Here is a 56,629-nt window from a genome sequence, read left to right as displayed (position 1 = left end):
CCGACCTCAATCGCGGTCAGTCTCGCGATCAATTTCATGATGGAGTTCCTGTTCGCCGGTTGCGATCAGCAGGATATGGAAACCGCCATGCTGCGCTCGTCCGGCATGTGCCACGAGATTGGAAGCTATTGCACCTCGAGTTTTCTCGGCGTGTGTCTGCAAAAAGCCCGCGGTCATTGCTGCTTCAATACCAAGCTTGGTCGCATCATCCAGGAGCAGGGGCGGCCGCAGCTCAAGGCATTCAATGGAAATCTCTGGGGCACGGCCAAGAAGCCGATGTGCCGCGGTTTCACGCCCGAGGAATTCCAGGCGCTCGACTTCAGCAAGATCGATCTCTCCGAATATTATGCGGACATCGAGGCCCGCGCCCAATCCGACATCCAGATAGACATGGGGGAGCGCGTCAATGCGTATCTCAAAGCGGTCAATCCATAACGTCGCCCTCCTCACGCTGATTGGCGTGGCGACGGCCGCGCCTGGTCAGGACAGCGCGAATGACGCCCCTCGCGGGGGCGCCCGACAATCCACGTCCGATCAGGGCCAGGCCGCCATGGACCGGCTTGAGGGCGCGGTCTCGCGCGGCAAGACGGATGCTGTGCGGTTGCCCGAGCCAGTCCTGCCGGCAACCGACAATCCGGCCGATCGTCGCCGCGCATTCGATGGCCTGCGCAAACGAATACCCGCGCCCGACATGGAGGCGCGCGCCCGAGCCGCGCAAGCCCGGGGCGAAGCCAGCCTCGCGGTCGAGCGCGAGCGCCAGGCCAGGGCCTTGCGTCAGGCCCTTGGTCTCGAGCCGACGAAGGAACAGGCGCTTGCCAAGGCGCCCCCTGCCGTCACCGCCAAGGGCTGGGTGCCGGTGCTGTTCGTGTCCTCGTCCATGCCGATCTCGACGCTGCGCAACTACGCCATGCAGATCGAGAAGGTGCACGGCGTGATGGCGTTTCGCGGAGTACCCGGGGGCCTCCGGAAGATGGGACCAATGGCAAAGCTCACCGCGCAGATTCTGCGGGTCGATCCGGGCTGCGAAGGCCCGAACTGCGTCATGCGCGACGTCCAGCTGATCGTCGATCCGATCGTGTTCCGGCAGCACCGGATCGCCCAGGTCCCTGCGCTCGCGATGATCCCGGGTGATCCGACGCAGGCCTATTGCGAGCGGGACGATGAAAGTCCGCGCGCGGCCCATATCGTGTTCGGCGACAGCGCCCTTTCCGGAATGCTTGACGAATATGCCCGCCTCGGCGGGAAAGAGGAGGTTAGCCATGCTCAGGCTCTTCTGGTTGCTCGCTAGGTGGATCGCGGGGCTTTGGCCGCGCCTGAGGCGTCTTCCCCGTGATGCCGCGGTGGCGCTCGGTGCGCCCGGCCCGGATCAGCCGGCCCGACCGGAGCGGCTCTGGCGCGCCATGCTGGTGGTTTTGCCACTCGCCTTGTTCGCGGCGCTGGTGATGCCGCAAGTGCCCCTGGTCATGACCCCGTCGATCGAGGCCTTTGCTGTCCGCAAAAGCCCCGGACCGATCGTGCGTGGCGACTATGTGATGTTCACGCTGCATCACCCGATCGCCGGGCCGAAACCGGTTTCCGTCACCAAGCATGCCCTTTGCCTGCCTGGTGATCGGCTTTCGATGTTCGAGACCCCTTCCCCGCTCGTGCCCGGCAGCCGGGACGGCCATTATTTCTGCAACGGGCAGTTGCTCGGCGTCAGCCTGCCGCAGGCCCATAACGGGCTGCAGCTTGATCATCTGAAGTGGAGCGGCGTCATTCCCGCCGGGATGGCCTATGTCGGCTCGACGCACGCGCACGGGTTCGACAGCCGCTATTTCGGACTGCTGCCGATCGCCAGCCTCGTCCGGATGGAGCGCATCCTGTGAGCGCGGGCGATCAGGCAAGGCGCACCAGGCGTCGCTACGAACTTCGGCCTGTCTCCGATCCCCGAAAGGCCCCGCCAGGCTGCACGCAGTGCAGGATGTGGCTAGCCCTGCAGCGCCCGAACGGCTTCGATTGGCAGCGCATCGAGCATCGCCAGGAACTGCTCATGGCTGTCGGCATCCAGGAAAAAGGTTCGCTGATCGAGGATCGCGGCCTCGGCTTGCCGCCGCTCGCTCGCAAGCATGAGTTCGGAAAGCTTCTGTCCTTCCAGGGAATCGGCGCGACTGAGCATCGCCTCGAGCTCGGCCGCAGCGCTGATCTGGATGACATCATCCTTGCGCGTCGAGCCACCGCGATCGGTACGGGCCTGCTGTGCCATGCAGCTAAACTCCTCGGGGCTATCTCGCCATTTGCCACGACAATTTCAATACAAACTGGCAGGTTATGCCATCGGCTCGCTGCCGTCAGCCTCGGCGTCATGGCACTGATCGTGCTTCCATCGGCGGTAAGCGCGCAAGGCGCTCCGGCTGCCGATCCGGCCAGACAAGGCTATTGGTGGTATGAAGCGCCCAAGCCGAAGTCTGAAGACAGGGCCGAACCGGACGCGCTGACAAAGCCGATTATACCGCCCATGGCGGAGCTTGCCACCTGGACCCCGCCGAAGATCCGCAAGCTTATCGAGAAACAGCGCGACTATGCCGCGACCGTGCTGACGGTCGATGCCGTCGCCGACTTCTGGCGGCTTCAGGACTTCGCGCGGCGCAAGGCGCGTGCGTTCGCCGGCGTGACGCAGATCGCGATGCTGCAATATCCCGAACTCAACTCGAAGTCGGCCAATCCGATGGTCGGTGATGCCCGCTCCGAGCTCTCGGCCCAGAAGGATGCCATTCGGCAATCCTACTTGCGCAGCCACGCGGGCGAGTTCGCGCTCGTCATGTTCTCTCGTTCGACCTGCGGCTATTGCCGGGTCCAGTGGCCCATCATCCAGCGGTTCCAGGAAGAGATGGGTTGGCAGGTCACGCTCCTGGATCTCGACAAGCGATCCGATCTCAGCGCGCGGTTCGGGGTCGAGATTACCCCCACGACGATGATTATCCGGCGCGGGAGCCAGCAGCGGATGATCATCGCGTCCGGTGTGGAGGCCTATCCCAATCTCGCGCAGACGGCCTACCAGGCGGTGCGACTGCTGCGAGGCGATATCCGGTCCGAGCAATTCATGACGGGCCCGGGCGAGGACGCCGGCTTCTTCGATGCCCTGGGCAACGGCCCCGTCTCGGCCACAGATCCCCGCGCCCTTGGCGGCGATCTCGTCGACGTCTCCACGGGGCCGAAACCGTAATGCGGGCGCTCATCCTCCTAGGCATCCCTGGCCTCGTCATCGGCATGGGTTCCGCGTCCGCGCGGACCGTCAGCCACGAGAACGCGATGCGGGCCGCGATCCATCCGGTCGGCGACGCAAAGACCATGCAGGCGTGGCTCTCGCGGGTTCCGGTTACGCGGGAGTTCCCCGATGATTTTACGACGACGCTGCGGGGCCATGGCGCGGCCTTCGTCATCGAAATGACAACGACGCCCGGTTGTGTTTCCTGTGGGGATCTCTGGACCAAGCTGACGACGCTCGGCACGCGCTACGGCTGGCAGGTCCGCACGATCGGCGCCCAGGAAGCGATGATCCGGTCGGGACGCCTCGGCCTGCCCTGGGTTGGGCATCCCGTGGCCTGGGTGCGCCCAATCTCGGACGACCTTCGCGTCGTGCCGGTGGCGATCGGCACCGACCATGCGCCCAATCTGGCCCGCAACCTCTATCTGGCCGCGAAGATGCTGACGGGCGTGAGACCCGCCGTCGGTGTCCGGGCGATGTCCAAGTTCACCGGCATCGTGGGGCTGCCGGCGACCCAACCCGGAAGGCGCTGAGCGATGGCGGCCTCAGCCCTTCTTCCCTCACCTCAGATAGTCCGGAGTGCGCCATGTTTCCCTGGCCTCGTGCAACCGCACGCGCGCTGATCACCCTCTGCATCGCGACGGTCTTCTCCGCAGCGCCTGCCCATGCCCAGAGCTGGGCGGAGAGCTGGTTCGACAACGTCACCTACACTTCCCCCGGGAGCTTCGAGGATCAGACCCGCGGCTATGTGACGGCAGGCGGGATGTCAGGCCGGGTCGACGTCCATAACGACTATTTGATGTCGGTGAGCTTGCCCAAGGTTCGTGCCGGCTGCGGCGGCATCGACATGTTCCTGGGCGGCATGTCGTTCCTCGACCCCGATTATCTTGTCCAAAAACTTGAAAGCATTCTGCAGGCCGCGCCGGCAGTCGCCTTCCAGTATCTGCTCGAAACGCTCGATGAGAAGATGGGAAACATCATCTCGAAGATGGAGGCAGCCACCAACTTCCTGAACTCGATCCAGGTCAATGATTGTCGGCTTGCCAATCGCATGGTCCAGATCGCCAAGGGCGATGACAATATGTCGGGGATCATCGAGGAGATGACGGGCTATCGCTCGGTCAAGCAGGGCTTCGCCAAGAGTTACCAGCAGAGCCGCGAGAAGATCGAGGCGAACAATAACAACCCGACCGAGGATCTGAAGGACGCCCTCGCCAATTGCCCGGCGGAAGTGACCGACATCTTTCGCTCCGGCTCCCTTCTCGCTCATGCCGCCTCTCGCGTCGGTGCGGGCGACTGGGCGAGCGTGATGCGTGCCCGCGTCGGCGACGTCTATATGCGCTGGGATGATGGCGACCGCGTTCCACTGTTCACGGCCATCCCCCAGTGCCCGGCGCAGGATACGGAAAGCGCGCAGGATTTCCTGACCGGGCGCGTCCAGCGCCGAACGCTCAATTTCCCGCCGACCGGCGCCGACTGCGCGCAGGATGGGTCGGGACGCGGCGCGCTCGTCCTGGCCCGCGAACGCATGCAGTCGATCGCAACCAAGATCCGCACGCGCGCCGCGCTAACGGCCGAGGAGCGGCAGTTCGTAGCCAATGTCCGCACACTACCGGTCTATCGCATGCTCGAATGGGGCGTGCGCCAAGGCGTTGTCGACTCCGTGATCGCCGATACAGACGAATTGGTGGCCCTCACTCTTGCCTACCAGATGCTCAATGATCTGACCCGCACGATCGACTTCACGGTGACCAATGCCGAACGCGGGGCGACGGTCGCGGGCTCAGCAGACAGCAACAACGCCAATGTCTGCCAGACCCGCATCCTGTCGAAGGGCATCGAGCAGTTGCGCGACTTGAGAGACGAAGTGCTACGTCAGCGCGCGCAGATGCGCCAGAGCTACATGGCCGCGCTCGATCAAGCGAACCTCTCCGCAAATTATGCCGGGCTCCTGCGCGAGCGTGATCGCGATGCCCGCGACGCCGCCGGTGCCGCCGCCCGCAACCAGTAAACAGGATCCGACACCCATGCGCAGGTTTCTAAGGCCAGTTGTAGCCCTTCCCGCCCTGCTCTTTGCCTCGCCCGCGCTGGCGGTCGATACGAGCTTCCATACCTATGACGGCTTTGCCGAGACCGTCGATGCTTTCCGCCTCGTCTCGATGATCTTCGGTGATCCCCGGTACGAAACGCTGGTAATGATCGTCGCGACGGTCGGCATTGGCCTTGGCGCGATCATCGCCAGCGTCCGGGGCACGGGCATGGGGTTGGTCGCCTTCGGTTTCCAGATCCTGATCGGCGCGGGTCTCTTCGTCGGGCTGATCGCCACGACCGGCACCGTTCATGTCTATGATCGGGTCCGTAACGCTTATCAGGCAGTCGGCGGCGTCCCGAACCTGCTGGTCCTGGTTGCTGGCGCGACAAACATGATGGAGCGCGCGATGGTCGAGACGATCGACGACAACACGCTCGATCCCAATGCGAAGATCGAGTTTGGCGCGGGCGGCCACAGTTTCGATTTATTCCTTAACGCGGTAAGCCCGCGCGGCCCAATGACCGATGTGTTCCTCGATGCCACCATCAAGGATTATGTCCGCCAATGCTATCCGGTCGCCCGCGTATCGGCGGCCTATGGCGTCGACGATGATCAACTCTTCCGGACCGCGACCGATTTGCCGGCATCGTTTGCGGCCATGGCTGGGCCAGCCACCTTTTCGACCGTATATACCGAAGCCGACAAGGGCGGCACGACGGGCAGCTGCGCCGATGCCTGGACACATATCTCGGATCGTCTGTCCGATCCCGTCCTGTTCGACAATTACACTGGTCAGATCTGCGCACGAACGGGATATGATACGGGCAACGCCCAGCAGATGACCCGCTGCCGCCAGCAGCTTGGCGAAATGGGGCAGATGATGCTCGGCCGTCCGCTGAGTGCGCAGGCATTCCTCACACACATCCTGCTCGGCAACACGGTCGGCGACGTCCTGTTCGAAGATTCGCCTGCGAGCGCTGCGCGGGTGATGGCCAATCGCGCCGTGATCTCCAACGGGCTCGCCACCATGTCGGTGGCAAACGAGTGGATGCCGACGATCCGCGCCGTCGTCTTCGGCATCATGCTTTTCATGATCCCGATCGCCCTCCTGTTCATCCTGACCCCGATCAACCTGCGGGTCGCGAGTTTCGCGCTCGGCATGTTTGTGTTCGTAGCGCTCTGGGGCGTTATCGACGCGGGCATTTATCAGCTCACCCTCGGCCGCGCGACTGCGACGCTCGCGGAACTGCGCTCGAACGCGCTGGCCGCCAACGCCTGGCTGCTCGCGCCTTCCGCTGCGATGAAGGCGCTGGCAATTTTCGGGAGCTTCCGGACAGCGGCTGCCGGGCTTGCCGGTGCCTTCGTCTTCACGGTCTTCCGCTTTAGTGGCAACGTGTTCACGTCCTTCACCTCAGGGACGCTCGGGATCGCAAGCCAGGGTACGGCCGCCGCCGCGCCCATGGGCACCGCCGAAGGCCAGGCGTCAGCGCTGGAAGCACAAGCTTCGGCCATGGGCACCCGCACGCGTGCGGGAGCGGCCTCGAGCTTCGGCGATTTCGGCGATCGCTCCACTTTCAATGCCAATCGCTCCTATGGGGAGGCGGGCCATATCCTTGGCGAACGGCCCGGAACGCCCGGTGGTACCGCCTTTGCGCTCGGAGGCATCGAGGGATCGCGCCAGCTCGGAAGCCTCGCGCCCGCGCTGGGCGGCCGCGACCTTGCCGATCCGGCAGTCGCGCGGGCGGTTCAGGCCAATGCCGCCACAACGGCTATTCATCAGTTCGCTGAGAAGGACGCGCTGCGGAATCTTGGAACAGGCTATTTCGGCCAGGGCGAGGCCGGCGAGAAGGCATTTGCTGCCTTCAGCCAGAACCTCGTCCAGTGGCGCGCTTTCGGTGACCAGCGCGCCTACGGGATGATGATGCAAGGAGCCGCGCGCCACTTTGAGCGCGCTGGCTACTCGCCCGCCGATGCCCAGCTAAAGGCGTCGGGTGTGATCGGGGAGGCCCAGGCCGATCCGACCTTCGCCAAGCTGATCGCCAACACCTTCGATCAGGAACAGATGCTGAGGAACGACCTCACCTCAGCGCAAGTTCAGGTCGGCGCGATGGAGGGCCGTCGCGACTATGCTGGCGACAATGTCGCTGGTGTCGAGCGCGCCAATGTCGCCACCGAGCAAGGTTGGCGGACCGGTAGCAATCAGGGTCAGCGCGAGGCAGCCTCGATGCTCGGCCTGTCGGTCGACGAGACGGCGCGGCGGGTCGGGTTCATCAACGCGCTGTCCGGAGAGGCACGCAGCACGGCCATCACCCAGCTCTCTCGCACAACCGGGAGAAACGAAGCCCAGGTGGTCGCAGCGATCGAGCGTTACAGCGCGGCGACCCAGCTGGGCACCGCCGACGGCGCGACGGCGGAGGCCGGGCGCGAAGGCACGAGCATCTATGGTCGGACGCGCGAGGCGGCGGGCTACGATTTCGCCGAACGGTCCGGCAAGCTCGACGCGCAGCGTGAAGTCGGAACAGCGGGCACGCGAAGCGCGGCGCGCATCGGCGAGCAGCGGCGCCAATCGGAAAATTTTGGGTTCGCGGAGGGCGCAGCTGCGGCGGGCGTCTCGACGCGCGAGGCAGCACGGCTCGACAGCTTCATTCAGGCGCTGAGTCGCACGGCGGGAAACCAGGTCGATATGGCCGAAGGCGGTGCCGAAGGTATTGCCGATCGTGCGCGCAACGAGCGCCTCACCTCGATTGTTGATCGGGAGCGTCTCACGCGTATGCAGGGCCTGCTTGCCGAGAACGGCATCAACCTCACGAAACGGCAGATCGCCATGGATCAGAATGGCGATCTGGGTCTCAACCTTACCCCCGAGACCGCTGCCGCCATGTGGAAGGCAGGGCTGATTAATGAAAGCCAGCTGGGCGCGATCGCCGATGGCGGGCACGCCCGCTTCAGCTTCGCACATAACGATCTGCTGGTTTCCAGCGGAACGGAATTCAGCCGTTCAGCGCGCAGCGACACCAGCACCCGCTTCGAGGCAGGAAAACAGGCCGGCCCGGATACGATCGAGCACTTCATGGGCGGCGGCGCTGAGGGGCAGGCCATGCTTGCCAACTGGCTGCGCGGCGGCTTCGAGATGGACCGCAAGGGTGAGTGGCGTCTCAAGCCTCAGGTCGCGGACACGCTCCAGCGCGATGTTCAGGCGATCATGACGCAGACGGGATGGCAAAGAACGCTTTCACGCTCGGCGCAGGATCAGATCACGATCGGCACAAACGTCGGGATAGATATCGGACGTTCGGTAGGCGTCTCAGATAGCGAAACGACAGGGGGACGCAGCGGCGGTTCAAGCCGCGGTCGCCAATCGGCGCCGGTCAACCGGACCGACCGTTCCACGACCGGAAATTTTGGCGCCAAGGTCGGATATGAAAGCCGCGATTCGGGAAGCACCACCGAAGACGCCCACGCTACAATGGACATTGTGAACTACGACGTTCGCGAGTCCATAGCAGCTTCCGAGCGAGCCGCGGCCCGATCGAGCACGCCCGAGGCGGCGTTCTCACGCGAGCTCTCGAGCCGCATCCTCGGGACCGACGGGATGCGCAATCGCTATCTGCAGGATGCGGACAACGGGCGCGCCACCTTTGACATCACCGGTCCGCTCACTTCCCTCGAGCAAAATTCCGTTCTTTCAAAAGGTAGCTTTTCGACGGATATCCAGGGCAGCCCCGGGGACGGCGATAGCAGCTTCAAGAAACGCTAGCGGTGCTTCCCGGTATGAGGATCGATATACCCTGCGTTCAGTGGGTTCAAAGGGTTGCCGATCCAGAGCGGACCTGACCGGGGATCGAACATGTCAGTTCCCTTCCCGATACCATCCAAGAAGCGATTGTGCTCTTGCCGTATTCGCGTTTGGAACAGGTCCTCCTCTTCCTCATCGGACAGCGGCATACCCTCACCTTGCCAGACAAATCTATCGAGGCGCTCACGAAGATAACCCACGCCCAGAACCATGAGCGCGGTCCCCGGAAAGAACAGGACGTTCAGATAGCCAGCGATTCCTCCGCGATAGAAGGCTTCCAATGTGTCGCTGCGAGTGGATGCAGCCATTCCAATCCACCAGACTGGGATCGCGGTCCACCAAAGCTTCGCGAACCATGGCTCCCATAGCCACCCAGACAGCTGCGAGCGCTCCGCATGGTCATCTTTTTGCTGGCTGTCGACGGCTTCGTCCATCGGGAAATCCTTTCGACTTCCTTTTACCATCATGCCGGCGGAGCGTCACGCTCCATCGCCGGTCCGCTTGTCCTTTTTGTCCCTATGGATATATTTCAGACAGAAAGGGCAGTCATGGCTAGACATGCTTGTCGAACTCAAGCTGCCGCTCGGCCGCGTTCGCGGAGTCGTCAGGGCTCAGATTGAACGCGAGCCTCGCCTGCGGCGCTGCGGTGTGGATGACGTTCATGACCACCTCGAACATCTCCGTCTGCTTGGGCACGATCCGGAGCCCCGCACCGATGACGATGATGTCGAACACGCGCCGCCCGAGCGCCTCACTGATCTGATCGCGCGCCGTGTCCTTGGTGTCGAGATATACGAGACAGGCGGTGTAGCCCTTGCCGCGCAGGTCATCGAGCGACTGCTCCAGCCCCGCCTTGATCTTCTCCGGGGTCAAGCCCTCGGGGATCGCCGGGTCAGAGAAATCCATATTCTCGGGCGTCTCGCCAACGATGAGGATATTTTTCGGTTCAGCCACGTCGGCCTCCTGCTGCATTAATTTTGGGAGAAAAATTCTGCCAGCGCGACCGCCGTTGCCTGCGGGTTCTCGTCGCCGAGCCAGTGGCCGGCGGCGGGGATGACGGCGGTCGACAGGTCGGACGCGGCGTCGCTCCAGAACCGCTCCAGCATCGGTCCGGCGTGCGATGCGCCACCGACGGCCAGGACCGGGATCGCCAGTGGCATCTTTCTGAGCGCCGCGTTGTCGTCCGCGTCCTGGAAGATCGAGGCGTAGTATCCGGCGCCTGCACGCAGCACTCCCGGACGCGACAGGCTGCGCGCATAGGCGGCCATATGCGCTTCACTCACGACGAGCGATCCGGTGTGGCTCTCGTGCCAGAAGAACCATTCCAGTAGCGCGCGCTCGCGCCCCGCGAATAGCCATACTGCAACGTCGGGCGCGGCGAAAACACCGAAGTGCCAGTTGGAGTCCGCGCCCCAGCCCGGCCGCGGCGTCATCGCCTGCTCCAGGCCAAAGCCCGCGAGGACAAACTCCATCACCGCAAGTCGCCCGACCCTATCGGGATGATCGCGGGCGAAGGCGACCGCGACGCCGGCGCCGAGATCATAGCCGGCGACGTGCGCCTGCCTGTAACCAAGTGCATCGAGCACCCTTGCCAGGTCGCCCGCGAGCGCAGCCTTGCTGTAGCCGCCATCCGTCACCGACGAAGCGCCCATCCCGCGCTGGTCGGGTGCGATGACCGTGAAGTTATCGGCAAGGCGCGGTGCGATCGCGTGCCACATCAGGGAATGCTGTGGGAAGCCATGCAGAAGGACTACCGGCGGCCCGGCACCGCCGACCCGCACCGCGAGCACCGCATCGCCCACGTTGACGCGGACCGTCGAGAACTCGTCCCAGGTCATCGCGCCGCTCCGGTGGCCATAGTTGGATAGTCAGTGTAGCCCTCTGCGCCGACACCGTAGAACGTCGACGGATCGGGTTTGTTGAATTTTTCGTCGTCCACCTCGAAGCGTTCGACGAGATCGGGATTAGCGAGAAATGAGACGCCATAAGCCACCGCGTCGGCGTCGCCGGTCTTGATGGCGGCCATGCCCTTGGCCTTATCGAACCCGGTGTTGACGATGAAGGGTACGCTGGTCATCGGTCGGAAGGTCTTTGCGACGGCGGCGATCGCGACGCCATTCTCGCGATCCTTGGCGTTGGGTTCCAACATCGTGAGGCAGCCGATCCGGCGCTCGTCGAGTTCGCGGACGACATGACCGAAGGTCGAGAGCGGATCGCTGTCGCCCATGCCATAAAGTGAGATAGAAGGCGCAAGCCGCACACCGACGCGCTCGATCGCCCAGGCGTCAGCCATCGCGTCGACGGTATAGAGGATCAGCCGCGCTCGATTTTCGATGCTTCCGCCCCAGTCGTCGGTGCGCTTGTTGCTGACGTCCTGCAGGAACTGGTCATGGAGATAGCCATTGGCGGCGTGCAACTCGACGCCATCGAAGCCCGCGTCGCGCGCGTTACGCGTGCCTCGTGCGAAGTCGGCGATGATCGCGGGGATTTCGTCGGCCGCAAGCTCGCGCGGGATCGGGAAATCGACCTCGCGATCGGGGAATTTGAATTTGCCATCGGCCGGCAGCGGCGACGGCGCGACCGGCAAAGCGCCCTCGCGCATGTCGGGATGGGCGACACGGCCGCAGTGCCAGAGCTGGCAGTAGATGCGCCCGCCCGCGGCATGGACCGCGTCGGTTACGATCCGCCATCCTTCGATCTGGTCCTCGCGCCAGATGCCGGGGCCGTTGATGACGCCCCTGCCCTGTTCCGACACGGCCGTGCAGTCCGTGACGATGAGTCCGGCTGCCGCGCGCTGGGCGAAATACTCGCCCATCAGCGGGGTCGGTACGTTGTCAGGCGTCGCGCGCGTGCGCGTCATAGCCGACATCCAGATGCGGTTGGGGAGAAAGATACCGTGAAGGTCCATCGGGGAGAAGAGGTCGGTCACATCGCTTTCCTTCAGCTCATGTTCAGTCCACCGTCGACGACAAGCGTCTGACCAGTGATGAAATTGGCATCGGGCGAGGCGAAGAAGAAGGCGGCGCCGACCAAATCCTCGGGCTTTTCCTCCCTGCGGATCGCGCGCTTCTCGATTTGCGCTTCCTGGATCGCCTTCGGCAGCGCCTTGGCCGCGTTGGGAGTGACGGTGACGCCGGGCGCGATCAGGTTGACTGTGATGCCTTCAGCGCCGAACTCGCGCGCGAGACTGCGGGTAAGACCGAGCACGCCCGCCTTGGCGGAAACGTAATGCGCCTGGCCGGCGACGCCTTCGTTGACCGAAGCCGAACCGATGTTGACGATCCTGCCCCAGCCGCGTCCGGTCATCAGCGGAAGCATTGCGCGACACATCAGCGCCGTGCCCGTCAAGTTGATGTCGACGATCTTGCGCCAGTCCTCGACGCTCATCTCTAGGAAACCCTGAACCGGGTAGACGCCGGCGATATTGACGAGAACATCGACCCGCCCCGTCTTCTCACGCGCCAGTTCCGCAAGCGCGGCATTGTCGTTCTCGCTGGTTATGTCACTCGCCTTCACGATCAGACGGTTTACGGGGATCGCCTCGGATAGTTCGGCGAGCGCGTCTTCGCTGGTGTCGGTGGCCAGCACGGTATCGCCATTGGCGATGAAGCGCTCGACGAACGGCCGGCCCATGCCGCCCGCCGCACCCGTCACGACGACGGTTCGATCGGTCCTCATACAGTGGTTTCCCTGTCCGCAAGCTCGTGGAAGAAGGCGGCGAAACTCCGCGGCTCTCGGCCTAGGTTCGCGCGGCGAGTCAGGGTGTTGCCGCGGAGACCAGCCTCGTCGTAGTGGGCGAACATCGCCTGCATCGGTGCGGCCACGTTATCGATCGGGTCTGGATCGACGCGTTCGGCCCGGATCGGGCGGCCGAGCGCGTCCTCGATCAGTCGGGCGGCATCACGTCGATTGAACCAGCGCCCCGAGGGCAGTTCGAACGTTCCGTAAAGCAGGCGATCTTCGGTCAGCGCAATCGCCGCGACCTCGGTGACATCACGATAATCGGCCCGACTAAAGCGCGTCTCCACGGACGATGGCTCAGCGAGCGTGCCGATATCGACCACCTTGTCCCATCCGGCCGCAAAATTTTGGAAGTAGAGCGCGGGATGTAGGAAGCTGTATTTCATCCTGGCGTCGAGGATCGCCTCCTCGACCGGCGCCTTGGTGGCGTGATTGACCAGGCGGTTGATGACCGGGTGGACTGCCGATGAGAAGACGATCCACCGCACGCCGGCGTTGCGGGCCGTGGCCACAAAATCACGGCCGACTTTAGCCTTGCGCGGCATAAAAGCCGGTGCGGTATAAAAGACGCATTCAACGCCATCGAGCGCGCGAGCCAGGCTTGGCGGATCGGTTAGATCCGCGACCACAATTTCTGCGGCCCCTTGGTCGCGGATTCGCGCGGCATCGTCTTCGCTGCGGATCATGCCGCGTACATACGCGGCCCGCTTAGCCAAGGCGGGAACGACGTAGCCCGCAAACTTGCCGGATGCGCCCACAACAAGCGTTGGAGTTGTATTCATCATCATCGCTTTCAAGAATGCCTGCAGGAAGAACGATGAAACTCGGTCGAAGGATCGATCCGCTGAATGGACTCATTGTTCATCTAATGGAACAATGCGGTCATGATCGACCTCAATGATCTGCGCGTCTTCGACAAGGTTGCTGCTCTGAGAAGCTTCTCCGATGCAGGGATCGCGCTCGGGATGCCGAAGTCGAGCGTCAGTCGCGCTATCAGCAGACTGGAACAGGCGCTGCGCATTCGATTGTTCCAGCGCACGACGCGTGAGGTCGCCCTGACGCAGGCCGGCCAGTCGCTGCACGACAGGTCGCGTGACCTCCTCGCAGGTCTGGAAGATGCCGCTTCCTTTGCAGCCGGCCTCGCCGAGGCGCCGCGTGGCCGATTGACGGTCAGCGCTGGTATCGGGTTCGGCATCAACATTCTCGCGCGCCAGTTGCCGGGCTTTCTGGAGCGCTATCCGGATGTCAGGGTTTCGGTCGATCTTACCAGCCGCAATGCCGAACTGGTTTCCGAACAGGTGGACATCGCGATACGCATGGGACCCTTGGCGGATTCGACGCTGGTCGCCACCCGGCTCGGTACACTCTCGCAATATGTCTGCGCGGCCAAGTCCTACCTCGACCAACATGGCCGACCCGAGATACCCGGCGACCTGCTGTCCCATCAAATTGTCGATCTGTCGACTGGAACCGGACGATCGCGAAATTGGCGTCTGACGCGAGGCAATGAAAGCGAGACCATCGAACCGCCAGCGCGGGTCGAGGTCAACGATGTGCTGACCATCTGTGCGCTGGTCAAGCGCGGCGTCGGGATCGCCGCCGTAACAGCGTACCTTTGCGGAGACGACATTCTGGCCGGCCATCTCGAACGCGTGCTGCCGAATTGGTCGCTACCGCCGCTACCGGTCAGCATGGTCTTCCCGAGCCGTAGGGAGGTCTCCCCCGTCGTCCGGGCGTTTGTCGACTATATGAAGGAGGCAAACGGAGCGGGTGTCGAGTGGCTGTCCGATCCGCTGCGAGATAGTCTGGCGCGTCCTAGTTCGGTCGAAGGATGATCTTCGACGCCCCTGCTCGGCGAACTCGGCCCCTTCGGCACCAGCTTGCCAGAAGGCCTGCGATCATAAAATTCTTGAAACTTTCACAATTCGCAAGTATCTGGAATTTTATGAGTGTGCTGAGCTCGAGCCTGTCCGATGGGAAGCTTGCAGGCCGCATTTTTGATGAAAGGCAGTTGGCCGAAGCGATCGGTGGCAGCGATGCGCGCCGTTATGCGCTCGTAAACCGCGCGCTCAAAGACGGAACACTCATTCGCCTGAAACGCGGCACTTACCTCTTGCCGCGATCCGTCAGCGCCGAAACACCTCATCCTTTCGCAGTGGCGCAGGCTCTCCTTCCCGGCAGCTATGTTTCGTTCGAGACCGCCCTCGCCTATCACGGCTGGATTCCCGAGGCGGTGTATATCACTGCGAGCGTGACGCCTGGCCGCAAGACGCTCGAATTTGAGACACCGGTCATGGGGCGCTTTTCCTATCATCCGCTCGCCATCGAGACGTATCAGTTTCTGGTCGGCGTGGAGCGACTGAAATTGGGAAGCCTCACCGCATTCGTCGCCACTCCCCTGCGCGCGCTCCTCGATCTGGTGGCCCTGCGCAAGATCAGCTGGACGGACCTTGGCTGGCTCACAAGCGGTCTGCGTATCGATGAGGACCATCTGAAGTCGCTCACGGCTAGGGAATTTGCGATGTTCTGGGGAGTCTACAAGCACAAGTCGGTCAACGAGTTTCTCCGATCGGTCGAGCATGCCGTCGGGACCGGCGGCTCTCCGTCGCCCGGCGTATAGCGCGATGATTGACATGCTCCAGAAGAAGCTCCGTGACTACGGCGCCGCCAACGCCGTCGAGGAGGAGAATGCGATGAAGGAGATCATCCAGGAGATCGCTCTCTATGCTCTTTGGCGGGCCGACTTTTTCGACGTCGCTCTTTTCCAGGGCGGCACGAGCCTGCGGATCCTGCATGGCCTCCCGCGGTTCTCGGAGGATCTCGATTTCCTTTTGCGGGAGCCCGACGCAACGTTCCGATGGTCACCTTATCTCATGGCGCTGATCGACATCTTCGCCCAGTTCGGGCTCAAGCTCGAAGCGCAGCCGAAGGGAAAGATGGACAGGGCCGTGCGCGAGGCTGTCCTGAAGAACGATTCGATTGCGACCCAGCTCAACCTGCGTTTTGCAGGCTCGAACCGCGCCAGGACGATCAAGATCAAGCTCGAGATCGACACCAATCCTCCGGCGGGCTCGGGAGAAGCCACGACCTTTCTCGACTTCCCCGCCGATTACGAGGTACGACACCAGGATCTGCCATCAAATTTCGCGCTCAAGATTCATGCCTTGCTCTGCCGGCCCTATCTCAAGGGCCGCGACTGGTTCGACTTCTCCTGGTATGTTGCACATCATGTGCCCCTGAACCTGTCTCTGCTCGCCGCCGCGCTGCAGCAGGCTGGCCCCTGGCAGGGTAGGCTCGATGCGGATTACGATGGCGGGTGGCTCGTCGATACCCTGGTCGAGAAGATAAGTTTGATTGACTGGACGGCAGCGGCGGGCGACGTCGCTCGCTTCCTGCGTCCGACCGAAGCGAAATCCCTCTCGCTGTGGAGCGAGCGGTTCTTTCACGCCAAGGTCAGTCAGCTTGCCAAAGACGGCATAAAGTAGACCCCTGAACTGGTCGTCATCCGGTCTTCCAGCGTCGAACGACCGCCGAGACCTGTGCCGAACCCTGATGAGACGCTGAAGTTCGTGCGATCGCTCGTCGGAGTTTGGCGGATTCGCTGCCGCGCGCAAATGACTACGTCACCGAACGCCGACCAGCCGGCGCCACCAGCTGCGGAAAAGCCCCTTCGTCGCAGGATGGCGCTGGATGCGCATGTGGACATCATCGCCCGGCGCGTCGGCCGGCGGGTCAGGGATGTCCCTGCCATGTCCCGCCACCCGGCCGCGTTCAACGGATGGCAGGTCGCCATCAAGAAACAGAGAGCCCTGGCGCGAATCGTTCCTCATCATGGCAAGACCATAAGCGATGCCGTCCGCGGCTTGAACATCGAGATTTGCGAAGCCGCGCCACGTCTTCGTGAGGTGCAAGAACGACTGACGCCCACTTTGAGGCGAGCGATCTGCCTGAACGCAAAAGATCGAGCGGCCACGTCGAAAATTCTTGCAAGTCGGCGCGCACGCGGTAGAGTAGGTAATATAACTATTTTTGGGCCGATCAATGGAACAGGCAGTCTCTGCGGCTGATGCAAATCGGAAGTTTTCCATGATTCTGCGCGGTGTCCGTGACGGCAACAGCTATGTCGTGACGAGTCACGGTCGCCCCGTCGCGCGGATAATTCCCGCCGATCGGGAAGAGGAAGCGACATCAGGAGCCCGTGCTGTCTTGCTTGCCCGCCTGGCGCGTCAGGACATCGTGCAGATCGGGCGCTGGACGCGTGACGAGCTTTACGACGAACGATGAAGATCGCGCTGGACACCAACATTCTTGTCTATGCCGAGGGCGTGAATAATCCCGCCAAGCGGGCAACGGCGATCGCGCTCGTACGCCTGCTTCCGATTCAAAGTACGGTCATTCCCGTGCAGGTTTTGGGAGAGTTGTTCACCGTCCTGGTACGGAAGGCCGGGCGCCCACCCGCCCAGGCGCGCGAAGCGCTTCTCGCTTGGCGCGATACCTTTCCCACCGTCGAGATCTCGGCCGACGTGATGCTCTCAGCCTTCGATCTGGAAGCCGACCATTTGTTGCCGACCTGGGACGCCGTCATTCTTGCGGCAGCGTCCCAGTCCGGCTGCCGCCTCCTGCTCTCCGAGGATTTGCGGGATGGCTTCACCTGGGGCGGCGTAACCGTCGCCAATCCGTTCGCGGAGGCACGTCATCCCCTCCTGGACGCTCTGTTAAATGGAGCAGTGGAAGTACCGTGAGGACAGAACTCGACCATCTGCCAGCCAACAAGCGGCGCCAACTCGATCGAGTGATCCAGATCCTGTTCGAGGAATTCGACGATGCGCATGGCCAACCGAACGGCCCGCGCAAGCTGGGCCGCATCCTCAAGATCATCCTGTACGGTTCATACGCGACCGGGCGCTGGGTTCATGAACCGCACACCAAGAGAGGCTATCGCTCGGATTTTGACCTGCTCATCATCGTCAACCAGAAGGAGCTGACGGACCGTCTGGAATATTGGGAAAAGGCGGCTGAGCGGATAGACCGGGAGACCATGATCCTCAACAGGCTGCGCACGCCGGTAAATTTCATCGTTCACACGCTGCAGGAGGTGAACGATGGACTGGCACATGGCCGTTATTTCTTCATGGACGTGGCGCGCGACGGTATCGCGCTCTACCAGGCCGATGACAGCGAATTGCACAAGCCAAAGCCAAAGACGCCGCAGGAGGCGTACGACATGGCCAAAACCTACTATGACCAGTGGTTCGGGCTGGCCGTATCATCGCGTATGGGATTTCAATTTTTCTATCAGGCCAAGCTGTACCCGGACGCTGCCTACAACCTGCAGCAGGCGTGCGAGCGGCTCTATTATTGCATTCTGCTCGTCTTCACCTTCTATACGCCATACAGCCACAACATCAAATTCCTGCGTCAGTTGGCGGAGAAGCTGTCGCCCAGGCTCATCGATGTCTGGCCGCGCGACAAGCGCAAACTTGAGGCGCGCTTCCTCAAACTCAAGGACGCCTATGTGAAGGCGCGGCATTCTGACTGGTTTCAGATGAACGACGAAGAGTTTACATATCTCTCCGAGCGGATTGAACTGCTCGGCAATGTCGTCAACGAGCTATGCCAGGAAAAACTGGCTGAATTGAAGGCAAGGATATAGAGGGCCAGTCTGGACCCAACCACATCAACACTATGGGAGTTTGTGCATGAACAACAGTGATCTTGCCGACGCGCTGGCCGCTGAGTCGGGGGTGAGCAAGGCCGAGGCGCGCAAAGCGGTCGATGCCGTATTCGCGGCCATCGCACAGGCTGCGGCCAGCGGCGAGGAGATCTCGCTCAACGGGTTCGGCAAGTTCAAGGTCAAGGAAACGGCTGCGCGCGAAGGCCGCAACCCAGCAACCGGTGAAACAATTCAGATTGCTGCAGCCAGGAAGCTGACCTTCGCCCCCGCCAAGGCGGTGAAGGACAAGCTGAACGCATGAACAGCTGGACCGGCAGCGTCTCTACACCCGCTGCCGGTCAGGAGCGCAAGACTTCGGGCGGCAAGCGACGCCAGCCACCCTGTTTCCCTGGGAGATTTGCACCGCGACCCACAGCTTTGCGCTAGACGCGGCTGTCGAACGCAAGCTCCAGCGGTCGGGAACAACGATATGCTACCGCGATACGAGGTGCTGGCGCGTTTGTCGAAAGGGAGGATAAGCCCGTGCCAGACGACGCAATTCCGGACCGGGCGGCACGTCGGATCGCCCTTGCCCTCGTCGAGCAATGTGTACGCAATAGCCGGCTTGAGGAGCTTCATGCGGGAACGGCGCCGGACAGCCTGTCGGGAGACTTCAGTGACGTAAAGGTGGTGACGCCTTTCGGCGAGATCCCCTGGTCTGAGCTCTCGCGCATTTCGGATGCCGAGATGAAGTCGCTCATGATCGAGATCGTCAATCGGGTCTATACCTTCCTGACCCACATGGAGGATCTCACCACATTGAGGGATTCCGCGCGCTGGGATCGCCCCGTTCATGATCCGAGGCTTCTGGAAACGGCTCTTCGCCGCGCCGCAGTCCGCAACGGCGAACGGGCCGACGACTGTTGAGCGTTCGCCTGGCGCTGTTCGCAGGCTAATCCAGCAGGAATCCACGCCGCCATCGTGCCGGTGTCGTCCCCTTTGCCTTGGCAAAGGCCTTCGTAAAATGGGGCTGATCCGTGAAGCCGCATTCGAGCGCGATCTGGGCGATCGGGAGCTGCGTTCCGGTTAGCAGGGCTTCGGCATGTTGAACACGTTTCTGAACGAACCAGGCATAGGGTGCGATGCCCACCGTGTTCGAGAATGCGCGGATGAAATAGCTGAGCGACAGCCGGCACTGGCACGCAAGATCGGGAACAGAAACGGCCCGGCTGAAATCGCGTTGCATGATCCCGGTGGCGAGACTGACCTGCCAGGGCGCCAGTATCGGCTTGGCGTCAGGTCTCGCATCCGCGCGCTCCAGGCACGTCCGTCTCCGCGCCGACGCGGAAGAAAGCCTGCGATCCGACAGTCGAGCACATAGCGCGACCTTCACGGTCATACGTTCCAAGCCGCCATGGCGACTCCTCGGGCGTATCGAAGCAGCCCTTTTCGCGCTGGGAACCTCAACGCGCTGCTTCCTCGATCACCACCCCTGGACGTTCTCGGGCACAATCCGTGACGTCAGAGGAGGAAATCCGTCCATTCCCGCGCCTCGACACCTGAGCGTAAGGAAAGGCGCCCCATTTTTTAACGGCCGTCGGCAGATGCGAAGCGAGGCTGGTTGTCGGAGGCGTCCTTCTATGATTTCGGTCGGCGAAGAACCTTGCGAAGCTGCACTTCGGCTCGCATAAGTTCCTTCTGCACCGATCGCTTGTGCAACCCGAATTCGAGGGCGATCTCTGCCTGGGATTTTCCGTCCCGCCAACGAGCGAGAAACACCTGCCGACGCCGCTGCGACATCCTGTGCAGCGCCGCAAACATATGCTCCATCTCAAGCCGGGCGATCGCGACCTGCTCGGGGTCCGGGGCAAGGTCGGGAACCAGCGCCAGGATGTAGTCATCGACGGTCGAGGTTCGCCCGTGGTGCCGGATGCTATTTTTCGCGAGATTCAGGCTCATCCGGTAAAGATAAGCCCGGTGATTCCGCACTTCTTTCACATCCGGTTGCGATCGCAGTTTCACATAGGCGTCGTGAAGTGCGTCTTGCGCCGCTTCCTGCGAACGCAGACGGTGTGACAAGCGATGCAGCAAGATGGGATAATCTGCTTCGAAAGTCGCCAGGAGCTTGGCGACGACGCTCTGGTCGAGATGAGAATCCCTTGATTCCTCCGCAGGTGAATCAATTCCCTGCCTGTGCCGGGAACCATCATCCATCTACGTTGTCCGGCAACAGTTTGAGATGTTGGACGCGACGTGAAACACCTATCACCCGTTTCCCCCGGTCATTGGGCATTGAACGAAACCGTTTGGGCGGATAAACCGAGGCCCCGCATATCCCTCGAGTGTACATGAAAGGTAGCGTGGCTTCGCGCCGCCATATTTCCGGCCGCGGGACCGCAACCCTTTGCCCCAGACAAGAAAATCATTCGCCAGCAAGATTCGTCCTCGGATCGTAACCAGCGACAGCCGGCCCGACAGCGCATCCAGCGCCGTTAACAGGGGCTGGCAAAATCCCGTGCCGACTGCCGACGGATAAGATCGGTCGATACACAAAGTCACACCACAGTTTGCAAAACTAGATCGGACACATACGTAATGCTGGGTCCTGACGATTGATGATACGAGTTTGGTTGGAAGCGCCGCCTCTGCTAATTCTGACACTTCGCGTCACCGTTTTTCCTGGGGTAGTCTTGTTTGAATTGGCGCAAACGCCGACCAACGATCGTCGATCGAAGATGCCCCCCCCCTCAATCAAAACCGATCGACGTTAGCTCATGAAAGGTTGACCACCCCATCAAACCTCCACATGCGGATATTGATCGACACACGATGGAATTGCTAACATCTGCCTAGCGTCTCACCCAACCGCTCGGTGGTGAACAGGCTCCACGCAGCGATGAACATGGCCGCTATAATGGGGCCAACGATGAAGCCGTTGAAGCCGAAGATCTCGATCCCGCCCAAGGTCGCTACAAGAACGACATAGTCGGGCACTCGCGCGTCGCGGCCGACAAGGATCGGCCTCAGGAGGTTGTCCACCAATCCGATCACAAACAGGCCGCACAATATCAGGATAAGACCTTCGAGGACGGCGCCCGAGAGCAGCAGATAAATGGCGACAGGGCCCCAGACCAGAGCTGTGCCGACCGTCGGCAGCAATGACAGTACCGCCATCAGCACACCCCAGAGCAGTGCTCCGTGTATGCCAAGCAGCCAGAACACGAAACCTCCGATGGCCCCCTGCACGATCCCAACGACGATGCCGCCCTTGATCGTGGCGCGCACTACTAGCACGAACTTCTCGGCCAGCGCCCGCCGCTCGCGAGGGTGTAAGGGCATCGCTTGGCCGACGTTATGCAGGAGCGACTGTTCGTCGCGCATCAGGAAAAAGGTGAGATAGAGCATGACGCCAAGGGCCACCACGAAGGAGAAAGTGCTCTGGCCGATGCCGAGCGCATGCCGGCTGATCGCTTCGAAGCTTCCCACGAAGCCGGCGCCCAGGCGCTCGCGGACCGCCGAGAGATCCGTGAGGCCGAAACGTGAAAGCAGCCGCCGGCCCGATCCGGGCAGTACGCGCTGGAACTCGCGAAAATACTGGTCGAAATCGATCCGGCCCGATTGGATTTGCGCGTAGACCACAGACAATTCCTGAGTCACCGCGGCAGCAAGCAGGATAGCGGGTAGGATCGCTAGAAGGACAATGAGAAGAACCGTGCCAAATGCGGCGAGATTGGGATGACGAGGGATGATCGTCAGCAGACGCCGGTTGAGTGGCGCGAACAGGATGGCTGCGACACTTCCCCACAATATGCCGCTGAACATCGGCTCGATTATCCAGGCGAATGCCAGGGAAACGAGCACCAGGACGACATGAAAGCTGTTGTCCTCGAAGCCATGCGTCCCACGTCCGGGGCGGGACGGGTTCATCGACATGAGCTGGCTTTCCGGCAGCTGCCGAAGCGGAGACAGAGGGTCCGATGCCCGCAGTGTAAGACGATCACGGCCCTTCCTCGCTGGAAATCACGGTGATCCGCTCGCCCGCGCTACCGCTTGCGAGGCTGTCAGGCGTTACGATCGCGACGGTACCGGCGCCAAGAATCGCGCGAAGTCTGTTCTGGAACGCTGACGGCAGGCGCAGGCGCGCCCGCTCCTCGACGGTCACTTCCTTTCCGGCATCTTCCGATCGACCGGGCAATGCGAGACGCAACCAGCGGAACCGGCCGCTGTCGATGCTTGCCAGGATATAGGCAGTGGCAGAGATCACGGCCTCATCAATTGCCACGCGTGCGGCGCCGATCCGGACACCATTGCGCAGGACAAGGATACGCTGATCGGGCGCACTTATGAGGATCGAGATAGGACCTTCCGGCGCCGCTTCCGGCGTCCATTCCTCGCCTTCTTCAGCCTCGTCGATCTTCGCGTTCTCGCGCAGGAAGGCCGGTGTCGGTGCGACGCGAGGAATGGTCTGATCGTTCGCGACCAGAACGGTCATGCCAAGGCGGGTCACCCCATAAAGCAGGCGCGCGAAGGCCTCCGGCAGGCGGATGCAGCCATGGGAGGCGGGATAACCCGGCAGATTGCCGGCATGGAGCGCCACACCGTCCCAGGTTAGCCGCTGCATGAACGGCATTGGCGCGTCGTCATAGAGATTGGACTTGTGGTCGACATGCTTCTGGAGAATGGTGAAAACGCCGGTGGGCGTCTCATAACCTTCCTTGCCCGAGGAAATCGTCGAGACGCCGATCGGCACTCCGTTGCGATAGACATAGGCCCGCTGCGTTTTGAGGGCGACGACGAGAAGAACCGGCCCGGCCGGCGCCACCTCCGGAAACCACAGATATTCTCCGGGCTTGAGGTTTCGCACCGCCACGGACATCCGGTGGAGATCCCGCGTCGCCGAACGTGCTGCCGCTGGAACGATCGCAAGCCCGACGAGGAAGCCCGCGTCACGAACCAGACCCCTCCGGCAGACCCGGGTGCCTACTAGATCGCTGCACATATTACTTCGTGTCATGCCATCGTTCCAATCGACTTTCGAAAACGGGTGAGCGCGATCACGAAGAAGACGGCGCCGATGGCGAGGATTGCCAGGAACTGCGGCCAGACGACCGAGAATCCCGCTCCGCGAAACAGGATGGCCTGGCCCAGTTCGACAAAATGCGTTGTCGGCGCGGCGAGCATGACAGTCTGGACGATTTGCGGCATGCTTTCACGTGGCGTTGTGCCCCCGGAAAGCATCTGGAGGGGCAGAAGGACCAGCACCGCCAGCATGCCGAACTGGGGCATGTTGCGCGCGATCGTCGCCATGAAAATGCCCAGCGAGGTGGTCGCAAACAGGACCAGCGCTGCGCCGGCAAAGAAGAGCGGCAGCGAACCTGCCACCGGCACCCCCAGCGCGCCGCGCACGACAAGGTTCAATGAGAGGAAGGCTGCGAGCAGGACGACCAGCGCCATCGCCCATACCTTGCTCATCATGATCTCGAAGGGCGTGACCGGCATGACGAGGAGATGCTCGATCGTACCGTGCTCGCGCTCGCGGATGAGCGCGGCCCCGGTCAGGATGATCGAGAGCATGGTGATCTGGTTGATGATCTGCGCAAGACCGCCAAACCATCTCTTGTTGAGCGTCGGGTTGAAACGGGCGCGGACTTCCAGGTCCACCGGCGATGTCGCGGCGCCACGATAGCGCCTGGCGAAAGCGCTGACTTCGCCCATCACGATCTGCTGGATGTAGCCGCTGCCGGTGAACGCCTGGCTCATCCGGGTCGCGTCGGTGTTGAGCTGGATCTCGGCCGGTCGCCCGGCGAGGACGTCACGCTGGAAGCCGGACGGGATGTGGAGGACGAAGGTATAGATGCCCGCGTCCATGCCCGGATCGATCTGCGCGGGCGCGATCATCACCGGCTGAACGAACTGCGGCGGATAGAAAGCAGATACGATACGCTGCGAAAGCGGCGAAGCGTCCTCGTCGACAATCGCGATCGACGCGTTCTGCAAGGTCTCGGGCATGGAGGAGGCGGAACTGTAGACCGCGAAGGTGAAGGTGAAGATGATCAGCACCAGCATCATCGGATCGCGCCACAGGCTCCAGAGCTCCTTGACGCCCAGACGATAGATGTTCGAAAGCTTCTGCCGCATGTCAGCGCTCCTGCCTGGCGAGCAGCATGATCGCGAGGCCGATGATGATCGGCACCGCGAGGATGAGCGGCAAGAATGCGCCGATCAGATCACCGAACCCCAGCGCCTTGTTGAATACGCCGCGGCTGATGGTGAACATATGGCTCGCCGGATAAATCTCGCCGATCACGCGGCCAAAGCCATTCATCGAGGACACGGGATCGAGCATGCCTCCATAAGTCATGGTGGGGATCAGCGTGCCCACCATCGCAAGGAACATGGCGGCGATCTGACTTCTCGTGATCGCCGAGGCGAGCAATCCCATGCCGGTCGCGATCATGCTGAAGAGCAAGGCCCCGAGGGTGAGAGCCGGCAGGCTGCCGGTGAGCGGCACGCCGAAAAGGAACACGCCCATCACCACCATGACGGCGAAGTTGACCATGGCGAGCGCGACATAGGGAAGCTGCTTGCCGAGGAGAAACTCGGTGCGCGTCACCGGCGTCACGTAGAGATTGATGATCGAGCCGATCTCCTTCTCGCGCACCACGGCCAGCGCCGCGAGCATTGCCGGGAGCATGAGCAGCAGGATGGGGATGACCGCCGGCACCATGGCCGGCAGGCTCTTGACATCGGGATTGTAGCGGAACCGGTTCTCGATCGACACAGCGGAGCTTCCCGTGCTGGCTCCGCTCATCCGCGCCTGATCGGCAAGCCAGTGCTGGTGCATACCCTGAATGTAGCCCTTCACGGTCTCGGCGCGCTGCGGCATCGCGCCGTCGAACCAGGCGGCGATCGCAACCTGGTTCCCCCTGAGCAGGTCCCGTCCGAAATTGGGCGGGATTTCGATGGCGAGCGCGAGCTCGCCGCTCTTCATCCGGCGGTCCATGTCGTCATAGTCGGCGAGGGGCGCCTGCTCGATGAAATAGGGCGACCCGGAAATGTCGAGCTGGTAGCGCTGGCTGACGCTGCTCTGGTCCCTGTCGAGCACGGCATAGCGAAGGTCGTTCACGTCCATGCTGATGCCGAAGCCCATGACCAGTAGCAGGATCACGGAACCGGCTAGCGCCAGCGTGCCGCGCACCGGATCGCGCTGGAGCTCGAGCGTTTCGCGCCAGACATAGCTCAGCATCCGCTGCGGGCTAAAACGGCGTCTTACGGAATGCGGCTCAGGGGGCGTGGGCGCATCGACCGCATCCGGCACGACCTCTTCGCCCTTTTCCTCGCCGCCCGCTTCGAGGAGATAGCCTATGAACGCTTCCTCAAGCGTCGCCGCCCCACGCCTTTCGACCAGCCTTGCGGGAGCATCGCTGTCGAGCACCTTGCCCGCATGCATCATCGACATGCGGTCGCAGCGTTCCGCCTCGTTCATGAAATGGGTCGAGATGAAGATCGTCACCCTGTCGCGGCGCGACAGTTCGACGAGGAGCCGCCAGAAGCTGTCGCGGGCGACCGGGTCGACACCCGATGTCGGCTCGTCGAGGATCAGCAGTTCGGGCTTGTGCACCATCGCGACCGCAAGGCTGAGCCGCTGGCGGATGCCGAGCGGAAGCTTCTCGGGCAGGTCATCGAGCGCCGCTTCGAGACCGAAACGTTCGACCATCTCGTCGATCCGCCCGCCGATCTCGTCGTCGGGGACATGGAACAGATGCGCGTGAAGCTCCAGATTCTGCCGCACCGTCAGCTCGCCATAGAGCGAGAAGGCCTGGCTCATATAGCCCACCCGCCTGCGCGTCGCGATGTCGCGGGAATCGACCTCGCGTCCGAACAGCCAGGCCCGGCCTTCGCTGGCGGGGAGCAGGCCGGTCAGCATCTTCATCGTCGTCGACTTGCCGCAGCCGTTGGAGCCCAGGAACCCGAATATCTCGCCGCGCCGGATGCGGAAGCTCACATGGTCGACCGCCACGAAATCACCGAAGCGCATGGTGAGGTCGCGCGCCTCGATCGCGATGTCGTCCTCGTCGGCGTCGAGAGGCGGAATCTCCACCGGCGCATGCCCGCGCTTCTTCTCCTCGGGCAGCAGAGCGACGAAGGCCGCTTCCAGAGAATCGCGCGCGGTGCGCTCCAACAGCTCGGCGGGCGTGCCGGTCGCGAGCACCGCCCCGTCGTCGATCGCGACCAGCCAGTCAAAGCGCTGCGCCTCATCCATATAGGCGGTGGCGACGATGACGCTCATGGTCGGCCGCTGGCGGCGAATGCGGGCGATGAGTTCCCAAAACTGCGCCCGCGCGAGCGGATCGACGCCGGTCGTCGGTTCGTCGAGGATGAGGAGGTCTGGGTCATGGATCAGCGCGCAGCACAGGCCCAGCTTCTGCTTCATGCCGCCCGAAAGCTTGCCGGCCGGTCGCGCGAGAAAGCCATGGAGGCCGGTCGAGCGCGTCAGTTCATCGATCCGGCGGCGACGCTCTGCTGCGCCATGACCGAAGAGGCGTGCGAAGAATTGGAGATTCTCCTCGACGGACAGGGTTGGATAGAGGTTCTTGCCAAGACCCTGCGGCATATAGGCGATGCGCGGGCACACCGCTTCGCGATGACGGCTGTCGGCGATGTCGCCGCCCAGCACATGCACCTTGCCCTCCTGCACGGCCCGCGCGCCGGCGATCAGCGAGAGCAGGCTGGATTTTCCGACGCCGTCGGGACCGATCAGGCCGATCATCCGCCCGGCCGCGATATCGAGATCGATGCCGCGCAGTGCTTCCACCTTGCCGTAGCGCAATCGTACCCCGGCAAGGCGGACGACCGGCGGACCGCTCGGTGGCTGGGATGAGCCCACCGGTCTATTCCTTCACGACATCGGCAAGCTGCTGCGGCCATGCCGCATTGGGATCGATCCGCACATAGGCCATGCCCGGCAGGCCGGTCTTGACCAGCGTGATATGGCGTCTGAGCAGCACGGGATCGATCTGCGCCCGCACGCGGAACATCAGTTTCTGCCGCTCGCTGTCGGTCTCGACCGTCTTGGGCGTGAACTGGGCGACATCGGCGACGAAGCTGATCCTGGCCGGGATGACATATTGGGGCGCCGCATCGAGCACGAGACGCACTTCGCTGCCGATCGCGACACGGCCGGCGACGGTTTCGGGCAGGAAGAAGGTCATGTAGACATCGGACAGGTCGACGAGGTTCATGACCCGTCCGCCGCCGGCCACCACCTCGCCGGGCTGCGCCACGCGGTACTGGATGCGGCCACCGCGCGGCGCGCGCAGGTCGCCATCCCGGATGTCCGCCTCGATGCGCGTGATCGTCGCACGCGCAGCGTCGACATTGGAGCGCGCGCCGATCACCTGGCTGCGCGCGGCGGCGATCCCCGCGTCGACCGCCGACAACTGCGCCCGCGCCGCCTCCACGGCGGCCGCCGCGCCTTCGACGGCCGCCTGGTTGTCATCGCGCTCCTGCACGGCGGTCGCCCCTTCTCGCGCCAGCGTCTCCGAGCGCGCCAGCCGCTTGCGCGCGGCATTGAGCTCGGCCTCGCGCTGGCGGACCGTGGCGAGCGCCGCCGCGCGCTCGCTCTGGCGCTGGCCTACCTGGGTCTCGGCGATCTGGACGGAATTAAGCGCCTGGGCGAGTTGCGCTTTGGCTTCCGACTGCTGCGCCTGCAGCGTCTCGATGTCCATATGGGCGACCACCTCACCCGCCTTTACGAGCTGGCCTTCGTCGGCGACTATATCGCGGATGCGGCCGGGCGTCTTGGCGGCAATATCGATCTCGACCGCCTCCAGCCGGCCGTTGCCGCCGACAATGCCCTCGGGAAGGTCGGAAGGCTTGAGCAGAGACCAGAGAAGCACGGCGGCCAGAACAACCGCCGCGGCGATCCCGCCCCGGATGAGCCAGGTCTTCATCGGCTGCGTCTTCATGGTTGTCCCCTGTCTGTTGCCGATGCATCGCGCTCGAAGCCCCTGTCGGCAACGAAGCCTCCCCCCAGCGCCGCATAGAGCGCGACGAGGCTGGCGAGTTCGGCGCGGCGAAGCTGGACCAGCGCCTGCTCGGCGTCGAACAGGTCGCGCTGCGCGTCGAGCACCTCCAGATAGGCGGAGCGGCCATTGTCGAAGCGCAGCTGCGCAAGCCGCGCTCGCTCCCGTTGCGCTTCCAGCAATTCCCGGGTGGTCCCGATCTGGAGCCGGAGCTGCCGCCGTCGCACCAGCGCGTCCGACACGTCGCGGAAGGCGCCCTGGATAACCTGCTCATATTCGGCGATGGCGCGCTCCTGCCGCGCCCGGGCGACGTCCAGATTGCCTTTCATCCGGCCCGCATTGAACAGCGGCAGGCTGATGGTCGGCGTGAAGCTCCAGGCTTCGCTTCCGCCCGAAAAAAGGCCGTCGAGCTGGTCGCTCATCGTCCCATAGGCGCCGGTGAGGCTGATATTTGGGAAGAAGGCGGCGCGGGCGGCACCGATATTGGCGTCGGCGGCGCGCAGGCGATGTTCGGCCGCGACGATGTCCGGGCGGTTGGCGAGCAGCTCCGACGGCAGCCCCGTCGGCACGGCGAGGTCCTCCGGCACCTGCGTGAGCGACAATGTTCCGGGGGCGATGTCTACCGGGCGGCCGACCAGCAAGGCCAGCGCGTTGCGGTTGACATCGCGGTCCTGCTCCAGCGCCTGCAATGTCATGCGCGCCTGTGCGAGCAGGGTCTGCACCTGCGTCATGTCGAGCTTCGAACCCGATCCAACCTCATAGCGGCGGCGCATGATGCGCAGCGAACCCTCGCGCGTCTCGATCGACTTTCGCGCAAGCGCCGCGCGCTCCTCATATTCCCGTTCGAGCAGATAGCCGTTCGCGACCTGGGCCACGAGACCGGTGGCGACAGCGCGGCGCGCTTCCTCGGTCGCCAGATATTGCCAACGCGCCGCGTCGCGGAGGTTGCGCAGCCTGCCCCAGAAATCGATCTCCCAACTGGCGCTGAGCTGCGCGCTGATCTGGCGGACATCGACCGGCGTGGCGCCTGTGACCGGAAGATTGAACAGCGTGCGGCCGCGCGTGCCGGTGCCCACGGCGTCAAGCTGCGGATAGAGAGAGGCGCCCTCGATCCGCCATGCCGCGCGCGCTTCGGCGACGCGGGTCGCGGCGATGCGGACATCGCGATTGTTCGCGAGCGCTTCCTCAATCAATCGCGCGAGTTCCGGCTGCCGAAACAGATCCCGCCATCCAACGGTGGCGATGGACTCGCTTGCGTCCGTCTCGCCGGGAAATTGATTGGGAACTGGCGAAGGCGGCCGGACATGATTTGGGGCGAAGGAGCAGGCGGCAACTAACCCCGAAGCGACAAAGCCCGCTATTGCTGCGGATGGGCGTCGTTTTGTCGCTCTCAATTGTCCAAGCCCCATATCTCCTCGCGATAACCCTGTTTCAGAAGCGCCGTTGACTGCTCCCGTTCGGACGGGAGCCACTCGGCTCGAGATGCGACCCTCAGGCTGTGTCAGCGGTTTTGGCGGAAGCACGCGCTGCAGCCGCCGACTTGGCCGCAGCCTGCCCAGGTGTGATCGCGCCCGGATTGATCAACGGCTGCAGCCAGGCTTGGGCCTGCTCAACAAGGTCCTGCTGGCCACGGGCCGTTTCGGAGAATACGTCCTGACAGGCGCCCTGCCAGTCGTCATAGGCGCTCTTGATCTTCTCGAGTGAAGCCTCCCGGCTTTTTTCGACTTCGCCGAAAAGGCTCGTGAGGGGTTCGCTGTCGAAATTCGGAACGGCGCCCGGCTTCAAATCCTTGAACTGCTCGAACAGGCTGGCCGCTGCCTTGCCGCTGATCTGAGCATAGTGCTCGCCGCTTTCGCGCGCGATCTGCGCGAGCGCCGCGACAAATTGCCCGTGGGCCTTTCCAAGGGCACTGAACTGGTCGAAGGGATAGGTCATTGATCAAAACCTTTCTTATCGGAACCGGAAGGAGCAGTTTCGCCGATCTGTGGCATTGCGGGATATACGTGGTTCTCCCGAGGTGCGGCCGGCCGCTCACCTACCCGTTCGCGATATATTGTCCTCCGTTCACCGTGAGCACCGAACCGGTACAGAAGGCTGCCTTGTGCGAGGCAAGGAAGGCGACGGCGTCGGCGATCTCCTGCGGTTCCCCCAACCGGCCAACCGGGATGCCGGAAATGATCGCGGCGCGGACATCGGGCGGCACGGCAGCCACCATCTCGGTGTCGACATAGCCGGGGCAAATCGCGTTGACCGTGATACCACGCGACGCATTTTCCTGTGCGAGCGCCTTGGTGAAGCCGATCACTCCGGCCTTGGCGGCAGAGTAATTGACCTGCCCCACCTGCCCCTTCTGGCCATTGATGGATGAGATGTTGATGATCCGGCCGAAGCGACGTTCGCGCATTCCTTCGATCAGCGCCCGGGTCATCGTGAACATGGAGTCGAGGTTGGTCGCGAGCACCGCCCGCCAATGGTCCCAACTCATGCGGTGGAACATCCCGTCGCGGGTGATACCGGCATTGTTGACGAGCACGGACACCGGACCCAGTTGCGCCTCGACCTGGGCCACGCCTTCGCGGCAGCCCGCCTCGTCCGCAACGTCCCATTTGAACACCGGTATGCCGGTGTCCTGCTTGAAGCGGGCGGCTGCGGCATCGTTACCGTGGTAGACGGCCGCCACCTCATAGCCTTCCGCCTTGAGTGATCGGGCGATGGCGGCGCCTATGCCGCGCGTGCCACCCGTTACGAGTGCAATATCCGTCATGATCATCCGGTCCCGTCGCTGTTTCGATGTGCCGTGAGAATTCCTTCGCGACTCCTGCTCCGGCAATGCGTATGTATACTTATCGGTTTTGTTATTGCCTGTCGTGCAAAGGGCGATCAAGGTGGAAATCGATGCAGAGCGCATCCGAATGGATTAGAGACTGTGCAATGACCGCCAGTTCCCCGATTCAGAATTCTGACCGATTGCCCCCGCGCGACCCCCGGGGCGGCCGACCCACCCAGGAAATCGCGGCTAAACTCGGTACCCATATCCTCGAGACAGCGCTCGAACAGTTCGTCCGGCATGGTCCCGATGGCGCCAGCATGGAAAGTATCGCCACTGCCGCGGACGTGTCGAAGCGAACGCTTTATGCGCGCTTCGGTTCGAAGAACGGCCTCCTGGTGGCCGCGCTGGAACATGGCACCGCCCGGCATCTCAAACCGATAGCCTCGACCACTCCAGCCGGCGCCCCGTGCGAACAGCTTCTGCATCTTGCGAGCGAGATGCTCGATCTGTCGCTGACGAAGGAGGTGATCGGCATTCTGGCCTTGGTCGACTGGGTCGCCGATCATGGCCTTGCCGCCGATGGTCCGAGACCACTCATCGGAATGGCGGCGGGAACGGAAGTCATCCTGCCCATTCTGGAGGACGCCGCAGCAGAGCATGGCGACCTACGCGAAGACCTGCATTTTCTCGCCGCGTTCATTTTCGACGCACTGGTGAGCATTCCCCGCGCCAGGATCCTCGACCGGCGCGAGATGCCCGATACGCCGGAGGCGAAGTCCGACTATCTCGAGCGCACGATAGCGCTCGTCATACGCGCCTCGCCTTTTCTCGGGGATTGACCTGGCGCGGGAAAAACCGCGCCAGGCGACGGGCAATGTGGTTAAGGCAAACACGCCGTTGATGTGCATGGAAAGCCCGTAGATTGCCCTGGGCACGGATATCGGCTCGCGATTGAGAGCAGCGCACTGGCGCCCCGCCGTTCAAGCGGATTTTGAAACTGCCAGCGAGCTTAATCCCCGCTCGACATTCGGCAGGCCTCCATGGTAGAAATAGGCCGGAATTTCTAGAAAGGTGCAATCGTGAGCCTTAACGTCAAAGATCCCGAGGCTCATAGACTCGCCCGTGCCATCGCCCAGGCGACCGGCCAGAGCATGACCCGCGTGGTGACGGAGGCGCTGCGCGAGTGCTACGCCCGGATCGAGCGGAACAAACGCAAGGCAAGCGTGGCGGAGCTGCTGGCAATCGCGGATCGCGCCGCCGTCCATGTGAAGCGATCCTATATCGAGCATGGCGAGCTGCTTTACGATGAAAATGGCTTGCCGAAATGATCCTTGATACATCGGCGCTGGTTGCGATCCTTTATCGCGAACCCGAAGCGGAATCGTTTACCCAGGCAATCCACAATGCCGACGCATGCCGTATCAGCGGCGCAACCTATGTCGAATTGTCGATCGTCATTGAAAACCAGCTCGGATCCGAAGGAATGCGCCAGGCAGAAGCCTTCTTCCGGCGCGCGGGAATTACGATCGAACCGGTGACGGTCGAACATGGTGAGTTGGCGCGGCAAGCCTTTCTGGATTTCGGCAAGGGCCGCCACAAGGCCGGCTTGAATTTCGGCGACTGCTTTTCATTTGCACTCGCCAAGGCGACCGGCGAGCCCTTGCTGTTCAAGGGCAATGACTTTGCCCTGACAGATCTCGAGGCGGCTGCATAATGCGCGCGGTTCACGACAGCATCGAAGGCCCGCTCGAGATTGGCGAGGACATGGCGCTCTATGGCACTATCAGCGGTGCCGCGACACTCAAGAGCGGCGCGCGGTTCATCCTCCATGGCACGATCATGGGCGACCTCACCATCGAAGCTGGCGCGCGCGCAATCCTGCACGGCACTGTAGCGGGACGCATTTATAACGAGGGCGGGCGGGTCGAGATTTTCGGCATGGCCGGTGCGGTTGAGAATCTAAATCCTAGCGCCGAGACGATCATTGACGCGAGCGCGCATGTCCGCGGCGGGCGACCGCGCCGCGAGGGCAGCGGGCATGCATGAACAAGCGTAGCTAGGCGTTCGTCGTTAGTCGGCAACCCCGCGCGCGAGCCAAGCTACCGCGATTGTTTGGGGTATGGACGATCGGCGCTTTCACCATTGCCATAGACCATGTTGTGACGCCGGAGCCAATGGCGTAATACTCTGCCCCCCCCCCCCCAAGGCGTTCAGAACGGCCTGGAACGCATGATCTCGAAAGCGACAGCAAGTACGAGCAGAAAAAAATGCAGCCCTTGCCGCCCGTGCCTTGCTTCCTGTCATCACTGCCTTGCGGCTGCGAGCACTGGCCACGCCGTGACCAGCTACCGCCGCCAGCCCCGCCCATGAAAATGCCATAGAAAGCCCGGACCCTGCTGCCAGAAGACTGAGGCCGGTCAAGCCCGCCAATCCTGTCGAGGCCATGGCGCTGACATGGATCGTTCGGCCAAGTGGCCCCAGCCGCACCGGGCGGAGAGGTGCCCGACATACGATCACGACCCAGGCGAGGGTGAAGCCGAGCGAGAACCAGGAGAGGCCGAGATGGGCGTCAAGAAGCAGAGTGTACATATTGGCGGTCATGAATGTGCGTGTTCCCGATATTTGCCGTGCCCATCTCCCGCTCAAAATCAGGAAACGACCTCTACGAGCAGCGTGACGCCCTGCCCGCCCCCGATGCAGAGCGTGACCAGACCCCGCCGAAGACCATCGCGCTGCATGGAATGGAGCAAACGGGTGGTCAGGACCGCGCCCGTCGCGCCGATCGGATGGCCATGTGCGATCGCACCACCCTCGACATTGACGATATCCTCGGGCAAGCCCAGTTCACCGGCCACGGCGATCGTGATCGCGGCAAAAGCCTCGTTGATCTCCACGCGCTCCAGATCCGATACCGACCAGCCGGCGCGGGCGAGTGCCTGACGCACTGCCGGGACTGGCCCCAGCCCAAACAGTCCGGGCTCTACGGCGCCGACGCCGAACGCGACCAGGCGTGCGGCCGGCGCCACGCCGTGCCTGTCAGCCCAGGCCTCGCTAGCGATGATCACTCGGTTATGTGGACAGTCAACTTAGATGTGCCTTTCAGGCATGCCGTTCTCGGCTTCGACCGACATTGGGACAATTCTACCGTTCCCACGAGCGGCCTAAATGGCGGTTTTGTTCGAAGCCCGCCATTCTCTAGTCAAAAAACCAGTGCTATCGAGACTACAGTCTTTTGTCGCGTGGGTACGTCAGCTTGACGCAACGGACATGAAGGCTAGAAATTTCGCCATGATGCAAACAATTGATTATTAGATTACAGGCATCAAGGCGATCAGTGCAATCTTCGCCAGGTGGTAGGGGTGTGGCCAGTGACCCGCCGAAAGGCCGCGGCGAACTGGCTGGGGTTTGTAAAACCGACAAGAAGGGCGATTTGCATAACGTTTGCGTCGCTCGCTTCCAGTAAGCTCTTGGCACGTTCGACCCGCCTACGGGTGAGATATTCATAGGGCGGCAGGCCGGTCGCCGCTTTGAACGCACGGCTGAAATGGTGGCGGCTCATGCCCGCTAAACCCGCCAGCTCGCCGATGGTGAGATCCTCTGCCAGCGCGTCTTCGATACGCTCGACCGCGCGCTTGAGCTGCGGATCCGACAGACGGCGGATGATCGATGGTTCGACCGTAGGAAGCTCCAGCAACCGGTTCGCGACGATCAGCAGGCCATGTTCGAAAAAGGCCGAGACATGACCATGCGCCTCGGCCTCGCGCCACATGGCGGTCAGCACGGCCGTCAAAAGGGGATCGTCATGAAGGCGCGATCCTATCGGGACGAAAGCGTCAGGCTTGACGATCTTCCCTTCATCTAACGGCAGCTTCGATAGGTCGGCGCCAAGCGCGAGCAACGATAGATTATCCCATAAGCCTTCGCCGGCAGTTTCCGGAACGCCCAAGCCGACGCGGCCGGGATGGATCGTGGCTTCGAGCGCCTGGGCGGGACTGTGGCGAATGATGCGGCCGCTGCCCTTCACGCCCATGTAGATGTTCAGGCGATCGGAATAGCCGAAGGCGCCTTGGTAGGACGAATAGTCCGTGAGGTTTAAGGTCACGCTCCCATCCCGTGATGTAACGCCGAGCCGGTGAGTCGCGCCGACACGCTGCCAATGGCGGGCGCGTTGCTCGGGCGTGTCGAGGCCATCGCGAAATTTGTTTCTCAAGTTTTCCAGTCGGGTAGGCACAATCCGGCCCCTCTTCGCACGTTTGGGTTCGCATTCCGCACGATTGGGGTCGCGCACGAGCGACTTTCACACTATCGGCCTGAAGTTGCAAATCAATCGCATTAGCGCTGTGGGGGAATATGAGCTGGGTTTTGAGGGGGGCGTCGCTTGCGGCGCTGGCGATGGCGAGTGCGCCGGTATTGGCGCAGGAAACGACAGAAGGGCGCGTGCAACTCGCTTCGGCCGACCGCAGCGACGTGGACACGATCATTGTCAATGGTCAGCGGGTTGTAGGCGATGGTCAGGTTGCGACGACAGCCCGGATCGGCATCCTCGGCGATCAGGATGTGCTCGACACGCCGTTCAGCACCAGCTCGCTCACCTCCGAGTTCATCGCTAATCAGCAAGCCAACTCGCTCACGGAGGTGGTCGAAAATGACCCTTCCGTCCATTCTGTCTATGGCGGTCGCGGCGCGAGCTGGACGACAACCTTTTTAATTCGCGGCTTCCAGAGCAGGTCAACTGACGACGTAGCCGTCAACGGCCTGTTTGGCCTGGTGAATTGTTGATTTCCATTGAGAGCTGACCCGGGAGGGGCAGAAATTTCCACTGAGAATTGACCCATGTTCTGATCGTTCTCCTGGCTTGCAGGTCGGGAGATCCTGGAGTGATCGACATGGCGTTACTGAGTGTAATCCGTCGCTGGCATTTCCGGCAGCACATCCCGATCCGTGAGATTGAACGGCGCACGGGATTGTCGCGCAACACGATCCGCAAGTACCTGCGTGCGGACACGGTGGAGCCGAAGTTCAAGGTTCCCGAGCGGCCGAGCAAGCTGGACCCGTTTGCCGAGAAGCTGTCAGCCTGGTTGAGGATCGAGGGCAGCAAGTCGCGCAAGCAGCGGCGTACAGCCAAGCAGATGCACGCCGATCTCGTGGCCTTGGGGTACGACGGTTCCTACAACCGCGTTGCGGCCTTTGCGCGGGCCTGGAAGGCCGACCGGCAGCGCGACGCCCAGACAAGTGGGCGCGGGACGTTCGTGCCGTTGATCTTCCAGCCCGGCGAAGCCTTTCAGTTCGACTGGAGCGAGGACTGGGCGATGATCGGCGGCAGGCAGACCAAGCTGCAGGCCGCACATACGAAGCTGTCGCACAGCAGGGCTTTCATCGTCCGCGCCTATCCGCTCCAGACCCACGAGATGCTGTTCGATGCCATGACCCAGGCCTTCCGGGTGCTTGGGGGCGTGCCGCAGCGCGGGATCTTCGACAATATGAAGACCGCAGTCGACAAGATCGGCAGTGGCAAAGCCCGTCAGGTCAACGCCCGTTTTGCCGCCATGGCGAGCCACTATCTGTTCGAACCGGAGTTCTGCAATCCCGCCGCAGGATGGGAGAAGGGTCAGGTCGAGAAGAATGTCCAGGATGCGCGGCGGCGGCTATGGCAGGCCCATGGTCCTTCTGGGCCCGCCTTCCCGGATATCGATGCACTCAACGCCTGGCTCGAGGCGCAATGCATCGCGCAGTGGGAACAGATTGCCCACGGTGTGCTGCCCGGCACCATCGCCGACGTGCATGCCGCCGAACTCGCCAGCCTGATGCCGCTGGGGCGGCCCTTCGACGGCTTCGTCGAACACACCAAGCGGGTGTCGCCGACCTGTCTGATATCCTTCGAGCGCAACCGCTACAGCGTCCCCGCGTCCTTCGCCAACCGGCCGGTGAGCTTGCGGGTCTATCCCGATCGGATCGTCATTGCTGCCGAGGGGCAGATCCTGTGCGAGCATGGGCGGATCATCGAACGATCCCATGATCAGCCGGGACGGACGATCTATGACTGGCGGCACTATCTCGCGGTGATCCAGCGCAAGCCCGGAGCCCTGCGCAATGGCGCGCCCTTCACCGAGATGCCGGAGGCGTTCCGGCAGCTGCAGGGCCAGCTTCTGAAGCGCCCCGGCGGCGATAGGGAGATGGTGGAGATCCTCTCGCTGGTCCTGCACCATGACGAACAGGCCGTGCTGTGTGCCGTCGAGCTGGCTCTCGAGGCCGGCATTGCGACCAAGACCCACATCCTCAATATCCTGCACCGCCTGATCGACGGCAAGGACGGTACTCCCCCCAGGATCGATGCCCCGCAGGCTCTGGTCCTGAGGCGCGAACCCAAGGCCAATGTCGCCCGTTATGACACCCTGCGGAACAAGGACCTTCGCCATGCGTCATGACCCCGCCAGCGCCGCCGTCGTGGTTATGCTGCGCTCGCTCAAGATGTATGGCATGGCCCAGGCTGTCGGCGACCTCGTCGAGCAAGGCGCGCCTGCGTTCGATGCGGCCGTTCCCATCCTCTCCCAATTGCTCAAGGCGGAGGTCGCCGAACGCGAGGTCCGGTCCATCGCCTATCAGATCAAGGCGGCCAAGTTCCCGGCTTACAAGGATTTGACCGGCTTCGACTTCACTTCCAGCGAAGTGAACGAGGCCATGGTCCGCCAGCTCCATCGCGGCGAGTTCATCGATGGGGCTCACAATGTCGTGCTGATCGGTGGCCCCGGCACTGGCAAAACCCACATCGCCACTGCCCTCGGCGTGCAGGCGGTCGAGCATCACCGCAAGAAGGTCCGCTTCTTCGCCACCGTCGATCTGGTCAACGCGCTGGAACAGGAAAAGGCCATGAACAAGGCCGGGCAGTTGGCTGACCGGCTTCTTCGCCTCGATCTGCTCATCCTCGACGAACTGGGCTATCTGCCGTTCAGCCCGTCCGGCGGCGCTCTCCTCTTCCACCTGCTCAGCAAACTTTATGAGCGCACCAGCGTCATCATCACCACCAACCTCAGCTTCAGCGAGTGGGCCGGTGTGTTCGGCGACGCCAAGATGACCACAGCGCTGCTCGATCGGCTCACCCATCACTGCCACATCCTCGAGACCGGAAACGACAGCTTCCGCTTCCGCGCCAGTTCGGCAGCGCCCAAATCCAGAAAGGAAAAATCACCCGCTTGACCCACCGCCCGCACAGCGGGACATAGTATCCACCAGGGTCAATTCTCGATGGAAATCCCGGGTCAGCTCTCAGTGGAAATCAACAGTTCTGGGTCAGGCGCTGCCACGCAGCAGCGCCATTGAACTTGATTCGTTGCTTTGTCAATAAATGACATAACATGTATTGTGTTGGCGACTTTGGTCAGGCGGCTGGATCAGCACCAGGTGCCAATGCGAAAGTGAAGGGAAAGCCTGTCGCGCATCTCCCGCACTATGTGGCGACACGGCCTCAGTCCTCGAGGCGATCGGGCATGATACCGATGCGGCCGATGGCTACGACGTCTTTGTAGCATTTGACGAAATTGCAGCGCGATCTGCGCGCTGTGCGAGACGGCGCTCGATACCCTTCCTTCGTTGCCCGAAGCGGTCGACGTCTTTGGCCCCGTTGGCAGCTGGTCATTGCGGCATTGCAAGCTACGCAACGGGCTTGCGACACCCCGGGACCGCCGATCTGATCCGCAGTTACGACGAAGCTCAACGGATATAACACCGGCCACTTGGCGGCATGAGATATCCCGTTTTCCCGCCTTCCGTCAGAAAGCGATCCATCCTCGCCATTTCGGCTTCCGATCGACGAAACACGGTATGACGGACCTGCGCCAGCCGGATGCGGTCGCATTGCAGCGATGAACGCTTTTCGCCGGACTTGCTTCCGATCATGCGCCACGTTCGCCGAGGCCTTGCCGCCAGCCCATGTTTCCGGGCAGCCATCCGGGACTATACTTATCGGCTTCGTGTCAGCCAGAGGGATAAAACGGGCGATAGCGATCATCGCCACCCTTCTTCACTGAAAACACCACTTGCGCAATATCTATCCCGGGCAGTACCGTTATGGCGACACGGTCGAATCCGATCGTGTCGCATGATCCGTGCGTAGCCGCGGCGGGATGTTCAAAGTCAGGAGCGACTATCATGATCAGTCCCGTTGCAGCTTCGCCCGCAGACCCGCTCGACGGCATTGCCGAAACGCTGGACCGGGCGTCGTCAGCGGCGATCGCGCAGATGACGGCGGGCCTGTCGCCGGCTACCGTTCTCCAGGCCTTCACCGACTGGGGACTGCATCTCGCCTTCTCACCGGGCAAGCAGATGCAATTGGGCGCCAAGCTCGCCCGCAAATATGTCCGTCTTTTCGACTATGCAATCCGAAGCGCAGGCGACAGCAGTGCGGATCCCGCGATCGAGCCGCTGCCGCAGGATCGGCGCTTCGCTGATCCGGCCTGGAAGGAGCCTCCCTTCAACCTGCTCTCTCAGGCGTTCCTGCTGACCCAGCAATGGTGGTATGCGGCCACCACCGGCATAGGCGGCGTGACGAAGCATCATGAGGAGATGATCGAGTTCGCCGCGCGACAGATGCTCGACACGCTTGCCCCGACGAATTTCCTCGCGACCAATCCGGTCCTTCAGAAACGCATCATCGAGACGGGCGGCCGGTGCATCGTCGATGGCCTCCAGCATCTATTCGAAGATTGGCAGCATATCGTCCGGGGACTGCCGCCGGTCGGCGTAGAGCAGTTCTGCGTGGGTGAGACCGTTGCTGCCACGAAGGGCAAGGTGGTCTTCCGCAATCGCCTCATCGAACTCATCCAATATGCGCCGACGACCGACAAGGTGAGGCCCGAGCCGATCCTGATCGTGCCGGCCTGGATCATGAAATACTACATCCTCGACCTGTCGCCTGAGAACTCGCTTGTGCGATGGCTGACGGACCAGGGCCATACCGTCTTCATGATCTCCTGGCACAATCCGGGAAGCCAGGATCGCGACCTCGACATGGAAGCCTATCGCACTATGGGGCCCATGGCTGCTCTTGACGCAGTGAGCGCGATCACCGGCGCATCGGCCATCCATGGAGTGGGCTATTGCCTGGGCGGCACATTGCTCTCGATCGCAGCTGCCGCGATGGCGCGCGACGGTGACGAGCGGCTGGCGAGCGTCACCCTGTTCGCCGCGCAGACCGAGTTCAGCGAGCCCGGCGAACTCGGCCTGTTCATCGACGAGGGGCAACTCAACCTGCTCGAGAACATGATGTGGAGCCGGGGCTATCTCGACAGCGGGCAGATGGGCGGCGCCTTCCAGATTCTCAATTCCAACGATCTGGTCTGGTCGCGAGTGCTCGGCACCTATCTCATGGGCGAACGCGAGCCCATGAACGCCCTGATGGCGTGGAACGCTGACGGCACGCGCATGCCCTATGCGATGCACAGCCAGTATTTGCGGCGCTTGTTTCTCGACGATGATCTGGCCGAAGGCAAATATAAGGTGGGCGGCCGGGCGATCACGCTGTCGGCGCTCCGAAAACCTCTGTTCGTCGTCGGCACCGAGCGGGACCATGTCGCCCCCTGGCGCTCGGTTCACAAGATTCACCTGCTCACCAGCGCGGATATCCGCTTCGTCCTGACGAGCGGCGGGCACAATGCTGGCATCGTGTCGGAGCCAGGCCATAAGGGCCGGCGCTATCGGGTGCTGACGCGGGAGGTCGACGGGCCGTCGCTTGATCCCGAGGAATGGCAGCAGCACGCCGAACAGAAGCAGGGATCCTGGTGGATCGAATGGGGTGAATGGCTTGCAGCGCACTCCGGTGAAGCTGGCCCGCCGCCGCCCATGGGCGCGCCCGACAAGGGCTATCCTGCCCTTGCCGACGCGCCCGGTCATTATGTGCTGGAGCATTGAGCGTGAGCGACGAGACGATAATCGAGAACCGCACATTCGACGAGATCGTGATCGGCGCAACGGCAAGCTTAACGCGGACCTTGACGGAGCAGGATATCCAACTATTCGCGCTGGTCTCGGGCGACGTCAACCCTGCCCATCTCGACGCGGACTATGCCGCAACCGACATCTTCCAGCGCGTCATCGCGCACGGCATGTGGGGCGGCGGTCTCATTTCCGCGGTTCTGGGAACGGAGCTGCCAGGGCCTGGCGCTATCTATCTCAGCCAATCGCTGCGCTTCACCCGGCCCGTAGGCCTCGGCGATACGATCACCGCTTCGGTGACGGTTCTGGAAAAACGGACCGAGCGGCGGATCGTCCTGTTCGATTGTCGCTGCGTCAACCAGGACGGCGAGGAGGTGATTTCCGGCCAGGCCGAGGTGATGGCGCCTTCAGAAAAGGTCCGCAGACCGCGCATGGCGCTACCCGATGTGCGTCTCAGCGATCATGACGGCTATCGTCGGCTGATAGAACTGACCTCGACGGGCGAACCGGCGCTGACCGCCGTTGCGCATCCGTGCAGCGCCGCAGCGCTTGGCGCGGCGATCGAGGCCGCGGAAGCAGGCCTCATCGCGCCCGTCCTTGTGGGGCCGCAAGCGCGGATAAGGAAGGCGGCCCAAGAGGCCGGCAAGGACATCTCCGCCTATCGCCTGATCGCGGCCGACCATAGCCACGACGCCGCCGCCAGGGCCGTGGCGCTGGTGCGGTCGGGCGAAGCGAAACTGCTGATGAAGGGGTCGCTGCATACCGACGAACTGATGGGCGCAGTCGTCCCGTCGGCCACGGGGCTCAGGACCGAGCGGCGGATCAGCCATGCCTATATCATGGACGTGCCGGGCCACCCGGCGCCGCTCATCATCACCGATGCCGCCATCAATATCGCGCCGTCGCTCCAGGACAAGGCCGATATCATCCGCAACGCGATCGACCTCGCGCATGTGATGGGTATCGAAGAACCCAGGGTCGCGATCCTCTGCGCCGTGGAGACCGTCAATCCCGACATGCCATCGACGCTGGATGCCGCCGCGCTCTGCAAAATGGCCGACCGCGGCCAGATCGCCGGCGGCGTGCTGGACGGCCCGCTCGCCTTCGACAATGCGATCAGCGAGGCGGCCGCCAGGGAGAAAGGCATCATCTCGCCGGTGGCCGGCAAGGCCGATATCCTCGTCGTGCCCAATCTCGAGGCGGGCAACATGCTGGCCAAGCAACTGACGTTTCTTGGCGGGGCGGATGCGGCGGGGATCGTGCTGGGCGCACGGGTGCCGATCATCCTCACGAGCCGTGCCGACAGCCTGCGCACCCGCCTCGCCTCCTGCGCGGTCGCAGTGTTGATGGCACGCGCCGCCACCAAGGCGGCGCCGGGTGTCCAGGGGAACACACCATGAAGGCCATCGTCAGCCTCAATTCCGGCTCTTCGAGCATCAAATTCTCGCTCTTCACGCTGGATGCGGAAGGGACTCTGCATCTTTCTGCCGGCGGCAAGATCGAGCGGATCGGCATTGCGCCAAGCCTCAGGGCGCGGTCCAGCGACGGCAAGACCATCCTGGAACGGGACTGGCCGGGCGGCGCGGCGCTCAGCCATGCCGATCTCCTCAGGGATCTCTTTGCCTGGGCTACCGATCATCCGCTGGAGGGCCAGGAGGTCGTCGCGATCGGGCATCGGGTCGTCCATGGCGGCACCGAGTACGCCGCGCCGCGACGGGTCGACGCGCCGCTTCTGGACAAGCTCGAAGCGCTGTGCCCGCTGGCGCCGCTGCATCAGCCGCACAATCTGGCCGCCATCCGGGCGATAGCCGCGCTTGCGCCCGATCTGCTGCAGGTCGCCTGCTTCGACACCGCCTTCCACCATGACAAGCCGGCTGTGGCGTCGCGCCTGGCGCTGCCCCGCGCCTTTCACGACCAGGGCATCCGGCGCTACGGCTTCCACGGGCTCTCCTACGAATATATCGCCCGCCGCCTGGGTGAAATCGACCCTGCTCTTGCCGCCGGACGGGTCATCGCCGCGCATCTGGGCAACGGCGCGAGCCTGTGCGCGATGCGGGCGGGCAAGAGCGTCGATACCACCATGGGCTTCACCGCGCTCGATGGCCTGATGATGGGCACAAGGTGCGGCAGCATCGACCCCGGTGTGGTGCTTCACCTCCAGACGCAGCTTGGCATGAGCGCGACCGAGGTCGAGACGCTCTTTTACAGGGAATCCGGCCTGCTGGGTGTGTCGGGGATATCGAGCGATATGCGCACGCTCACGGCGAGCGCGGCGCCGCAAGCCGCCGAAGCAATCGACCTCTTCACCTGGCGCGCCGCGCGGGAGGTGGCGGCATTGACCGCGTCGCTGGGCGGCCTCGATGCGCTCGTCTTTACCGCGGGCATAGGCGAAAACAGCGCCGAGGTTCGCAGCCGTATCTGCGCGCGGCTGGACTGGCTTGGCGTCACGATCGACGAAATCGCCAATGCCGGCGATGCGCTGCGGATCGGCATGCCCGACAGCCCGGTCGCGGTGCACGTCATTCCGACCGATGAGGAGCGCATGATCGCGCTCCACACGCTTCATGTTCTGGAAGGAACTCTATGAAACCCCTCGTCGATCTTACCGGCAAGCGCGGCCTGGTGCTCGGCATCGCGAACGAGAAGAGCATCGCGGCAGGATGCGCCGATGCCTTTTCCCGCTGCGGCGCGCGGCTGGCGGCCACCTATCTGAACGAAAAGGCCAGGACATGGGTCGAGCCCGTCGCCGACCGGCTCGGCGTCGAGTGGCTCGCTCCCTGCGATGTGCGCGAGCCGGGCCAGCTCGAAGCATTGTTCGAAGAGGTCGGACGCAAATGGGGCGGCCTCGATTTTCTGCTCCATTCGATCGCCTTCGCGCCGCGAGAGGATCTGCACGGCCGGGTCGTCGATTCCTCAGCCGAAGGTTTTGGCGTCGCCATGGACGTGTCCTGCCACAGTTTCCTGCGCATGGCGAAACTCGCCGAGCCGCTGATGCGCGATGGCGGATGCCTTTTGTGCGTCACTTTCTACGGCTCCGAACGGGTCGTTTCCCATTATAATCTGATGGGTCCGGTCAAGGCTGCGCTCGAGAGCGCCACGCGCTACGCAGCTGCCGAGCTCGGACCAAAGGGCATTCGCGCCCATGCGATTTCGCCGGGGCCGATCGCGACGCGCGCGGCGAGCGGCATCGAGCGCTTCGACGAACTGCTCGACCGCGCCGCTTCGGAAATACCGGGCGGCCAGCTGGTCGAAGTCGAGGATGTCGGCGCATTGGCCGCCTTTCTTGTAAGCGACGCCGCCAAGCGGATCACCGGCACGGTCATCCCGGTCGACAGCGGCCAGCACCTGCTCGCATGAGGCAGCCGATCTCCATCCCGCTGCTTCTGGGCGCCATCGGACTTGCCGCCGGTCCGCTCCACGCCGCCTCCGCGCCCGTAGAGATTTTGGTGCGTCATGTGGGCGATCGGGACAGCGACGGGTCAATTCTGGTCGATCTGCGCCTTCTCAACGAGGGCGAGGAAACGCAATCGATCTCATTGCCGGATCGGATCGAGGCGCGGCTCGACCTTTCGGGCGACACGAGAACGATCTGGCTCGAACGGGCAAGGGATCTGCCCGGCCATTTGTCGATATCAGCCGGCGGCTTTCTGCGGGCCCAATATCATTTCGATGCGCCGCCCGACGTAGAGGTGGTCGGCGCGGAGATATCGATACCTGCCTGGAATATACCGCGGATCGCGATCGGGCGGCAGGCCCCTCCGGCCACTGCCCAACTGGCGACGGCGCCCTCACCCGCGAACGATCAGGGCGGCCCGCCGAAGGAGGCAGCCGCACCGGTATCCGACCGATCGGCCGGCAACCGCTTCGTATCCAACCTGTCGGTTTATGAGCCTATCTATGCCGTCTATGGTCCGGGCACCGACAGCGAAACGCGGATCCAGATCAGCTTCAAATATCAGCTCTTCGGCACGCGGCGCGACGAAGGGCTGCCACGCTCGTGGCGCGACGGTCTTCATTTTGCCTATACGCAGCGCATGTTCTGGGATGTGGCGGCCCATTCCTCGCCTTTCCGGAACATCGACTATCAGCCCGAACTTTTCTATCTGACGCCCTCGACGACATTCGCGAGCGGGATATCGGTTAGCGCGCAGGGCGGCATTCGCCACGAGTCCAATGGCCGCGACGGGGACGCGTCGCGCAGCATCAACAGCATCTATGTCGCGCCGATGGCGGCGATCCCGCTGGGCGGCGGGTACAGGCTATCGATCGCTCCGCGACTTTCCTTCTACGTCGGAGACAAGTCCGGCAATCCTGATATCCGGCGCTATCGCGGCAATACCGGACTGTTTATGGAGGTTGGGGAGGATGAAGGACTGCGCCTCTCCACCTCCACCCGTTTCAACTTCGGCAGCGGCAAAGGCGCGGTCAACGCTGACCTATCCTATCCCCTGCCCCGCCTGCTGGGCGGCGGTCCAGACCTCTATCTCTTCGCGCAAGGCTTTGCCGGCTATGGCGAGAACCTTCTGGACTATGACCGGCGCATGACCCGCCTGCGTGTTGGCATCGCGTTCGTGCGATGACGGGCGCGGATTTCGACATGGAACAGCAGGGTGAATGCCTGATGCTGCGGCCGACAGGTAACTGGACTGTGCTGGAGATGGGTGATCTCGCCGACCGGCTCGGGCACGCCGTGAAGGGACATACGCAATGCCGGGTGGATTTGGCGAAGCTAGGTAGGATCGACACCGCCGGCATGCTCATCCTGCTGCGGGCCTCGGGCGGGCATCGGGATTTTAAGGGGGCTGATCGCGATGACGTCAGGAGCCTAGTGGCGCTCGTCGGCGATGCCCTGGAGGAGGAAGAGGGAAAACTTGTTCCCTCAAATCCTCTACGCAATTTCTTCGAGCGCTTCGGACGGCAGGTCGTGACTTTGGCCTCGGACGGCTTTGCCATGCAGGTCTTTTCCGGCCAGCTCCTCACGGCGGCAGCGAGGACGCTCGTCCATCCACGCCGCCTGCGGCCGACCGCATTGGTGGCGGTAATGCAGGACGCAGGCATCAATGCCCTGCCGATCGTGTTCATCATGACCTTCTTCATCGGTGCGGTCATCGCCCTCGTCGGCACCAACCTCCTCACCAGCCTGGGGGTCGAGGTATTCACCGTCCAGCTGGTGGGCGTCGCGATCCTGCGCGAGTTCGGTGTGGTCATCACCGCCATCCTGCTAGCGGGTCGATCCGCTTCGGCTTTCGCCGCGCAGATCGGCTCGATGCGGATGAACCAGGAGATTGACGCGATGCAGGTCATGAGCATCGACCGGTTCGACGCGCTCGTCATACCCCGGGTACTGGCCGCGATCCTGATGATGCCGCTCCTGACCTTCTTCGCGGATATCGGCGGTATCCTGGGCGGCATGCTCGTCAGCTGGATCACGATCGACATCAACCCGATCTTCTTCGTGCAGCGCACGCTCGAGACGGTCAGCGTCACTCATTTCTGGATCGGCATGAGCAAGGCGCCTTTCCTCGCAATCGTCATCGCCGCCAGCGGCTGTCGACAGGGGCTGCTGGTCGAGGGCGACGTGCAGAGCCTTGGCCGGCGCGTCACCTCCGCCGTCGTCCAGTCGATCTTCATGATCATCATGTTCGACGCGGTCTTCGCGGTGATCTTCATGGTGCTCGACCTGTGAATGGGGAGCAAGAGGACATCCCGCCGATCCGCGTCAAGGGCCTGCGCACCGCTTTTGGCGAGAAGGTCATCCACGAAGATCTCGATCTCGAGGTGAGGCGCGGCGAGATACTGGGCGTGGTCGGCGGTTCGGGCACGGGAAAATCTGTCCTCCTAAACACCGTCCTCGGTCTCAAACACCCTGACGGGGGGCGCGTCGAGATATTGGGGCGGGATATCGAGAGCGACGACGCGCAGGCCTGGGTCGGCCGACATGTCGGCGTCATGTTCCAGCAAGGCGCGCTGTTTTCCTTCCTGACGGTGCAGGAAAATGTCGAGGCGCCGCTGATCGAGCATGCCCGACTGCCGCTTGCCGTCACGGCCGACATCGCCCGCCTCAAGATCCGGCTGTCCGGTCTCCCCGAGACAGCAGGGAAGCTCAGGCCCTCCGAACTGTCAGGTGGCATGCGCAAGCGCGCGGGTGTTGCGCGCGCCCTCGCGCTCGATCCGCAGATCCTGTTCCTTGACGAACCCACCGCCGGTCTCGACCCGATCGGAGCAAGCGAATTCGACGAACTGGTGCGGACGTTGCGGGATGCGCTGGGCCTTACCGTATTCATCATCACCCACGATCTCGACACCCTCTACGCCATTTGCGACCGCGTGGCCGTCCTCGCCGACCGGAAAGTCGTCGCGGTGGCGCCGGTCGAGGAACTCGAACGATCCGACCATCCCTGGATCAGGAGCTACTTCCTGGGTCCGCGCGGACGGGCGGCCCATGCCGGAAAAGAGCGCTGATGGAACGCCACGCAAGCTACGCCCTTGTGGGCATCATTTCGACGGCCCTGCTGATCGCCGCGATCGTCTTCGTCGTGTGGCTGGGCGGTAGCCGGTTCGGCGGCTCCGATGATCCCTATCGCATCATCTTCCATGGCCCGGTGCGCGGCCTGAGCGTCGGCGCCGAGGTGCAGTTCAACGGCATCAAGGTCGGACAAATCGAGCGGATCCGGCTCGATGAGAAGGATCCCAACCGGGTGGTGACGGACATCATCCTCTCGCGAGGGACGCCGGTACGGGTCGACTCGCTCGCGTCCACCGAAACCCAGGGCATTTCGGGCGTTTCCATCGTCCAGATCAGCGCGGGCACAGTCGGAAAACCGTTGTTGCGCGAGACGCGCCATGGGAAGCGCCCCATCATCCAGAGCAAGCCCAACGCCCTGTCCTCGCTCCTGCAGGGCGGCGGTCAGGTCGTCGAGACCGCAGGCGAAGCTCTTCGGCGCGTGAACAGGCTCCTGTCCGATCGCAATATCGATGCGATAGGCCAATCGGTGCAGGACCTTAAGGCGACGGCGCACGAGCTTGCCGCAAACCGCGCGATGTTCGCCGATGCAGCCTCGACGCTCGCCAAGCTCGACCGCTCTGCTGACGATATCCAGGCCGCCGCCGCGTCAGCGCGGTCTCTCCTTGACGGCGACGGGCGCACGGCCATGGCCGATATTTCGGCGACTGCGCGCGAGCTCAAAGCCGCGGTTGGCGATGCGCGCGCGACGATTGCGAACGTCAACCGGCAAAGCGGCACGATCGGGACGACCACCCTGCCCGCGATCACCGAGACGATGCAGAGCCTTCAGGCGGCAGCCGACTCGCTGGACAGCCTTGTGCGGGAAATACGACGCAGTCCGCGCCGGGCGATCGGAAAGGACAGCGGGAAGGAACTGGAGCTCCCCTTATGAGAAAACCCTATCGAAAGGCGGCGCTGATCTGCCTGCTGATCCTGCCCTGCCTCACTGCATGCGGATCCTTGCTCGACAGCGGAAAGCCCGACAATCTGTTCCGATTCGGCGTGCCCGATGCGGAAAAGCTCCAGGGCGTGGCCGGAACAGGGGCGAGGACGCTGGCGCTCGCGCGCATCCGCTTCGCTCCCGAAATCGAGGGCGACCGGATAATGACGGCGCACGGCGACACGGTCCTTTATGTCAAGGACGCGCGCTGGGCCGCGCCCGCGCCCGATCTCTACACCCAGGCCCTTCTGCGCCAGTACAGGTCGCGCGCGCCGGATCTGTATCTGGCGCCTCCCAGGGAGCGTCCGGGACAACGCACCGGGTCGGTATTACGACTGGAAATCGACCGCTTCGAGGCGCGCTATGGCGGGCAAGCCGGCAAAGGATCCGCGCCCATCGTCCTCGTCTCAGGCGTAGCGACCCTGACGAACCCGGCGCGCGTCGAGGAAATCGTCTCACAGCGCTTCTCCGCACAGGAGCCGGCAACCGCAAATGGCAAGGCCGCGATTGTGGAGGCGTTCGACAGGGCCGTCGCGCGGCAGACGGGCGACCTGGTCGACTGGTCGCTCAAGGCCGTAGCCGAATTCGAAAACCCGGAGGGCGGGCAATGACCATGCTCGCTTCCGGCCTAGCGTTTCGCCGCTCTCTTCGCTTCTCTCAATAGCATTCGAAGGAAAAACCTGTGCCCAGCCTGTTCCGGATTCTGAAGCCCACGACGCGAACCGCGCTCGTCCTCCTGGCCGTCGCCGGCATGACGAGCGCGGGCGCGCAAACCCCCGTCACGCCGCCCACCAATGCGTCGCCGCAGCGGATCGCGCTATGCTCGAGAGCGATCGTCCTATCTGGCTTCGAAGCCGAGATGGACGTCACCATCCGGCAGATGGCCGAGGATTCCTTCACGACGCTGCGAGCCGCCTTCCCCGATGACAAGCAGACGGCCACGGCCTATCGCGACTCGCTGACAGAGGCCCTGACCGCCGCCAAGGCGCCGGTGCTGGAGCATGTCAGGCAAAGCTGCGCGGCCGCCTTCACCTCGGATGAACTCGAGGGCATCAACGCCTTTTTCGAGAGCAGTCCAGGACGCGCGTGGCTGGAGAAGGGACGCACGCTCATGTGGCCGGCACTCGAGGATGCGGTCCGCGACACCATGCCCAAAGTGGTTGCCGATGCGCAAAGCCGCTTCTGTGAGCGGATGGGCGGATGCAGGAACAAGCCGGTTACGCCGGCCCCCAAGACCAATACACTCTAGACATCGCTGCCCCTCTTTTCGGAACAGCCACGTCCTGCAAAGTGAACACCGAACAGCATAGTGCCTAATGGGACCGGGAACTAAAGCGTGGAAATAATCTCGATCATCCTTCTTCTGGTGTTCGCGGTGATCGTGAGCGGTATCGTCTCGCGGATTCTGCCGCTGCCCTTGCCGCGGCCGCTGTTCCAGATCGCGATCGGCGCGGCGATCGGCATGATCGCCGACTGGCGGGTGACGCTGGATCCGGAACTGTTCTTCGCGCTTTTCCTGCCGCCGCTTCTCTTCCTCGACGGATGGCGCATTCCGCGCGAGGAGTTGTTCAAGGACGGCAAGACCGTGCTCGAACTGGCCCTCGGTCTCGTGATCTTCACGGTCGCGGGCATGGGTCTCTTTATCAACTGGATGATCCCATCCATGCCGCTACCCGTGGCCTTTGCGCTGGCCGCCGTTCTTTCCCCGACCGATCCCATCGCGGTGTCCGCGATCGCTCAGCGCTCGCCCATCCCCAAACGCATGATGCATATCCTCGAGGGCGAATCCCTCCTCAATGACGCGTCCGGCCTTGTGTGCCTGCGCTTCGCCATCGCCGCCGCGCTGACCGGCGCCTTCTCGATCCAGGCGGCGTTCCTCAACTTCCTGTGGGTCGCGATCGGCGGTGTCGCGATCGGCGCCGGCATGACCTGGGCGATCGGCAAAGCCAAGAGCTGGATCTCGCGCCGGTTCGGCGCCGAGGACGGATCGCAGATCCTGATAAGCCTGTTGATGCCGTTTGCGGCTTATCTCGCCGCCGAGCATTTTCATTGCTCGGGTATTCTGGCCGCCGTCGCCGCTGGCCTCACCATGGGCTTCGTCGAGGCGTCCGGCGACCTCGCCGCCACGACACGTATCCGGCGCAATTCGGTCTGGGATACGATCCAGTTCACGGCGAACGGGATCATCTTCATCCTCCTGGGCGAGCAGCTGCCGATGATCGTCTCGGGCGCCGCGGAAACGGTGAGCACGACCGGCCATCACGAGCCCTGGTGGCTCATCGTCTATGTGATTGCGATCAACCTTGGCCTCGCCGCCCTGCGCTTTCTATGGGTGTGGCTGTCGTTCCGACTGACGCTTTTTCGTGCCGGCAGCGAAACGCAGACGCCAAACTGGCGGATTGTCGCAGCGATGTCCTTTGCGGGGGTGCGCGGCGCCATAACGCTGGCGGGCATCATGACCCTGCCGCTGGCGATGTCCGACGGCACGGCCTTCCCTGCCCGCGACGTTGCGATATTTCTCGCTATGGGCGTTATCATTGTCTCCCTTGTCGTCGCGAGCCTTGGCCTGCCAATGCTGCTACGCGGCCTGGAGATGCCGCCCGAGCCGTCCCATGAGGCGGAAGTCGACGCCGCCCGCGTCGCGGCGGCGCAAGCGGCGATCGCCGCAGTCGAGCGCGCACAGCATGACATGGCGCGAGGGCGACCGGATCCGGACGCCTATATCTCGGTGGCGGCGCGGATCATGGATGCCTATCGCCAGCGGATCGAAGCGCGCGAGGGCAATCCTGAAGAACGCACGTCGCTGCGGCATTTCGAGCAGATCGATGCGGAGCTGCGTCTTGCCGCGCTCAAGGCCGAACGCGACGAAATATACAGGCGGACAAGGCATGGCCAGCTCGGGAGCGAGGCGGCGCGCAAACTGGTTCGGGAGATCGACCTCATCGAAGCTCGCTACGCGGTTCCGGCTTGAGGCTGATCCATCGACCGGATCGTCTGCCGCCTCCCGCGCGACGAGTTCACAAGCCTGAAGAGAACGGAACGGCGAGATAGGAAATCATGGCGAAGCTCTGGATCATTTTGCACGGCAAGGCTGCAGCGCGCCCGGACGTGAGATCAGCCATCGCGGACCTGCGCGCGCGGCGCCATGAGGTTCAGGTCCGTGTGACATGGGAGGCAGGCGATGCGCAGCGATTGACCCGCGAAGGCATCATGGAGGCCAGAACCGGCCGGATCGACCGCATCGTCGCAGGCGGCGGCGACGGCACCGTGAACGAAGTCTTCTCCACCGCTTTTCAGAAAGGGCTTCCCGAAGGCTGTTCGCTGGGGATATTCCCTCTCGGTACGGCCAACGACTTTGCTCGCAGCATAGGCCTGCCGTCGGACGACGTTGGCGCGGCGCTCGCGCTGGTCACATCGGGAGCGCCGTCCCGGATCGATATCGGCATCGTCGATGGCCGGCCGTTCATCAACATGGTTTCCGGAGGCTTCGGATCGCGCGTCACCGCCGAGACCGATCCAGTCCTCAAGCAGCGGCTCGGTGGCCTTGCCTATATATTCACAGGGGTCCGGCGTTTCCATGAGATGACGGCGAGCCGGGGACGCTTCGTTGCGCCCGGCTTTTGCTGGGAAGGTCCGTTCGTGGCGATGGCAATCGGCAATGGCCGTCAGGCAGGCGGAGGACTGCCGATCTGTCCCGATGCCCTGCTCGATGACGGTCTGCTCGATTTGATGATCCTTCCGGAACTGGAGGCCGCACAAAGGCTGGACGTTCTTGCAAGTCTTCTCCAGCATGGCGCGCGGTCCATCGAGACGCACATTGTCCGAATGCGGGCGCCCTGGGTCGTCTACCAAGCCGAGGTCGCACTCGACATCAATCTTGATGGCGAGCCTTTGCGCAAAAGCAGCTTCCGCATAGAATGCGTTCCCCAGGCGCTGCCGGTTCACGGCGCAATGATTGGCTAGACAACCTGGCTTTGAGATCGGCTTTCAGCGATGCAGCATGGTTTCCCACATCGTTAGAAGCGTTAACATGTTTCAATGCGTTCGCGACTGGCTGAACGGCCCTCGGTCAATGCGCTGAGCGGCATCAAACGTGCTGCGGCACACTTAAGCGCCTCTTCCGGCTTCAGAAGCTCGATCCGAAATCTACCATCTCAACAAAAGCAGGATCAGCCTGTCCGAGATGAGGCTGCGATTGATCGGCGATCTTATCCGGTCGAAACGCCCTTGGCCTGACGGACACTGCACGGCACTCTCATTGATCGCCGCCGGCCCAAGAGCGCTTTGCTTGACCTCGTGATCAATGACCGCGATGCTACGGCGGTAGCAGTTGTGATCAACTGCTACCGCTAGCCAGCGTGTGCCGTGAGACCGCCTCAATCACCCGCAGCACGCGCAATGCCGCTTCACCGTCGGCATCACTCACCTGCGCGAACACAGATTGCAGGTGCATGGTCAGCTCCGTCTCCAGCTTGCGAGCCAAAGCTTGACCGTCGCGGGTAAGCGACAGGATGCGGGCACGACCGTCGCGGGGGTCCACGCGCCGCTCCATCAGACCGAGGGCTTCCAGCTTGTCCAGCGCATGCACCAGCGAGGGCTGTTCGATCCCGATTCGCTCGGCCACCGACTTCTGCCGCACCCTGCAACCCAAGCGCGCCACTGCGATAATGGGCATGGCCTCCGAGAGGGTGAGCCCGGTGGACCCAAGGACCCTGTCCATCGACCTGTGCCACAGCCGCGCCACCGGCATCAGGTCCCAGGCGAGGTCTGCAGTAAAACTGCGCACATCGAATTCGTCTTCAAATGATTTGCTCATCAATCTCATGCTTCCACATGCGTTTGAAGGTGACACTGCGCTGAAAGTCGGACACGGCCGGAATGGAAGCCGCCAGGTTCTAACTTGCCGCAAGGGGCGCGAAACGATGCCCTGTAACACCCAGGATGAAGGAACAAACCACCATCGCCACAGGCGAAGCGTCTCCGTTCCGCATGACCGCGACGGCATCCTGGCTGGGTGCGGGCAGCGGCAGCTCCAGCAGCCGGCACATCTGGGCTCTCGCTATGCAGCGAGACAGATAGTCAGCAGCCTACCGGATTCCAAGCGCAAGATGCCACAAATGCAAGTTGGACGAGGAGTAAATAACCGCGAACGATGACAGAACTGGCAAAGGCGGTTCGCGATGGGGAGCCGAGATATGCTGCGAGCATCATCATGACCACGCGCAACAGCGAGGCAATGAGCATATAGCTTTAGGAGACCGCTTCCACGCGGCGCAGAATGTACCTGCATTCCGCTCCATCAGGCGGGATTGCGCGTATCTGCCGGGTCAGTCATGCAACCAACATCACGCCGAGACCGCTGCCGCCAGCGTCCCGATAGCTCGGTACGGTTAGAAACGTGGGGCGTTTCATGGGCGACAAACGGACATTGGAGCGCGTCTTCAAATGCTACGGCGACATTGCCGTTCGTTCTTGCTTTGTTTCAAGAATATCTCTGAGAACGGCGGAGCAATATTCGACCACGGTAGCGGCGGGATAGTCCTGCTGCGGGCGGCGTAAAAGTCGTCCACCTTGAAGCCTTTCTGCCGAGTCAGGGAGGTGTGGGGATCTACAGCGTGGAACTTTATCTTCAGGTCCGTCTGGCTTGCGCGGATGGCATGAGCCAACGGGCGGCGGCGAAGCGTTTCAATGTGTCGCGCGAAACGGTACGCAAGATGCTGTCGTTTTCATCGCCGCCGGGTTACCGGCGCCAGTCCGTACCGCAGCGCCCGAAGCTGGACGGGTTTGTGGCGATCATTGATGGATGGCTTGAGGGTGACCGCAGTGTCCCGCGCAAGCAACGCCATACGGCGAAGCGGGTATTCGACCGTTTGCGCACCGAGCATGGTTTCACCGGCGGCTATACGATCATCAAGGATTACATCCGGGAGCGCGAACAGCGCAGCCGGGAGATGTTCGTGCCGCTGGCGCACCCTGCGGGAGATGCGCAGGCCGATTTCGGGGAAGCGCTGGTGGAGATCGGCGGGGTGGAGCAGAAGGCCTACTTCTTCGCGCTCGATCTGCCGCACAGTGATGCCTGCTATGTGCGGGCCTATCCGGCGGCGGTGGCGGAGGCCTGGGTGGACGGACACGTGCATGCCTTCGCGTTTTTCGGCGCGGTACCGCGCTCGATCGTCTATGACAACGATCGCTGCCTTGTGACGAAGATCCTGCCCGACGGCACGCGGCAGCGTGCCACGCTGTTCAGCGCTTTCCTGTCACATTACGTGATCCGCGACCGCTATGCTCGCCCGGGCAAGGGGAACGAGAAAGGCAATGTGGAGGGGCTGGTAGGCTATTGCCGGCGCAACTTCATGGTGCCGATCCCGAAGTTCCCGACCTGGGAGGCGTTCAACCTGTGGCTGGAGGAGCAATGCCGCAAGCGCCAGCAGGACAAGGTGCGCGGGCAGAGCGAGACGATCGGTGAGCGGCTGCAGCGCGATCTCGCGGCCATGCAGCCTCTGCCCGCTACACCCTTCGAGGCCTGCGATCAGAAAGGCGGGAGGGTCTCCTCGCAATCCCTGGTGCGCTACAGGACCAACGATTATTCGGTTCCGGTGGCCTGGGGCCATCAGGAGGTCTGGATCAGGGCCTATGTCGATGAGGTGGTGATCGGCTGCCGCAGCGAAGTCATCGCCCGTCATCCTCGTTGCTATGCCCGCGAGGAGGTTGTCTTCGACCCGCTCCATTATCTCCCGCTGATCGAGCAGAAGATCAACGCATTCGACCAGGCTGCGCCTTTGCAGGGCTGGGACCTGCCCGAAGCGTTCACGACACTGCAGCGGTTGATGGAAGGGCGCATGCACAAACATGGCAGGCGCGAATATGTGCAGGTACTGCGCCTGCTGGAAACGTTCACCCTCGCCGATCTCCAGGCGGCGGTCGAACAGGCCATCGATCTTGGCGCCATCGGCTTCGATGCCGTCAAGCACCTCGTCCTGTGCCGGATCGAACGCGTACCGCCCAGGCTGGACCTGGACGTCTATCCCTTCCTGCCACGCACCACGGTCGAGAAGACCTTTGCCAGAGCCTATCTGAGCCTGCTCTCCGACCGGCAGGAGGCCGCATGAGCGATCAGGCCCCGGAGATCCTTCTCGCTCACCATCTCAAGGCGCTCAAGCTGCCTACGTGCCTGCGTGAGCATCACAAGCTCGCGCGGCAATGTGCCGCTGAAGGCGTCGATCATATCCGCTTCCTCGCCCGCCTCGTCGAGATGGAAATGATCGACAGGGAGCGTCGCATGGTCGAGCGGCGCATCAAGGCCGCGCGCTTCCCCGCCGTCAAAAGCCTCGACAGCTTCGACTTCGCCGCCATCCCCAGGCTCAACAAGATGCAGGTGCTCGAGATGGCGCGCTGCGAGTGGATCGAGCGGCGTGAGAACGCCATCGCTCTGGGGCCATCAGGCACCGGAAAGACGCACGTAGCGTTGGGGCTCGGACTGGCAGCATGCCAGAAAGGACTGTCGGTGGGCTTCACCACCGCGGCAGCGCTGGTCAGCGAAATGATGGAGGCCCGCGACGAGCGCCGTCTTCTGCGCTTCCAGAAGCAGATGGCCGGATACAAGCTGCTCATCATCGACGAACTGGGCTTTGTGCCGCTCTCCAAGACCGGCGCCGAACTGTTGTTCGAGCTGATCTCCCAGCGTTACGAACGCGGCTCCACCTTCATCACCAGCAACCTGCCCTTCGACGAATGGACCGAAACCTTCGGATCTGAGCGTCTCACAGGCGCGCTCCTCGATCGCCTGACCCATCACGTCAGCATCCTCGAGATGAACGGCGAAAGCTATCGCCTCGCGCACAGCCGGGCCCGCAAGGCCAAAACCAGACCCTGAAAATTACACCAATGCCGGGGGGAGTGGCCCTCGGGCTACGCCCTCACGCCACTCCCCCCGGCATGTAACACGATGGCCTGGTTTTACGCCGCCGAATGGCCGACTTTTGCTCCGCCGTTGACA

At 62.9% G+C, this 56,629-nt stretch carries 56 protein-coding genes (1 of these 56 cut by a window edge); 36 read left to right on the top strand and 20 right to left on the bottom strand.

What is annotated here, in order from left to right:
* The 7 genes from traN to RLDS_RS35135 all read left to right on the top strand — a co-directional run.
* A protein-coding gene (traN, locus tag RLDS_RS35170) for a conjugal transfer protein TraN (RefSeq protein WP_021225135.1) crosses the window boundary here: on the top strand, window positions 1-435 show its 3' portion. It extends 681 nt beyond the left edge of the window; 435 of the gene's 1,116 nt are visible here — the last part of the coding sequence; the start codon falls outside the window, past its left edge; the stop codon is at window positions 433-435.
* Complete coding sequence (locus RLDS_RS35165; RefSeq protein WP_021225134.1) at window positions 407-1,288, top strand: type-F conjugative transfer system pilin assembly protein TrbC; 882 nt, start codon at window positions 407-409, stop codon at window positions 1,286-1,288. The genes traN and RLDS_RS35165 overlap by 29 nt, the downstream gene beginning before the upstream one ends.
* Complete coding sequence (locus RLDS_RS35160; RefSeq protein ID WP_021225133.1) at window positions 1,260-1,865, top strand: S26 family signal peptidase; 606 nt, start codon at window positions 1,260-1,262, stop codon at window positions 1,863-1,865. The genes RLDS_RS35165 and RLDS_RS35160 overlap by 29 nt, the downstream gene beginning before the upstream one ends.
* Before the next feature lie 476 nt (window positions 1,866-2,341).
* The gene (locus RLDS_RS35150) at window positions 2,342-3,202 is read left to right on the top strand and encodes a conjugal transfer protein TraF (protein WP_021225131.1); all 861 of its coding nucleotides are present in this window, start codon (window positions 2,342-2,344) and stop codon (window positions 3,200-3,202) included.
* Window positions 3,202-3,777 carry a hypothetical protein gene (locus RLDS_RS35145; protein WP_021225130.1) on the top strand — a complete coding sequence of 192 codons (576 nt, stop codon included), beginning with the start codon at window positions 3,202-3,204 and terminating at the stop codon, window positions 3,775-3,777. Before RLDS_RS35150 ends, RLDS_RS35145 begins: the two co-directional genes overlap by 1 nt.
* Before the next feature lie 53 nt (window positions 3,778-3,830).
* Window positions 3,831-5,255, top strand: a complete 1,425-nt coding sequence (locus tag RLDS_RS35140; RefSeq protein WP_021225129.1) for a conjugal transfer protein TraH — start codon at window positions 3,831-3,833, stop codon at window positions 5,253-5,255.
* Between the two features lie 16 nt (window positions 5,256-5,271).
* Window positions 5,272-9,033: a conjugal transfer protein TraG N-terminal domain-containing protein gene (locus RLDS_RS35135; RefSeq protein ID WP_031297657.1), complete on the top strand. Its 3,762-nt coding sequence runs from the start codon at window positions 5,272-5,274 to the stop codon at window positions 9,031-9,033.
* On the opposite strand, the gene RLDS_RS35130 is transcribed toward RLDS_RS35135, so the two are convergent.
* The 6 genes from RLDS_RS35130 to RLDS_RS35105 all read right to left on the bottom strand — a co-directional run bounded on the left by RLDS_RS35130 (window position 9,030) and on the right by RLDS_RS35105 (window position 13,601).
* Entirely contained in the window at window positions 9,030-9,506 is a 477-nt protein-coding gene (locus tag RLDS_RS35130; protein ID WP_021225127.1) for a hypothetical protein, read from the bottom strand. The two genes, RLDS_RS35135 and RLDS_RS35130, sit on opposite strands and share 4 nt — an antisense overlap.
* 118 nt (window positions 9,507-9,624) lie before the next feature.
* Complete coding sequence (locus RLDS_RS35125) at window positions 9,625-10,026, bottom strand: hypothetical protein (RefSeq protein ID WP_040603674.1); 402 nt, start codon at window positions 10,024-10,026, stop codon at window positions 9,625-9,627.
* Window positions 10,027-10,043: 17 nt separating this feature from the next.
* Window positions 10,044-10,910, bottom strand: a complete 867-nt coding sequence (locus tag RLDS_RS35120; protein WP_021225125.1) for an alpha/beta fold hydrolase — start codon at window positions 10,908-10,910, stop codon at window positions 10,044-10,046.
* Entirely contained in the window at window positions 10,907-12,001 is a 1,095-nt protein-coding gene (locus tag RLDS_RS35115; RefSeq protein WP_140041725.1) for an alkene reductase, read from the bottom strand. The genes RLDS_RS35120 and RLDS_RS35115 overlap by 4 nt, the downstream gene beginning before the upstream one ends.
* An 11-nt stretch (window positions 12,002-12,012) precedes the next feature.
* The gene (locus RLDS_RS35110) at window positions 12,013-12,750 is read right to left on the bottom strand and encodes an SDR family NAD(P)-dependent oxidoreductase (protein ID WP_021225123.1); all 738 of its coding nucleotides are present in this window, start codon (window positions 12,748-12,750) and stop codon (window positions 12,013-12,015) included.
* Window positions 12,747-13,601: an NmrA family NAD(P)-binding protein gene (locus tag RLDS_RS35105; protein ID WP_021225122.1), complete on the bottom strand. Its 855-nt coding sequence runs from the start codon at window positions 13,599-13,601 to the stop codon at window positions 12,747-12,749. The genes RLDS_RS35110 and RLDS_RS35105 overlap by 4 nt, the downstream gene beginning before the upstream one ends.
* Before the next feature lie 96 nt (window positions 13,602-13,697).
* Between RLDS_RS35105 and RLDS_RS35100 the strand changes: the two genes are divergently transcribed.
* From RLDS_RS35100 to RLDS_RS35090, 3 genes are all read left to right on the top strand, one after another.
* Window positions 13,698-14,648: a LysR family transcriptional regulator gene (locus RLDS_RS35100; RefSeq protein WP_021225121.1), complete on the top strand. Its 951-nt coding sequence runs from the start codon at window positions 13,698-13,700 to the stop codon at window positions 14,646-14,648.
* Window positions 14,649-14,758: 110 nt separating this feature from the next.
* The gene (locus RLDS_RS35095; RefSeq protein WP_021225120.1) at window positions 14,759-15,433 is read left to right on the top strand and encodes a type IV toxin-antitoxin system AbiEi family antitoxin domain-containing protein; all 675 of its coding nucleotides are present in this window, start codon (window positions 14,759-14,761) and stop codon (window positions 15,431-15,433) included.
* Window positions 15,434-15,437: 4 nt separating this feature from the next.
* Complete coding sequence (locus RLDS_RS35090) at window positions 15,438-16,298, top strand: nucleotidyl transferase AbiEii/AbiGii toxin family protein (RefSeq protein ID WP_021225119.1); 861 nt, start codon at window positions 15,438-15,440, stop codon at window positions 16,296-16,298.
* A 138-nt stretch (window positions 16,299-16,436) separates the two neighbouring features.
* Here RLDS_RS35090 and RLDS_RS35085 read toward each other — a convergent pair whose 3' ends face one another.
* Complete coding sequence (locus tag RLDS_RS35085; protein WP_152528015.1) at window positions 16,437-16,646, bottom strand: hypothetical protein; 210 nt, start codon at window positions 16,644-16,646, stop codon at window positions 16,437-16,439.
* Between the two features lie 208 nt (window positions 16,647-16,854).
* Between RLDS_RS35085 and RLDS_RS35080 the strand changes: the two genes are divergently transcribed.
* The 5 genes from RLDS_RS35080 (at window position 16,855) to RLDS_RS35060 (ending at window position 19,393) form a co-directional block, all read left to right on the top strand.
* Complete coding sequence (locus RLDS_RS35080) at window positions 16,855-17,097, top strand: type II toxin-antitoxin system prevent-host-death family antitoxin (RefSeq protein WP_031297651.1); 243 nt, start codon at window positions 16,855-16,857, stop codon at window positions 17,095-17,097.
* Window positions 17,094-17,555 (top strand): PIN domain-containing protein, encoded by a 462-nt coding sequence (locus RLDS_RS35075; protein ID WP_021225116.1) that lies wholly within the window; start codon window positions 17,094-17,096, stop codon window positions 17,553-17,555. Before RLDS_RS35080 ends, RLDS_RS35075 begins: the two co-directional genes overlap by 4 nt.
* The gene (locus tag RLDS_RS35070) at window positions 17,552-18,466 is read left to right on the top strand and encodes a nucleotidyltransferase (protein ID WP_021225115.1); all 915 of its coding nucleotides are present in this window, start codon (window positions 17,552-17,554) and stop codon (window positions 18,464-18,466) included. Before RLDS_RS35075 ends, RLDS_RS35070 begins: the two co-directional genes overlap by 4 nt.
* A 46-nt stretch (window positions 18,467-18,512) precedes the next feature.
* Window positions 18,513-18,788: an HU family DNA-binding protein gene (locus RLDS_RS35065; protein ID WP_021225114.1), complete on the top strand. Its 276-nt coding sequence runs from the start codon at window positions 18,513-18,515 to the stop codon at window positions 18,786-18,788.
* Window positions 18,789-19,009: 221 nt separating this feature from the next.
* Complete coding sequence (locus tag RLDS_RS35060) at window positions 19,010-19,393, top strand: hypothetical protein (RefSeq protein WP_021225113.1); 384 nt, start codon at window positions 19,010-19,012, stop codon at window positions 19,391-19,393.
* 25 nt (window positions 19,394-19,418) lie between these two features.
* Here the strand turns inward: RLDS_RS35060 and RLDS_RS0127835 are convergent, their stop codons facing one another.
* The 10 genes from RLDS_RS0127835 to phbB form a co-directional block, all read right to left on the bottom strand.
* Window positions 19,419-19,865: a helix-turn-helix domain-containing protein gene (locus tag RLDS_RS0127835; protein WP_021225112.1), complete on the bottom strand. Its 447-nt coding sequence runs from the start codon at window positions 19,863-19,865 to the stop codon at window positions 19,419-19,421.
* A gap of 239 nt (window positions 19,866-20,104) precedes the next feature.
* The gene (locus RLDS_RS35055) at window positions 20,105-20,680 is read right to left on the bottom strand and encodes an RNA polymerase sigma factor (RefSeq protein WP_021225111.1); all 576 of its coding nucleotides are present in this window, start codon (window positions 20,678-20,680) and stop codon (window positions 20,105-20,107) included.
* A 624-nt stretch (window positions 20,681-21,304) separates the two neighbouring features.
* Window positions 21,305-22,399, bottom strand: a complete 1,095-nt coding sequence (locus RLDS_RS35050) for an AI-2E family transporter (RefSeq protein ID WP_021225110.1) — start codon at window positions 22,397-22,399, stop codon at window positions 21,305-21,307.
* 64 nt (window positions 22,400-22,463) lie between these two features.
* The gene (locus RLDS_RS35045; protein WP_031297647.1) at window positions 22,464-23,465 is read right to left on the bottom strand and encodes a L,D-transpeptidase; all 1,002 of its coding nucleotides are present in this window, start codon (window positions 23,463-23,465) and stop codon (window positions 22,464-22,466) included.
* Window positions 23,466-23,476: 11 nt separating this feature from the next.
* Entirely contained in the window at window positions 23,477-24,604 is a 1,128-nt protein-coding gene (locus RLDS_RS35040; protein ID WP_021225108.1) for an ABC transporter permease, read from the bottom strand.
* A 1-nt stretch (window position 24,605) separates the two neighbouring features.
* Window positions 24,606-27,353 carry a ribosome-associated ATPase/putative transporter RbbA gene (gene rbbA, locus RLDS_RS35035; RefSeq protein WP_021225107.1) on the bottom strand — a complete coding sequence of 916 codons (2,748 nt, stop codon included), beginning with the start codon at window positions 27,351-27,353 and terminating at the stop codon, window positions 24,606-24,608.
* A 4-nt stretch (window positions 27,354-27,357) separates the two neighbouring features.
* The gene (locus tag RLDS_RS35030) at window positions 27,358-28,434 is read right to left on the bottom strand and encodes an HlyD family secretion protein (protein ID WP_021225106.1); all 1,077 of its coding nucleotides are present in this window, start codon (window positions 28,432-28,434) and stop codon (window positions 27,358-27,360) included.
* Window positions 28,431-29,885: an efflux transporter outer membrane subunit gene (locus tag RLDS_RS0127830; RefSeq protein ID WP_236616810.1), complete on the bottom strand. Its 1,455-nt coding sequence runs from the start codon at window positions 29,883-29,885 to the stop codon at window positions 28,431-28,433. The genes RLDS_RS35030 and RLDS_RS0127830 overlap by 4 nt, the downstream gene beginning before the upstream one ends.
* A gap of 97 nt (window positions 29,886-29,982) precedes the next feature.
* Window positions 29,983-30,426 carry a hypothetical protein gene (locus RLDS_RS35025; RefSeq protein WP_021225104.1) on the bottom strand — a complete coding sequence of 148 codons (444 nt, stop codon included), beginning with the start codon at window positions 30,424-30,426 and terminating at the stop codon, window positions 29,983-29,985.
* Between the two features lie 100 nt (window positions 30,427-30,526).
* On the bottom strand, window positions 30,527-31,255 hold the full coding sequence (gene phbB / locus RLDS_RS35020; RefSeq protein ID WP_031297645.1) for an acetoacetyl-CoA reductase: 729 nt from the start codon (window positions 31,253-31,255) through the stop codon (window positions 30,527-30,529).
* Window positions 31,256-31,458: 203 nt separating this feature from the next.
* Here phbB and RLDS_RS54480 point away from each other — a divergent pair, with 203 nt between their 5' ends.
* From RLDS_RS54480 to RLDS_RS35005, 4 genes are all read left to right on the top strand, one after another.
* Complete coding sequence (locus RLDS_RS54480; protein ID WP_269078210.1) at window positions 31,459-32,100, top strand: TetR/AcrR family transcriptional regulator; 642 nt, start codon at window positions 31,459-31,461, stop codon at window positions 32,098-32,100.
* Window positions 32,101-32,340: 240 nt separating this feature from the next.
* Window positions 32,341-32,589, top strand: a complete 249-nt coding sequence (locus tag RLDS_RS0127820) for a type II toxin-antitoxin system VapB family antitoxin (protein ID WP_031297643.1) — start codon at window positions 32,341-32,343, stop codon at window positions 32,587-32,589.
* Window positions 32,586-32,975, top strand: coding sequence for a type II toxin-antitoxin system VapC family toxin (locus RLDS_RS35010; protein WP_021225100.1), 390 nt, complete (start codon window positions 32,586-32,588; stop codon window positions 32,973-32,975). Before RLDS_RS0127820 ends, RLDS_RS35010 begins: the two co-directional genes overlap by 4 nt.
* On the top strand, window positions 32,975-33,307 hold the full coding sequence (locus RLDS_RS35005) for a hypothetical protein (RefSeq protein ID WP_021225099.1): 333 nt from the start codon (window positions 32,975-32,977) through the stop codon (window positions 33,305-33,307). The genes RLDS_RS35010 and RLDS_RS35005 overlap by 1 nt, the downstream gene beginning before the upstream one ends.
* A 602-nt stretch (window positions 33,308-33,909) precedes the next feature.
* Here the strand turns inward: RLDS_RS35005 and RLDS_RS35000 are convergent.
* Both RLDS_RS35000 and RLDS_RS54475 read right to left on the bottom strand, forming a co-directional pair.
* Window positions 33,910-34,287, bottom strand: coding sequence for a beta-ketoacyl-[acyl-carrier-protein] synthase family protein (locus RLDS_RS35000; protein ID WP_236616808.1), 378 nt, complete (start codon window positions 34,285-34,287; stop codon window positions 33,910-33,912).
* Window positions 34,288-34,592: 305 nt separating this feature from the next.
* Window positions 34,593-35,549 (bottom strand): AraC family transcriptional regulator, encoded by a 957-nt coding sequence (locus RLDS_RS54475; protein WP_152528014.1) that lies wholly within the window; start codon window positions 35,547-35,549, stop codon window positions 34,593-34,595.
* Between the two features lie 62 nt (window positions 35,550-35,611).
* Between RLDS_RS54475 and RLDS_RS34990 the strand changes: the two genes are divergently transcribed.
* The 15 genes from RLDS_RS34990 (at window position 35,612) to yegS (ending at window position 52,596) form a co-directional block, all read left to right on the top strand.
* Window positions 35,612-36,040, top strand: a complete 429-nt coding sequence (locus RLDS_RS34990) for a TonB-dependent receptor plug domain-containing protein (protein ID WP_031297639.1) — start codon at window positions 35,612-35,614, stop codon at window positions 36,038-36,040.
* Between the two features lie 107 nt (window positions 36,041-36,147).
* Window positions 36,148-37,686 (top strand): IS21 family transposase, encoded by a 1,539-nt coding sequence (gene istA / locus RLDS_RS34985; RefSeq protein ID WP_021225095.1) that lies wholly within the window; start codon window positions 36,148-36,150, stop codon window positions 37,684-37,686.
* Window positions 37,676-38,455, top strand: a complete 780-nt coding sequence (istB, locus tag RLDS_RS34980) for an IS21-like element helper ATPase IstB (protein WP_021225094.1) — start codon at window positions 37,676-37,678, stop codon at window positions 38,453-38,455. Before istA (RLDS_RS34985) ends, istB (RLDS_RS34980) begins: the two co-directional genes overlap by 11 nt.
* 951 nt (window positions 38,456-39,406) lie before the next feature.
* Window positions 39,407-41,164, top strand: a complete 1,758-nt coding sequence (locus RLDS_RS34970) for a PHA/PHB synthase family protein (protein ID WP_021225092.1) — start codon at window positions 39,407-39,409, stop codon at window positions 41,162-41,164.
* Between the two features lie 2 nt (window positions 41,165-41,166).
* Window positions 41,167-42,588: a bifunctional enoyl-CoA hydratase/phosphate acetyltransferase gene (locus tag RLDS_RS34965; RefSeq protein ID WP_021225091.1), complete on the top strand. Its 1,422-nt coding sequence runs from the start codon at window positions 41,167-41,169 to the stop codon at window positions 42,586-42,588.
* The gene (locus RLDS_RS34960) at window positions 42,585-43,775 is read left to right on the top strand and encodes an acetate/propionate family kinase (protein ID WP_021225090.1); all 1,191 of its coding nucleotides are present in this window, start codon (window positions 42,585-42,587) and stop codon (window positions 43,773-43,775) included. The genes RLDS_RS34965 and RLDS_RS34960 overlap by 4 nt, the downstream gene beginning before the upstream one ends.
* Window positions 43,772-44,545: an enoyl-ACP reductase FabI gene (gene fabI / locus RLDS_RS34955; protein ID WP_021225089.1), complete on the top strand. Its 774-nt coding sequence runs from the start codon at window positions 43,772-43,774 to the stop codon at window positions 44,543-44,545. Before RLDS_RS34960 ends, fabI begins: the two co-directional genes overlap by 4 nt.
* Window positions 44,542-45,768 carry a phospholipase A gene (locus RLDS_RS34950; RefSeq protein WP_021225088.1) on the top strand — a complete coding sequence of 409 codons (1,227 nt, stop codon included), beginning with the start codon at window positions 44,542-44,544 and terminating at the stop codon, window positions 45,766-45,768. The genes fabI and RLDS_RS34950 overlap by 4 nt, the downstream gene beginning before the upstream one ends.
* Before the next feature lie 17 nt (window positions 45,769-45,785).
* On the top strand, window positions 45,786-46,874 hold the full coding sequence (locus tag RLDS_RS34945; RefSeq protein ID WP_236616807.1) for an ABC transporter permease: 1,089 nt from the start codon (window positions 45,786-45,788) through the stop codon (window positions 46,872-46,874).
* On the top strand, window positions 46,871-47,650 hold the full coding sequence (locus RLDS_RS34940) for an ABC transporter ATP-binding protein (protein ID WP_021225086.1): 780 nt from the start codon (window positions 46,871-46,873) through the stop codon (window positions 47,648-47,650). Before RLDS_RS34945 ends, RLDS_RS34940 begins: the two co-directional genes overlap by 4 nt.
* Window positions 47,650-48,585, top strand: coding sequence for an MlaD family protein (locus RLDS_RS34935; RefSeq protein WP_021225085.1), 936 nt, complete (start codon window positions 47,650-47,652; stop codon window positions 48,583-48,585). The genes RLDS_RS34940 and RLDS_RS34935 overlap by 1 nt, the downstream gene beginning before the upstream one ends.
* On the top strand, window positions 48,582-49,244 hold the full coding sequence (locus RLDS_RS34930) for an ABC-type transport auxiliary lipoprotein family protein (protein WP_021225084.1): 663 nt from the start codon (window positions 48,582-48,584) through the stop codon (window positions 49,242-49,244). The genes RLDS_RS34935 and RLDS_RS34930 overlap by 4 nt, the downstream gene beginning before the upstream one ends.
* A 71-nt stretch (window positions 49,245-49,315) precedes the next feature.
* On the top strand, window positions 49,316-49,882 hold the full coding sequence (locus tag RLDS_RS34925; protein WP_021225083.1) for a DUF2059 domain-containing protein: 567 nt from the start codon (window positions 49,316-49,318) through the stop codon (window positions 49,880-49,882).
* Window positions 49,883-49,969: 87 nt separating this feature from the next.
* Entirely contained in the window at window positions 49,970-51,604 is a 1,635-nt protein-coding gene (locus RLDS_RS34920; protein ID WP_021225082.1) for a Na+/H+ antiporter, read from the top strand.
* A gap of 86 nt (window positions 51,605-51,690) precedes the next feature.
* The gene (yegS, locus tag RLDS_RS34915; protein WP_021225081.1) at window positions 51,691-52,596 is read left to right on the top strand and encodes a lipid kinase YegS; all 906 of its coding nucleotides are present in this window, start codon (window positions 51,691-51,693) and stop codon (window positions 52,594-52,596) included.
* A 373-nt stretch (window positions 52,597-52,969) separates the two neighbouring features.
* Here yegS and RLDS_RS34910 read toward each other — a convergent pair whose 3' ends face one another.
* Window positions 52,970-53,449 carry a MarR family winged helix-turn-helix transcriptional regulator gene (locus RLDS_RS34910; protein WP_021225080.1) on the bottom strand — a complete coding sequence of 160 codons (480 nt, stop codon included), beginning with the start codon at window positions 53,447-53,449 and terminating at the stop codon, window positions 52,970-52,972.
* A gap of 799 nt (window positions 53,450-54,248) precedes the next feature.
* On the opposite strand from RLDS_RS34910, the gene istA (RLDS_RS34905) reads away from it, so the two are divergent.
* A complete protein-coding gene (gene istA, locus RLDS_RS34905; RefSeq protein ID WP_011950768.1) occupies window positions 54,249-55,742 on the top strand; it encodes an IS21 family transposase in 1,494 nt (497 codons plus the stop codon).
* Window positions 55,739-56,506, top strand: coding sequence for an IS21-like element ISSsp5 family helper ATPase IstB (gene istB, locus RLDS_RS34900; RefSeq protein WP_007686288.1), 768 nt, complete (start codon window positions 55,739-55,741; stop codon window positions 56,504-56,506). Before istA (RLDS_RS34905) ends, istB (RLDS_RS34900) begins: the two co-directional genes overlap by 4 nt.
* Window positions 56,507-56,629 lie beyond the last annotated feature (123 nt).

Source organism: Sphingobium lactosutens DS20, assembly GCF_000445105.1.
Lineage (GTDB): Bacteria > Pseudomonadota > Alphaproteobacteria > Sphingomonadales > Sphingomonadaceae > Sphingobium > Sphingobium lactosutens.
This window is presented reverse-complemented; position numbering and strand designations above follow the sequence as displayed.

What these genes read in the sequence shown, in the direction of transcription:
- fabI (WP_021225089.1), top strand. Translation starts at nt 43,772, where the DNA reads ATGAAACCCCTCGTCGATCTTACCGGCAAGCGCGGCCTGGTGCTCGGC.
- RLDS_RS35120 (WP_021225125.1), bottom strand. Translation starts at nt 10,910, where the DNA reads ATGACCTGGGACGAGTTCTCGACGGTCCGCGTCAACGTGGGCGATGCG.
- istB (WP_021225094.1), top strand. Translation starts at nt 37,676, where the DNA reads ATGCGTCATGACCCCGCCAGCGCCGCCGTCGTGGTTATGCTGCGCTCG.
- RLDS_RS35055 (WP_021225111.1), bottom strand. Translation starts at nt 20,680, where the DNA reads ATGGATGATGGTTCCCGGCACAGGCAGGGAATTGATTCACCTGCGGAG.
- RLDS_RS35095 (WP_021225120.1), top strand. Translation starts at nt 14,759, where the DNA reads ATGAGTGTGCTGAGCTCGAGCCTGTCCGATGGGAAGCTTGCAGGCCGC.
- RLDS_RS35045 (WP_031297647.1), bottom strand. Translation starts at nt 23,465, where the DNA reads ATGTGCAGCGATCTAGTAGGCACCCGGGTCTGCCGGAGGGGTCTGGTT.
- RLDS_RS35100 (WP_021225121.1), top strand. Translation starts at nt 13,698, where the DNA reads ATGATCGACCTCAATGATCTGCGCGTCTTCGACAAGGTTGCTGCTCTG.
- phbB (WP_031297645.1), bottom strand. Translation starts at nt 31,255, where the DNA reads ATGACGGATATTGCACTCGTAACGGGTGGCACGCGCGGCATAGGCGCC.
- RLDS_RS35140 (WP_021225129.1), top strand. Translation starts at nt 3,831, where the DNA reads ATGTTTCCCTGGCCTCGTGCAACCGCACGCGCGCTGATCACCCTCTGC.
- RLDS_RS35075 (WP_021225116.1), top strand. Translation starts at nt 17,094, where the DNA reads ATGAAGATCGCGCTGGACACCAACATTCTTGTCTATGCCGAGGGCGTG.
- RLDS_RS0127835 (WP_021225112.1), bottom strand. Translation starts at nt 19,865, where the DNA reads ATGACCGTGAAGGTCGCGCTATGTGCTCGACTGTCGGATCGCAGGCTT.
- RLDS_RS35110 (WP_021225123.1), bottom strand. Translation starts at nt 12,750, where the DNA reads ATGAGGACCGATCGAACCGTCGTCGTGACGGGTGCGGCGGGCGGCATG.
- yegS (WP_021225081.1), top strand. Translation starts at nt 51,691, where the DNA reads ATGGCGAAGCTCTGGATCATTTTGCACGGCAAGGCTGCAGCGCGCCCG.
- RLDS_RS35160 (WP_021225133.1), top strand. Translation starts at nt 1,260, where the DNA reads ATGCTCAGGCTCTTCTGGTTGCTCGCTAGGTGGATCGCGGGGCTTTGG.
- RLDS_RS34960 (WP_021225090.1), top strand. Translation starts at nt 42,585, where the DNA reads ATGAAGGCCATCGTCAGCCTCAATTCCGGCTCTTCGAGCATCAAATTC.
- RLDS_RS35030 (WP_021225106.1), bottom strand. Translation starts at nt 28,434, where the DNA reads ATGAAGACGCAGCCGATGAAGACCTGGCTCATCCGGGGCGGGATCGCC.
- RLDS_RS34930 (WP_021225084.1), top strand. Translation starts at nt 48,582, where the DNA reads ATGAGAAAACCCTATCGAAAGGCGGCGCTGATCTGCCTGCTGATCCTG.
- RLDS_RS35090 (WP_021225119.1), top strand. Translation starts at nt 15,438, where the DNA reads ATGATTGACATGCTCCAGAAGAAGCTCCGTGACTACGGCGCCGCCAAC.
- RLDS_RS35105 (WP_021225122.1), bottom strand. Translation starts at nt 13,601, where the DNA reads ATGATGATGAATACAACTCCAACGCTTGTTGTGGGCGCATCCGGCAAG.
- RLDS_RS34945 (WP_236616807.1), top strand. Translation starts at nt 45,786, where the DNA reads ATGGAACAGCAGGGTGAATGCCTGATGCTGCGGCCGACAGGTAACTGG.
- RLDS_RS35135 (WP_031297657.1), top strand. Translation starts at nt 5,272, where the DNA reads ATGCGCAGGTTTCTAAGGCCAGTTGTAGCCCTTCCCGCCCTGCTCTTT.
- RLDS_RS35025 (WP_021225104.1), bottom strand. Translation starts at nt 30,426, where the DNA reads ATGACCTATCCCTTCGACCAGTTCAGTGCCCTTGGAAAGGCCCACGGG.
- RLDS_RS35165 (WP_021225134.1), top strand. Translation starts at nt 407, where the DNA reads ATGCGTATCTCAAAGCGGTCAATCCATAACGTCGCCCTCCTCACGCTG.
- RLDS_RS34970 (WP_021225092.1), top strand. Translation starts at nt 39,407, where the DNA reads ATGATCAGTCCCGTTGCAGCTTCGCCCGCAGACCCGCTCGACGGCATT.
- RLDS_RS35065 (WP_021225114.1), top strand. Translation starts at nt 18,513, where the DNA reads ATGAACAACAGTGATCTTGCCGACGCGCTGGCCGCTGAGTCGGGGGTG.
- istB (WP_007686288.1), top strand. Translation starts at nt 55,739, where the DNA reads ATGAGCGATCAGGCCCCGGAGATCCTTCTCGCTCACCATCTCAAGGCG.
- RLDS_RS35080 (WP_031297651.1), top strand. Translation starts at nt 16,855, where the DNA reads ATGGAACAGGCAGTCTCTGCGGCTGATGCAAATCGGAAGTTTTCCATG.
- RLDS_RS35010 (WP_021225100.1), top strand. Translation starts at nt 32,586, where the DNA reads ATGATCCTTGATACATCGGCGCTGGTTGCGATCCTTTATCGCGAACCC.
- RLDS_RS34950 (WP_021225088.1), top strand. Translation starts at nt 44,542, where the DNA reads ATGAGGCAGCCGATCTCCATCCCGCTGCTTCTGGGCGCCATCGGACTT.
- RLDS_RS35050 (WP_021225110.1), bottom strand. Translation starts at nt 22,399, where the DNA reads ATGTCGATGAACCCGTCCCGCCCCGGACGTGGGACGCATGGCTTCGAG.
- RLDS_RS35040 (WP_021225108.1), bottom strand. Translation starts at nt 24,604, where the DNA reads ATGCGGCAGAAGCTTTCGAACATCTATCGTCTGGGCGTCAAGGAGCTC.
- RLDS_RS34990 (WP_031297639.1), top strand. Translation starts at nt 35,612, where the DNA reads ATGAGCTGGGTTTTGAGGGGGGCGTCGCTTGCGGCGCTGGCGATGGCG.
- RLDS_RS35150 (WP_021225131.1), top strand. Translation starts at nt 2,342, where the DNA reads ATGGCACTGATCGTGCTTCCATCGGCGGTAAGCGCGCAAGGCGCTCCG.
- RLDS_RS34910 (WP_021225080.1), bottom strand. Translation starts at nt 53,449, where the DNA reads ATGAGCAAATCATTTGAAGACGAATTCGATGTGCGCAGTTTTACTGCA.
- istA (WP_021225095.1), top strand. Translation starts at nt 36,148, where the DNA reads ATGGCGTTACTGAGTGTAATCCGTCGCTGGCATTTCCGGCAGCACATC.
- RLDS_RS35130 (WP_021225127.1), bottom strand. Translation starts at nt 9,506, where the DNA reads ATGGACGAAGCCGTCGACAGCCAGCAAAAAGATGACCATGCGGAGCGC.
- RLDS_RS35085 (WP_152528015.1), bottom strand. Translation starts at nt 16,646, where the DNA reads ATGATGAGGAACGATTCGCGCCAGGGCTCTCTGTTTCTTGATGGCGAC.
- RLDS_RS34935 (WP_021225085.1), top strand. Translation starts at nt 47,650, where the DNA reads ATGGAACGCCACGCAAGCTACGCCCTTGTGGGCATCATTTCGACGGCC.
- RLDS_RS35005 (WP_021225099.1), top strand. Translation starts at nt 32,975, where the DNA reads ATGCGCGCGGTTCACGACAGCATCGAAGGCCCGCTCGAGATTGGCGAG.
- RLDS_RS35145 (WP_021225130.1), top strand. Translation starts at nt 3,202, where the DNA reads ATGCGGGCGCTCATCCTCCTAGGCATCCCTGGCCTCGTCATCGGCATG.